Here is a 57,671-nt window from a genome sequence, read left to right on the forward strand (position 1 = left end):
TACAACAAGTACCCTGATTTTGTCTTGTTTTGCTGTTTGCAGGGTAGAGCCGTACAAAAAAGGGCTGACAAGCAGCCCTTCTACACAAAATCAATACATTTCTGCGTGTTTGATACAAACCTCGGCAATAGCCATACTCATTGAGAAAAAACCCATAACAATCATCATGAAGGCTCCAGCTTTATCGTAAACAAATTTCTGTTTTAATCCGCTGGCAAGAAGAACTTCAACTCCAAGTGATATCAGAATCAATGGCCAGGCAGCCACTATGCTTTCATAAGTGAACATCCCAAAAGTAGTATGTAGTAAAAACGCGGTTCCGAATCCTATGAAACAAAGTCCTGTGGTGATCGTTCCGACGCGGTGAGTCATGATTTGAGTTTTTTCATGCATTTTTCTCTCCTTTCTCACGATTATTATCCGTAGCCACAAAAGGAGCAGGTGTATTAATATTTGTAGTTGTTAATGGAGCAGCTGAATTATTCTCTGTCGCTGTAAATGGTGTAGGTGCATTATTCTCTGTCGCTGTAAATGGTGCAGGTGCATTATTCCCTGCCGCTGTAAATGACGCAGGTGCATTTTTTTCTGCTTCCGTAAATGGTGCTGAACCATTAGTATTCATACCATAAGCCATATCGTATGAAGACTTCTCATCGATATACAGATTCTTCTTTTTTCCGCGAATGAGCTTAACTCCAACAGCAATAATAACGATTGCCACAACAAGTCTTGGAAGTGAATAGATAAAACCATCCACAGCATCATAGATAAACTGCATTCCTGTTAAATCAGCAAAAGCTCTTAATCCGTCCATGATAGGATCCGTGATCAGGTTCCACAGCATGGAAACTCCTGCAATAATCAGTGCCCATGCACCTATCTTCTTTGCTGTCTCTGATTTAATGTTGATCTCTTTTCCATCAAGAAGTTCATTCCAGAAGTAATCGTCCTGCAATCCCGCAAATACCTCAGGTCTGCAGGTTGCAATATTTCTTGCATGAAAAAAGCTATAGAAATACAAAACAATCGGTATCATCATAAACGCATCACTAAGTCCAAGAAATCCGATTATTCCAATCATTCCGAAGAAGCCAAGCATAAGACTTGCTCCCATTTTCATAAAGCCCATATACATCTCTGCAGCACCGGGCAGAAATGAAAATATAAAATTAAAAAATCCTCTCTTTTGTGCTTTCATATCAAATCTCCTTATCTTTTATCTGCCGATTGTCTCACTTATTAAGTGATTTCCCAGCATTTCCGAAACATAACTTGTAGTTTCTCTGGTGGTTGTTTTTCTTGCCTCAGCCTGCTCCTTCATAGCTGTAAAACCTTCACTTGCCGTTATAAACGGAGCTACCACCAAAAATAGAATCGCAGCAGCCATGGCCATGCACACCTGAAATTTGAATCTTGAATACTCTTTCTTTTTCTCTTCAAATGAAACTATTTCAACTTTGTTATTTTTCTCAAGTCTTTTTAAGACCTCTGCTTCAAAGCTTATGGGTGCTTCAAGCAGTCCTGACTGTTCTGTTGATTCTATCAGGCTATTTAGTTCTTCATCGCTTAAATATTTAAAATCGTCATTCATGCTTCAAGCCACTCCTTTCTACAGGTTTTCTTCAGCATTTCTTTTGCCCTGAAGATTCTTGTCTGTATGGTTTTAAGGTTGTCACCTTTTTCTTCCGCAATCTCTTTTGCTGTCCGCCCTCTTATAAAATGCTGCAGCGCTATGTCACTATAGGCTTCCGGAAGCTCTTCGCAGCACCTTGTGAAGGTGTTCATAATATCTTCTGTTTCATAAATATCCGCCGGATTATTACTTGTGCTGCTCATTGCTGCCGAAATGCTTTCCGCCTGAGCAGGCATCTCATCTTCTGCTGTAGGTACCGTCTTTGCAGCTGCGCTCCGTAGATAATCCGTGCACTTATTTGCAGCAATCCTGCAAAGCCAGGCCTTTTCATTTTTTCCGTCAAACTGATCAATGTGCATATATGCTGAGAGGAAGGTCTCCTGAGCAATGTCCTCCGCGGTAAAATAGTCACCGGTCATCCTCAGGCAGATGGAAAAAATGAGGTTTTTGTACTCACCCATCCAGCGTATTAAGTTTTCTTTCGCCTCTATCTTCTCCACCTCCCTTCTTATTTCCTTAATTTTTTTGCTCTCATTACTTATAACGAGTGTAGCATAAAAAAATCTTCAGATTTTTTTAATTTTTTTGTATGTACATTCCTTCAGCGTAAAAAAAGAAGAACCTTGCCGGGCAAGGCTCCTCTTCCTTCTTTATGAATATTAAAATGTCACGCTACGTTGTGTTCCAATGTATAGATTTCCTCAAGTACTTCCTCAATTTTTTCAAAAAGTTTCTTCATATTCTGAGTCCTCCTTCTAAAAAATGCTGTGCTTTTATTATCTGTTTCTATTGTATTGTACTTTTCCAGTAAATCTGTAATCTGTTTCCTGTCTCTGATATAAAGATAACACCTTGAAGAGCTATTGTATAATACATATAATAATAGATGTATTATACCTTTAAGGTATATCTAATAACTGTTTATTCAGGCAGAGTTGTAGCCGGATCGCTTACAAGGAGGTTGTATGGAACTTCGCCACATCAGATATTTTCTCACAATCGCAGAGGAAGGCAGTTTCACCAGAGCTGCAGAAAAATTATGTATAGCACAGCCGCCACTAAGCCGTCAGATACGAGACTTGGAGGAAGAACTGGGAACACAGCTTTTTGAGAGAAAAGCAAGAGGGCTTGCACTTACTGATGCCGGGGAACGCTTCATGCAGTACGCAAGACGTATCAAGCAATTGTCGGATCAATCCATCGAAGACTTACACACAATGCAGGATGGCCTGACAGGCAGACTATACCTTGCAACGGTCGAGGGACAGGCGCCCGCTCTTTTTGCAAACTGGATATACAATTTTAAAAAGAAATATCCCCTCGTTGAATACGAGGTCTGGAATGGAAATTCAGATGATGTAATAAAAAGAGTACATTCCGGATTAAATGAAGTCGGCGTCATAACTTTGCCCTATGATGAAGAAGGCCTGGACGGAAAACTTATAAACAAAGAACCCTGGGTTGCGATTATTCCTAAGGGACATCCTCTTTCAAAAGGAAAGGGTAACAGTATCGAACTGAAGAAGCTCGCACCATACGAGCTTATCATCCCATCCCGAAGATCACGAAGAAAGGAAATCGAAAACTGGTTTGCTCCGCTTGGCCTCCAGCCAAAAATAATCTGCCGGATAGCGCACATGCTAAATGCATATGAGCTGACTGCTGCCGGAGTAGGCATAGCAATCTATCCGGCATCAGCAGGAAAATACGTGGGAGATGATGTTGTTATCAAACGAATAAAAAATCCTGATGTATCAGCAAGCTACGCTCTTGTAAAAAGCGCAGACCGCGATCTGTCCAAAGTTGCTGAGGCTTTCTGGGAGATGGTGAATGCAGAATTAATCAGACAGTAACCACGAAAATCCCTTCGCCATACGCAAATCAGGTTCCCTGAAATGATTACCCTGATTCCATTCAAGGATGCAATCTTTGCCCTGTGCTTTTAACAAATCCTGCATATTGCGAATCCTGTCTCCCACAGTAGACATCACAGGATTCCTGGTCTTTTCCTCCTTATCCCCAAGGCTGAGATATATCTTGTCTGATTTAGTCTCATTATTCTTCATATAATCAATGAAACCAGGAAACCATGCAGAAGGGGACGAAGCAGCCGCCCCGCTAAAAACATCTGTCCGATATATCGCCCACAAAGAAAATAATCCTGCAAGTGAATATCCACCAATATAGAAAACTTTATCGTTATTTCTATGTATAGGAGTATCTGTATATATATTTGTGTCGGTGCTCACATTTGTGTTTGAGCGAGCTATTATAAAATTTGTTTCTTTGTTGATTTCTGCTATATAATCTAAAATCTCATCAAGTGTCTTTTCTGCTCCCTCACCGAAATCCTCATCTCCGAATACAGCAGGTGCCTTCCATGGTGACAATTCACTATTCCAGTCATTGACTTTGAATGCTATTAACCGGAAATCCATATTCCCTGATATTTTCTGTATCTGGGCTACTTCTTTTTCAACCCCTGCAAGATCATGCTCACCGACCACTTGGATTAAAACAGTTGAAGCTTCGGGATTGCCAAATTCATACTTTTCCATAGACAGCCTTTCTTATAGTTTTATACTTTGCTTCTTTTTTGTTTGTTAGTTTCTTTTTTGATTTCTTTTTACTGTTTTTTTGACTTCCTTTTGCTAATTTCTTTTACTATTATAGTAACTTCGGATAAATGATTTATCCATAGCTTGGTCGCGTCTTTCCTTTCCGGTTTAGTATGATTATCCACGCACTTCAGTCATTATTTCATATTTCGCATACAGTGACGCAATCAATATTTTAGTAGTAGACCAGCACATCCATTTTTGCACTTTTAGACTGACACATTTTAGCTTTCGAACAATATGTCTCCTGCATGAGTTCAGTCTACTCGAGGACAATTTTGAATATAGACGTAAGCAAAAAATAGCTGTTATTCCAACTCTGAGATTCTGTCGCCCATTGACGTAAATGTACATCGCTGGAAATATTTATATTCCTAACATTTTACGTCTATTCGGACTGATATTATCTCATTGGTATATTGCTCATATTTTACGGTAGACCCATATCTATTTTTCCGCTTCCATTGACTGAATTTCCTCGGCTTGCGGAAACACACTTCCTCAATGAATTACGTCTATTCGCGAACAAATCAGCTCTTAGGAATAACAGCCATTTGGGGGTTAACCCAATTTTCTCAAATAAGCTCTTTCTGACGTAATAGTCTCTTCCCCAAATATAGATAATTGTTCATTCTCAATACAACCAGAATCTATAATTACTTGTTTTTAAAAAGCAGGAATTATATTCAAAGTATCTTAGTATTCAAAATTCATCTACAATGATATAAAAAGCAGGCAAACAAAAATCCACGGAACTCCCTATTTGAGAATTCCGTGGATAAATCTACTCTGTAAACGATATATCCACCTTGCCACTGGTAAGATCAACCTTTATTTTCTTATCCCTGCCAGCATCACTCTTAAACTTTCTGTCAACCTTGCTGCCATCTAAAACAATAGAACCTGATGTGGATTCGAGCTTGTAATCATAATCATCCTTATTACCAAGAAGGTTCATACTGACTGTTCCTGACATAACATCAAGATCAACCTCATCAGCAGACATCCTGTCAAAAGTAATCATTCCGCTTGTCAGGTCTGCATCCAGCTCATTTGCTTTGCAATCTGTGGCATTAAAGGAACCTGAAGTGAGGTCAACATTAAGCTTTTCAACAATCACATTGCTAAGATCAATTTTACCTGAAGCAGCGCTGACCTTAAGCTCCTTACTCTCGACATCACAGGCAGCTGCGCGTCCTGAAGCAATGCTTACTTTTCCTTTTATATCAACACCATCGACATTGATGCTTCCTGAAGCAGCCTCCAGCTCAGCATCTATTACACCCGCATTCTCCGGAACAATAATTTTGTAATACTGATTCTTTGTCACTGATGAAAAGTTGAAACTAAATGAACTGCCTGAAGGCTGCTTAACTGTCAGCTTGTCGCCACTCTCGCTAACCCTCGGAATATTTTTTTCAGTAACCTGATACTCAAGCTTATATCCATCACCCATATGCCGATATTTTAGAAATGCCGATAATAAAAACTTTGAAATCCCATGCCTGAGCCTGTTGTCAGGCATGGAAATAGAATATCGGCATTTATTTTAAGCCGCACAGCCGTTTTAATACGTCTTCATCATCGGCATATTTAAACACCGCGTCATCTTTGAATACAGATTTATCACTGTCACTGAGCTTGTGGAGCGCCTCTCGTTTCATTTCTTCTGTAACCTTGGCGTAAAAGCGCGTTGTTTCTACATTTGAATGCCCAAGCCATTCTGAAATAGTCGGAAGTGGTACTTTTGCCTGATACAGATGCATGGCTCTTGTTCTTCTGAAGAGATGTGAATGGAGATGAATAAGATCTGGTTTCTTTTTACGAAGTTCATTTTCACATTCTGACAGTATTCTGCTTACATTGTCACTTGACATCTTGTTTCTTCGTCCATTTCGGAAAGAATAGAACAGGTAATCCTGTTCATTTTTCTCTGGATGATACCGCTCACAATAGCTGCAGTATTGTCTCCAGATTTCCTTTGATAATGGAGTTATCCTATGTTTATTACCTTTGCCATAGAAATGAACATCAGCCTCTCCATTTGATGTAGGCTTTATATCATGTGGTTTAAGTGACAATACTTCATTGATTCTAGCGCCGCTTTCATAAAGTAACGAAATAAGGAAGTGATCCCTTGTTGCATCACGATTGGCATCAACACAATTCAAGATGCTCGCCACTTCATCTGTTGTTAGCCATGTAAATTCTATAATCCGGTCATCGTCATAATCGTTTATTTCACGGATTTCTTCAAATTCATCAGAGGTTAAAGCTTTTTTCTTTAGCAGATAATGGCAAAAGCCGCGTACATCAGATAGTCTGTGATTTACAGTAGTTGCCACGTTTTTCCGTTCAGTATTCAACCATGACATAAAATCAATGACGTTAGCCTGATTAAAATCAGATGCCTGTAATGTAAGCAACGACACACCCTTTTGGGTTCCAAGATAATCAATGAACAGATTTATGCTATACCTGTATGATGCTATAGTGTCTTCATCACGGTTTCTTACACGTGGAAGGTAAACTTTTATAAACTCACCAATAAGAGACACCAGTCGTGGATCCTTGGCACTAATCCTCATCACAGGACACCTCCTCTCCGTATATCCTGGAGAGCATATCCCAATCGATGCCCTTTGCTTTCCGAAGATTCTCGGGAAGCAGATGGACATAGTATAGTGTAGAGGTAAGCTCAGAATGCCCCATATAAGCTGAAAGATATGTAAGAAGTTCCATAACATCTTTCCCGCTATTGATCCACTTGATGATATTCCTTGACGCAAAAGCATGCCTAAGATCATATGGGCGGGGATTACCTTTCCACTGTATACCACATGTTTTAATTATCCTTCGCCAAACATTGTTGTACCAGGATGTTTCATACTGAGTCCCATCCCACTTTTGAAAGAACCATTCCCGTTTGCCTGCTAATGCATCATACCTTTTGCAGAGTTTTAACATATCGTCAGACATGATTATGTGACGATCTTTATGACGTTTTGATTGGCGAATATATAAATCACCTGTATTAAGGTCTATATCTTCCGTGCGTATTGCAGGTGGTTCCTGTGGACGTAATCCACAGCAGTAAATCAAACGGGAATATACAGGAAGTACTATCTCAGGAAGAAATCTTTTACCGCACGTTGCTCCTTGAACCGAGTCTATTGCATTAAACAGACCTGAAAGTTCCGCATCAGTAAACAGGTATGGATTATAAGCGGTTCTTTTCACAGTGTAATCACCATCAGGGATATAGTCCTCATACCCCAGGAAGTTCAGATATCTGGTGTATTCCCTGAGCAAAGCGATAAATGCCGCTTTGCTATTGTTAGAGTAAGGATAAAATGCTAGCCATTCATCAATCATTTCCGGCGTTACTAACTCCGAGTCAGGGAATTTTTCAACACAGAATCTTATGAATGGCGGAACGGAAGAACGATAAGTTGCAGTAGCATACCCAACAGATGTCCTGTATGACATCATTTCCTCAAATGCATTATTCAACCTTTTTTCAAGCGTCATAATCAAGTACCTCCTTTGGTATTGCAGGAAGCACTGTCTTTATGCTTGGCGTAGAATCCGGTTGTTATAGGAACATCAGTGAAATCAAATGCAACAAAAGCTATCTGACTTTTATTATGAGTTATATATGGTTTGTCTTCCACTATTGATTTATGTCCCATCATCTGAGATGCTATCTCGATTGGAACACCTCTTGAGACCATGATAGTTTCAAAAGCTCTGCGTATGCTGTGAAAACCTCTAAACGAAATCTTTTCGACTCCAGCTTTTCCACAGTACTTGTCAATCATGCTTCCAAAGCCTTTTGAAAGCTTTTTATAAGGGGCTTTTACTGTTATAAACACTTCAAGATCATTGCATTCCGGTCGCCAATCAAGTATATAATCCGCCAATGCATTCATCGTAGATCCGTTAAGCTCCACAGACAAAGGCTGGTGATTCTTTGATTGAACAAGAGCTAGTTTATGATTCTGCCAGTCTATATCCGTAAGCCTAATCCTTACTATGTCGCAACCACGTAAACCTGTACAATAAGCCAGCAGTATTATTGCAAGATCCCGCTTGCTAAGCATGTCATCATTATTAGCGGCGTCAGCAATGTCAAAGATTTCATCTTCTGTATATGCCGGGATCATGCGTCTGTGATCATTCTTGAGTTTTAGTAATCTATAGTCCCTATGAAGACACTGATTCCCATGGGATTTCAGGTATTCGGTTGAATACTTTATGCATCTGAGAGTACGCCCGGTACTTCCGCTATTAGAAACAGGGATTTCCTCGATAAGAAACTTCATCACAGTCACATCGTCGATGTGTTCCGGATCTTTTCCCTGTTCTGACGCATACCACAAAAAATGTCTTGTTGGAGCACGCAGATCACTTTTTGTAGCGTCGCTAATGGGATAACTTCCCAGTATCTTTTCAACAAGATCAGTAATCTCAGTGGAAACCGGATACTTCTTAACGCGATAAACTATTCTAGAAAAGTCCACTGTACCTGTCTCAGCCAGTGAGGATAGCATATGCAAAACTCTGAACTGAAAGCGTCGATACTCTTTGCAGACCTCACCATTAGATACCCTGTTTTCAAGATAGTTCTTATAGGCATCAATGAGTTCTGATGAATATGTATTTGTGTTTGAAGATCCGGCGTACTTTAAGATGCTATTGCAAACACTCTGATACTGTTCTACCGATACTTCCAGAACGTGTTGCATCACCTCCTTTAATAGTTGCTCGGTTAAATCCTTTAGTAGCGGATGTGCATCTGTCATGGCGGCCTCCTTTCTATAGAGATGCGGTTACATCTTTATAGTAAGAAATGCCGATAGTTTTTGGAAATCATGGATTTATGATACTTTAGGATGCCAAAAAATCGGCATTTCTAAAATATCGGCATATGGGGAATTATGCTGATATCGGCATAATTCCCCTTCTCAAGATAAAAATTTAAGGAAGCTATATCAACATCAAGCTCATCAAACTTAGATAAATCCATGCTTCCTGTTATAAGATCCTTACTTCCCACTTCTTCCTCTCCTCCAAATTCCGTAGCCGGTTTTGCAGCCATTCTATTCTGCGTGGCAAGTACAACAAATCCAAACGCAGACATCCCCAATGCAACTAATAGAATCACTTTACTATTCATAACATGTCTCCTATCACTCGACCTAAAGGGTAATGCTTGTTGTAAATTCCTTAGGTCCTATTAGTTTTCATAAACTTCTTTCTTCTATTAGACTACATTTCCTAACTGCAAAGCAACACGGAATACACTGATTTAGGTATTTTTTACACAGCTTTTGTGGTCACTTACGTCATTCTATGTTGCTATTTCATGCAACTCCGGAAATAAGCTGTGCTGTATATAGGTGGTAGTAGTCGCCCTTTTTCGCCATAAGTTCCTCGTGTGTTCCGCACTCAGTGATGCCTCCATCATTTATGTACATGATCTTGTCACAGCCTGTAATCGTCGATAGTCTGTGGGCGATGATAAAGCTTGTTCTTCCTGAGAGCATGGCATTTAATCCGCGCTGCAGATCCTTCTCAGTCTGCACATCAATACTTGAAGTCGCCTCGTCGAGAACCATAATCCTTGGATCTGAAATAAGCGTCCTTGCAAAGGATATGAGCTGCTTTTGTCCCTGTGAAAGAAGAGCACCTCTCTCCTTGACTTCTGTAAGATAGCCCTTGCCAAGACCTGTTATGAACTCGTCAGCGCAGACGGTTTTTGATACATTCCTGACTTCTTCATCTGTCGCATTAAGCTTTCCATAGCGGATATTGTCCTCGATTGTTCCTGAAAAAATAAAGCTGTCCTGAAGCATTATTCCCATCTGCTCACGAAGCGACTTAAGGGTCACTTTTGAAATATCCTGCCCATCAATCAGAATCCTTCCGCTATCCACATTGTAGAATCTTGAAACAAGGCTCACTATCGTACTCTTTCCGGCACCTGTAGGTCCGACAAGTGCAACAGATTCACCAGGTTCAACAGTAAAGGACACATTATGCAAAACTTCCTTTCCCTTTTCATAGGAGAAGGATACATTCTGAAATTCGACCTTACCCTCCACTGGCTTCATAACAGCAGCACCGGGCTCATCCGTTACAGTAACAGGTTCGTCCATGGTTTCAAAAATTCTTTCAAGATAAGCGATGTTGTTTATAAATCCATTAAAAATATTTCCAAGGTTCATGATGGGCTGCCAGAATCTGGATGCATAGCTTGATATGGCCACAATTGTTCCAAGACTCTGGTGACCGTTTGCAAATATCACAAGTCCAAAGAAATAGATAGCCGCTCTTACAAAAACAGAAATCGTATCGATTCCAGGCCAAACCAGCGTACTGTAGAATATCGCCTTCATCCATGTCTTTCTGCAATCATCTGATAATGTCTTAAAAATCCTGGCGTTTTCATCCTCTCTGGCAAATATCTGTGTGATCCTTGCACCTACTATATTCTCCTGAAGATAAGCATTCAGGTTGGAATTTTTATTGGACACCATTTGCCACGCGCGGCGCTGCCTGTTCTTAATCCAGAACATGAAAACCATGAGAACAGGCACTCCTGCCAGCACCACCAGGCTCAGCTGCACATCCACCAGAAACATGAAAATCACAATAAAAATCAAATTCAGAAATTCCAGTACAATGTTTATGAGTCCGTTACTTAGCATATCCGAAACGGAATTAACATAATTGACCACCCTTACAAGGATTTTTCCATGGGGTCTGTCATCATAGTACTGAAAAGGCAGTGCCTGCAGATGCGTAAATAAATCGTTTCTTATCTGATAAATAATATCCTGGCTCACGTTCACCATTATTTTTGATCTTATCAGTGAAAACAGCGTGCTAAGGCCATAAAGTACTGCTGAAAAAATCACCAGCCTAAACAGCATCATCCTGTTACTGTCAGGTATCGCTTCGTCCAAAGCCATACGCACAATTACCGGATTTACCAGCGCGGTGATTCCTGCTATAGCAGACAAAACCAGCGCAATTATCATAGCTCCAATATGTTTTTTAATATATCCGGAAGCCCTTAAGAGATGTTTTATATCAAAAGGCTCTTCCAAAAGTTCATCCTGTTTATATGTATTTCTGGCCATTTTTTCATGCTCCCATCTGAAGTTTTACAAGTTCTGCGTAATATCCGCCCTGTTTGATAAGCTCCTCATGCGTTCCGCGCTCAGTTATCTCACCATGCTGCATGATAAGAATCTGATCAGCATCCTTGGTGGTGGAAATTCTCTGGGCAATTATTATTTTTGTGCACTTAAAATCAAGATCTCTTAAGCTGTCCTGAATAGCCTTCTCTGTTTCAAGGTCGACAGCGGAGGTCGTATCATCAAGAATTAAAATAGAAGGTCTTACAGCCAATGCTCTTGCAAGAGATATTCTCTGCTTTTGTCCACCTGACAAACCAACGCCTCTCTCGCCTACGATAGTCTCATAGCCTTCCGGCATCTTAGCTATAAAATCAGAAGCCTGCGAGTACTTTGCATATTTCATGACGTCCTCTTTGCTTAGAAGCTGATCACCATATGCTATGTTTCCATCGATGGTATCCGAGTAAAGAAGCACGTCCTGAGTTGCCAGTCCAATATTTCTCCTAAGCTGATGGAGGGCGATATCCTGGACATCAACTCCGTCCACAAGTACTTTTCCCCCTGTCGGTTCATAGAACCTTGGAATAAGGTGAATCAGTGAAGTTTTTCCACAGCCCGTCTCACCCATGATGGCAATGGTCTGTCCCGGCTCAGCCGTAAATGAAATGTGCTTCAAAACCGGGAGCTTCCCGTCAGAATACTGAAAGCTTACATCCCTGAATTCAACCCTGCCATCGAACCTGTTCGGCATAAGAGCTGTGTATTCCTTGTCCACGATCTCAGGTTCAGAATAGTAAATCTCCATGACCTTTACTGATGCTGCTGAGAATCTCTGGAACTCATTCATGACATTTCCCAGCTGTCTCATGGGATTGGCAATAGCCCAGATAAGACCTGAAAATGCAACGTATTCACCCATGGTCATCTGCCCGCCCATAAGGAAAAGTCCACCGATAAGCAGAAGGATAACCGGAAGGAGATTCGCAAAGGTCTCAATTACAGGGAAGTATTTCAGCCATATCATAGCGGTCTTTTTATTGGTATCCCTGTAATCCCTGTTGCACTCATCAAAGGCTTCTATTTCATAGTCCTCCTTTGCGAAAGCCTTAACCACACGGTTTCCGGAGATGTTTTCCTGAGCCATGGTGTTCATCTTCGCAAGCTTTTCCCTGAGGAGCGCATGCATTGGTGCAACCTGGAATTTGAATCTCATTATTATGAAAAAAATAAGTGGAGCTACTGCAAGAAGGCAGAGTGCCATCTTCCAGTTCATGAACATAAAATAGATACCGACAGCGAGAATCAGTGAAAAAGCTTCCACTACCATTCTCACAACCCAGGCGATCATGTGCCTTACAGCATCCAGATCACCTGTGACTCTTGTCATAAGGTCACCGGTTCTGTAGGTGCTGTAGAACTTCATGTCCTGCCTCTGAATTTTGTCGTAAATGAAATTTCTTATCCTGAAAAGGACTCCCTGGGACACTTTTTCATATCCTACGCAGTCCACGTACACGATGATACACCTCAGGATTGTAAAGCCTATCATCATAAAAATAAGTTTGTAGAACTCATCCGGCTGGCTTTTGAAATTAGCCCTCGCCTCCGGTCCGGACAGGAATCTGTCTACTATCTGTGATGAAAAAAATGGAACCGTAAGCTGCATCATGTTGTAGACAAAGGTTCCGGCAACCGACAAAACATAAATTGCCCTGTAACCTTCCATGTTATCCCACAGCCACTGCAGTCTGGTTCTTGGAAATTGCCAGTTTTCGTCTGCTTTTTTCATAATACTCCTCCATACATTTAGAAATGTTAAGGGGTATTAAACCACTACAGTGACTAATGTTCTAATCATTTTTTGTCATAGGGCAATCATTTTTTGGAATAATTTCCAGCCTCATCAAGACTAAGTTCAAGGTCCGGCTTCACAGTCTTTTCAAGGCATAATCTCACGTTAGCCATGTCGCTGAAATCAACAAATTTTTCAGCAAGCTCCCGGGTATTCCCGCTCTTAATTTTCCTGTCTACAAGTCTCCCCCGGAGCAGGCTTTCATCTGCTCTGATAGAGATTGTGTAATCGGCTAAATCTCTGAGCTCCCGCCAGCCATCCTCATCGAGGAGCAGATAGTTTCCCTCCAGGATCACAATGTCATTTTCTACTGTGATGGCATTTTCAACAGGGTTGTGCAGATGTCTGTCATAAGTGGGCCAGGGAGTTATTTCTTTTTCGAAAAGCTCCCTGATCCTCTGCTTCAACAGGTCCAGGTCAAAGGTTATCGGAGCACCCTTGATATCGACCATTCTTACTTCCGCTCCATCCCGCATTGTGGTATGTGTCAGCAGATATTCCTGTCTTCTGTGAAAGCCGTCCATGCCGATAGCCTGAAGATCAGTGAATTCATCATGCTCCTCGGAGAGTTTTTGTAAAAAGCTGTTCAGGGTGCTTTTCCCGGCACCAGGAGGCGCCGCTAACAATACAAGAATTCTCCTGCCCTTTTCCTTTTGGAGCTGTGTCAGCTTTGAAAGCAGGGGAAGAAAAACATTGTTAACAGCGTCCTCACTGTAGGATGCGTTTACATCTATTCCGTTTATATTTACATGGTAATTAAAATCCATAGCCAGCCTGTTTCCACTTTCAATAATCTTAATCTGTCAGAAATTGTTTCCGTTCCAGCCCCAATCGTCAGAGCCGAAATATCTGATATACATGTGGTCAGGAGCTACCCCAAGAATATCCCCGTAAATTGATGTGAGTTCCTTTGTCATTTTTCCATAGGTGTCAGGAGACGCATTTCCATAAATCTTCACTTCAATGAAGGCTGTAGGCTGGGAGTCATCGCCTCTGAAATACATCGGAACTTCTCCCTCGATAGCGAGCATAAGCCAGCTCTCACTTTTCCCGGGGATGATTGAAATTGCCTGTCCAAGGCGCTCCTTAAGCTGTGTTTCCTTTTCCTTTGAGATTGATACGTTGGTCTTTGTTGAAATAAATGGCATAGTTTTTTTCCTCCTGTTATTTTTTATGGTTCTTATTTATCAAATGTAAATCTGTCAAAAATAAAGGTTTCTTCTGCATCATCTGAAATGAACTCAAAATATACAGCATGTTTTCCGATGACACCCGTTGTAATCTCAGCGGTAACTTCTGTAGCGTTACCGTCAAATGAAAGCTCCGCAATCTCCCTCCCCTGATAGGAATCGATGCGTACTTTTACTTTAGCTTTCTTTGCTTCTTCAAGAACAACGGTTACTGTTTTCGGAGAGTTTGCACCAAACTGAAGATATCTAAAGCCTACCGTTGTCCCGTCTGTAATTCCAACAACCGGTGTTGATAATTCTTCTTTTTGCTCATAATCCGGTCTGACATAGGCATGCTTTTTACTTCCGAAAATGTGGCACGCATAACCTGCTGAAATCCAGGAATATGCATCCAGTCCGTTTATATGAGGCCCCTGAGAGGTCATCTCCACAGGCTTTGATGATACAGGCTCGCCGCCAATAAACTTCACATCACCGATATAGAGATTTCCATCTTTTCCCATGGCGACATCGATTGGCTCAAGCATTGCCTGTCTGGAGTACTCGTTCACCCCCGTCTGGCGATGGTAGAATACATACCATTTTCCATTCACTTCCATGATAGATCCATGGTTATTTCCCCACTGGTATGTCATGGTGCCTTTTCCTTCCGAATCATGAAGTATCTCTCCTCCATTAAAGCTTATGTCTCCGCCATCATGAAAAGGTCCGAAGGGACTGTCGCTGAATCTATAGGATAGAAAGCCGTTATTTTCAGTATAAACACCAAGCTCCGGAACCGGCTTCTCATAGCGCTTGGAATATATGTAGACATATTTTCCCATAACCTTGCGAGGACTCGATGCTTCAAAAAATCCGTCAATCAATGATATATGTCCGTCGTCAACAGGATTCCAGGGACAGGTGGAATGGCCTAAAGGATTCTCTACAAGTGTTCCTTCTTTTATGGTAGCCATATCGTCCTCAAGCTCAGCAATATAGCAGGGTGCTGCACAGCCTCCCCAGTATGCATATACTCTGTCGTCATCATCTACCAATATTCCCGGATCAAATCCTAGCTTTGTTTCCACAGGATTCTCGAAAGGTCCCCAGGGAGTCTTTGAACTTGCAACAACCACAAGACTTCCACAATGCTCTGCAGCGTACATGTAATAGGTGTCGCCTCGTTTTACAACATCCGGTGCATAAAGTACGGAATCATAATGAGTTTCATATGCTACGCCATGACAGGTCCAATCCGTCAGATCGTCAACCGGTGCAGACCATACGACATAGTTTCGGCCGCAGTACTTATCCTTCTCAATGTCGTGAGATCCGTATACGTATACTCTCTTTTCATTTTCATGATCAAAAACTCTTGGCTCTCCATCCGGAACATGCTCCCACAGCGGCATGTATGGATTTGCCCCTTTTATAAACCTTTTCATGTCAAAGCTCCTCTCGTGATTTGTGGTAGGTCATTTAAATTTTATTTTCTTGCAAATGTGAGGTAAATTCAAGCGGGTAATGGAGTATTTTCTTTTTGATTTGTTGTATGCAGGGTATGGCTTTACAACTAATACTCTGAGTCTTAGGGAATTTGTTGTAATCAGGGTAGGCCCATACAACTACTACCCTGATTTTCTGCCATTTTGTTGCATTCAGGGTATAGCTCGTGCAACAACTACCCTGATTCTTGAGGTATTTGTTGTAATCAGGGTAGGCCTCTACAACTACTACCCTGATTTTCTGATATTTTGTTGTATTCTGGGTATAGCTCGTGCAGCAACTGCCCTGATTCTTCAATGATTTGTTGTATGCAGGGTATATATACTTACATACCTCAGTATACATAAATCCCTCAGCTTGCGGAAACACTCTTCCTCTATAAATTACGTCTATTCGCGAACAAATCAGCAATATAAACGCATATAATCACAAATAATGGTTAGAGCCTTGCTCAGTCCCTCGTCTATAGTATATTTACAAAAATCAATAAGCAGTTTGATTTTTCGCAATATGACTTTCTTGCGCGGAAAAGCGGAAGTCTAAAGGTATAAAACTGCTTACTCAAAAATTATATTCTACAAAATGAGGTGAACTACATGAAGAAAAAGACCAATATCTACGCTATACTACTATGTTCGTTACTTATGTCTTCAGCATTAGGATGTGAAAAAGCAGCTACGGCAGATGTCACAAGCACTGCTTCGGATGCGATAGCTGCGGAAGCTTCCAATGATAATACTACAGCTAAAACATCTGCCAACGATGTAATGAATGGCACATCTTCCACTGAAAACACTACAGAAGACGTATCTAGGGACGAATCTTCTTCATCTGACTCTTCAGATGAAGTCACCGAAAAAACTGATACGGAAACCGGCAAAACATTAGAAGATGAAGATAACCAAGAAAAAGACTCCACACAAGCTAAAGCTCCTGTATCAGACGATGCAATCTTAAAAGATCTCAGCAAGAATTTCTTCACCTTTGGTGTCGGAATAAACGGAAGCACTCTTGAAAATCAGACGCTTAATATTCCTGAATATATGGAGCTTTGCAAGAAACATTTTAACAGCTGCACTATGACAAATCTTATGAAAAGCTGCTACATACTCGATCAGATGGGTTCACAGGAAAACCTGAAAAACGGTAACGAAGAGCCTGCTCTCTCCTTCTATTCAATAGATCCAACTCTTGAGTGGTGTAAGGAAAACGGTATGAAAATGCGCGGACATACTCTTGTGTGGCACACCCAGGCTCCGGAATGGTTTTTCAGAGAGGGCTACACAGAAGATGGCGACTATGTTTCAAAAGAAACTATGCTGCTCAGAATGGAAAGCTACATCAGACAGCTTATGACACATGTTCAGGAAGAGTATCCCGGTGTTGTTTATTGCTGGGATGTTGTCAATGAAGCAGTTGATCCTGACAGTGCCGATCCTGACAGCGGTTTCATGTGCAGAACAAAGCTTGAAAACGCAGACAATCCCTGGTATGCGACAATTGGTTCCGATTACGTTGAGATGGCCTTTACTTATGCAAAAAAATATGCTGCGGATGATGTGAAGCTATTCTACAATGACTACAACACTTATCAGGCTCCAAAGACTGATGCTATTTACAAGCTTTGTGAATCTCTGAAAGAAAAAGACCTTATAGACGGTATAGGTATGCAAGGTTACTGGGGAATCTCCTATCCCTCGAATTCTGATATCGAATCGGCTATCAAAAAATTTGCAGAGCTCGGATTAGAGATTCATATAACAGAGCTTTCCGTTGGAGTCGATGCAGAAACCGATGATCAGTTCGAAAAGCAGGCAGACAAATATGGACAGATATTCAAAATGCTCTGTGAGCTTGATACAGACAATGGCGGACCTGCCAATATTACAAATGTGACCGTCTTTGGACTCGTAGATCATTATCGCGAGGGAGATACAACCAATTCCAGACTTTTTGACAAAGACTATAACCCTAAGCCTGCATATGCGAAGATTGTTGAAGCATTGGAAGAATTTAATTAACCGAATATAAGTCTCTACAAATATGAAGCGAAGGTGTTCATATGGCACTTTCGCTTTTTTCATCCCCATGGAACTACCTCTTATCGAAAAATAAATAAATTAATTATTTTTTTTTAACAAAAATCCCTATAGCCTCCGAATATTTAATAGTTTCTTAATCGAGCATCAAAGCCTGTCAGAGTATAATTAAACTATGTAACCACGCAGTATCCGGGCATATTTATCGATTTTATGATTTTTCTAAAAAGCAATACTCTATCCCCTTATCTATGTTTCGGATTTTCGAGGGAATGGTGATTGTTATGAAAAATAGTTTATTCAGAAAATTTATGAGGTTTCAGCAATGAATAAAAGAACAGTTTTACTGACAATCGAATCTATTTTGTGCATTATAACTGCCGCAGTACTGATCGTGTCTGATTTTTCAATTTACCAGAAAGGTTTGACTGCACGTGTGGAAAATCCCATGGCAGATATATACACTGCAGAAGCAATAGCAGATAAAGCTGTTTTTGTTTTACCTTTATTTGTTCTGATAGTCATTGTAGCCCTACTATGTACCTTCCTCGGTATTTATGATGATACTCAGGACAAGCCGGCAACAGGTATCGATATAGGTAAGAATGTGACTGACACAGGGACGAACAGTTTGATAAACAAAGTCAGACTTGCCGTCCTGGCATTAGCCATAGCATTCATCATTATCGGTATCTTCAACGGAAGCATGAGTGATGTGCTTATTAAGGCATCTAAAATTTGTACGGAGTGTATAGGCCTTGGATAATAATCAATCTTTAGAAAACGTATCATGGTGGGAAGCGCACAAGCCTACAAAGCGAAGGATCATTCAGCTTTATAGCGCTCTTCTTTATAATGCTCATTTGAAGGGCTTTGCAGAGGGTCAAATTTTCACAGGAAAATCTAAGGCCATCTGTGTTCCCGGATTCAACTGTTATTCATGCCCCGGAGCAATAGGCGCCTGTCCCCTGGGATCAATTCAGAATGCACTTGGGTCTCTTAATAAGCATATCGGATTCTACGTACTTGGAATCATTCTTCTCTATGGCATGCTCCTTGGAAGAACCATCTGTGGATGGATATGTCCACTTGGTATGCTCCAGGAACTGTTACACAAGCTTCCCACTCCCAAATTAAAAAAGAGCCGCTTCACAAGGGCTCTGAGTTATCTCAAATATATAATCATTGTCGTCTTTGTGGTGTCGATTCCCGTCTATTACGGAATCTTCCAGGGAATACCTGTTCCGGGCTTCTGTAAATACATATGCCCCGCAGGAACCTCTGAAGGTGCCATGTTAATGCTTCCCAAAAATCCAAGCTTTCTATCAATACTTGGTCCAATCTTCACCCAGAAATTCATAATCATGGTAATTGTGATACTGGCGTGCATTTTCTGCTACAGATCATTTTGCCGTTTTCTCTGCCCCCTTGGCGCAATCTACGGAATGTTCAACAAGCTTGCAGTCATCGGAGTAAAGGTCGACACGAACCGTTGTAACAACTGCAGCGCCTGCGTAAGATTCTGCAAAATGGATGTTAAAACCGTGGGTGACCATGAATGTATTCACTGTGCCCAGTGCGTTGCCCGCTGTAACCAGGGTGCGCTTTCCATGAAGGCCGGTAATCTCACACTCATCCAGCCCCATAAGGAAGAATTTGTAAATACAGAAGAAGAAAATAAAGTTAAGAAGGCTGCTCCTGTCATAGGCTGCGTAGCAGTTCTTGTTCTCGTGTTTGCAATTATCTGGAGTAACTTCCTTGACCCTTCTCTTAAGACAAAATCAGAAAAAGCTGCTCCTGAAGCTAAGGTTAGCGAGAGCACGTTCTCTGAGGCAAATATGGATGAAAGCACTATACCTGAAACTCAGGTAAATGAAGAATCCACCCCTGAAGCACAGATGAACGAAAGTGCCTCTTCTGAAACTCAAGTCAATGAAGATGCTGCTTCTGAAACTCAGGCCGAAGAAAGTACTGCACCCGAGGGCTATGAAGTAGGACAGCGCCTCAAGACTTTTGAAACCGAATGCTTAGACGGAAGCACCTTTAATCTGGCCGATACCAGAGGCAAGGTAGTATTCATCAACTTGTGGGCAACCTACTGTGGTCCCTGCGTAAAGGAGCTTCCACACTTTAATGAACTCTTCCATAAGCACGAAGGCGACATCGCCATGCTGGCTGTTCATGCCAATCTCACAACCGAAGATGTTGAAGCCTACATCACCGAAAATGGCTGGGATATTCCCTTCGCCATCGATGATGACGACGAAACCTTATTCGGAATAGTAAACGGCTCCAGCGCCCTTCCTCAGACAATAGTCCTTAACAGGAAAGGCGAAGTCATATACAATCAGGTTGGTTCTGTGACACCTGAAGCCCTTGAAATGCTCTTCGAGAAGGCTGCAGCTGCAGATTGAGTTTAAACCAAAAAGGCTGAAACCATGTTAAAATGGCTCCAGCCTTTGTATATTCTATTATTTTATTTTTCAAAATGTAATTTTTCCTGCCTGAAGCACTCGATATGTCCCATATCATTAAAGAGCTCAAGTCTTGGTATGACAAGCTCCCCCTCCCGGCCGGAAAACTCAATGATCGAAACAGAGCATACTCCGTAGGGCATTGATGTCAATACAAAGGGAAACGGAAGGCTGAGAACATGGGAATACATAATCGCACCTGAGCCTCCATGCGCAAACAGCGCTATGGTATCATCGTTTTCTTCCCTGCATTCATATAGTCCGTTCTTTCTTACAAGACCAAAGTCTTTAAGAAATTCATCGAAGCCCTCAGACACTTTTTTATAGTAGTCCATACAGATATTGTCTTTGAAAAAATGATGTTCATCCCATTTGGATGATCCGACATAATCAGCTGTATCTGTGAGAACCCTGTAGGCAAGAGTCCACGGATGTCCGTCATAGGGGACTTTATCAGCGGTCTCTGAATCCTTGTCTCCCCAGTCTATCTCATGCATGAAATCGAGAATATTTACATCAAGTCCGTGACTCTTTGCGGTGTACGATGCAGTTTCCTTAGCACGCCCCATGGGTGATGAAAATATGCTTTTTATATTTTCATCCTTAAGTCTCATGGCGGCACTTATGGCCTGCTTCTTACCATTTTCGGTAAGACAATCCTTATCATAATCAGGTTCCCCATGTCTTACAAAAATAAGTCTCATTTCATCTCCTGTGTTCCACTTTAAGCACTTACATCCTCAGTAACTGCAGTCATCGGTATAGGCTCTGAAATTAATACAGGCTCCTCCGCTACCTCTTCCTGGTTAACAGTATCACTATTATTCCATGATACTACTCCGTCCTTTGAAATGAGTTCCATTCCTTCGCGGTAACATCTTATGGCAAATGATGAAGTATATTCTTTATCCTTAGCAATTGCCTTAACCTTCTTTGCGATATTTCTGACATCCTTTGCATCGCAGACTACTGCAGGATAATTACCGCTTTTTTCACAGATAAAGCCCTCTGCGAGGAGGGCATTTTTAAATTCTTCCTTTGTCACTTTTTAACTCCCGATACATATAAAAATTTAAGCGCAGCATTCAGTATTTTACAACAACTTCGCAAAAAATTCCAATGATTTTGCAGTCGTTATCAAAACACGTTTTATCATTCGTCAAAAAGCGGCGTTGAGAAATATCTCTCTGCTGTATCGGGCAGAACTGTCACTACAGTTTTACCTTTTCCTAATTTCTTAGCAAGCTTTACTGCAGCCGCTACGTTAGTGCCGCTTGAGATTCCGCACATGATTCCTTCCTCTCTTGCAAGCCTCTGTGCCATTGTTATGGCTTCATCATCCGTAATTATACATATATTACTGTAAATGGACTGATTAAGAATATCCGGAATAATTCCGTCGCCTATTCCCATCTGGAGATGGGTTCCGATATTACCACCTGCAAGTATAGCGGCATTTTCAGGCTCGGCAGCCCAAATCTCTATGTCGGGATATTGCGCCTTCAGCACTTCTCCTATTCCCGTGATTGTTCCACCTGTACCTATACCGGAACAAAAGCCGTGTATCGGTCCTTCAACCTGCTCCATTATCTCCAAGGCAGTATGGTGTTTATGAGCCATGGTGTTGTTAGGATTTTCAAACTGCTGAGGTACGAAAACATTTGGATTTTCCTCCCTCATTCTAAGTGCTGTATTAAGGCACTCCTCTATGCACGCTCCAATATCCCCATCATCATGTATGAGTACCACTTCCGCACCATAATGCTTAATTATCTTCCTGCGTTCTTCACTTACTGAATCAGGCATGATTATTACTGTTTTGTAGCCTCTTACTGCTCCTACAAGAGCAAGGCCTATGCCCTGATTTCCACTTGTTGGCTCAACTATTATTGTGTCCTTTTTTATAAGTCCCTGTTTTTCAGCAGCAAGGATCATGTTAAGCGCAGTTCTGGTCTTAATTGATCCGCCTATGTTAATACCCTCGAATTTAACCAGAATTTCAGCACCATCCTTATCTGCAATTCTGTTAAGTCTTATCATCGGTGTATGGCCTACCGCTGCCAACACATTTTCATATACCATTTCTAAAAACCTTCTCCTTAACATTAAGCAGTTCCTTCCGCAGGCCGATTACAATCTTCGTATTGCTCTCGGCCTTCTTACGGTCTTCAGTTGCCCTGTAGTAAATCTCAGTTATTTCTTTTCGTGAATAATCTCCCCAGACCATTCTTGCTCTGAACAGATAGAACAAAGCAGCATTGGAGGTTATCTCCTCAAGATCGGAAAACTGAAGGGCATGCTGCAGCAGCTGCAGCACATGATCGTGTTCTTCATTAACAAGGGCATGCAGATCCCCAAGAGTTTTGATGCCAAGCTCTTCAAGAATTGACAGGTAACCCTCAGCGCCTACAGGCATCATGGTTCCTCCGGTCAGCTGTGTCATATCACAGTATAGGTTCTGCATTGCGTTACTGTACTTCATGAAGGCATTCAGTGTAAGCATATCAAGAGACATCTGATCAGCAGTATCGTTATGGATACGCTGAAGAGTCTCTGTCTCATATTCGCCTATGGAATTCTTTATATTTTCAAAGGTATTGTCTGCTATCTCAAGAAGACCGGCTATACGTGCAAATTCTCGGCGCACATTTCGCGGTATTTCAAGCACGGTTTTATATCCAAGATCATGCTCTATCTCGGCCCATGCATGCTGGAGAATTGTCCGAAGCTGGATTTCAAAAGAGAGTTCTGTGAGTTCTTCGGGAAAGCCCATATCCTTTTTCAAACTGCATTGAATATGAAGTGAAAGATATCCAAAAGCTTCCGGCGGAAGGCTATGACGCTTATCCTCCGAGTGTTCAAGATCGCAGTCAAATATCCTTTTCACAGCTTCTGCCGCTTCATCAACCTGCGACAGGAAATAGCATATGACTCTCAGTCCAAGCAGGTCTGTCAACTCCTCTACCTTGGAATATCTGTCAGGCTTTTTCATAAACTTGGCTTCAACAGATTCCCAACTCTTTATTCTGCTCGGGAGCTGCATGATAGCAATGCCTGTTCTTGAAAATTCTTCCTTCAGAAGGTTGGTTGCTATCTTCTCTACTTCAGCATATTTAGCTGCTAATTCATCATAATTCTGTTTTTGGATTTGCAGTTTTAAATTCATATTTCGGCCTCAGTTGTTATATTTTTAAAGCGAAGCTTCACTTAAATACTTTATCAAGTCCGCCGAAATTATCAAGTTTCATATCTGAAGAAAATTTATCAATTGTAAATCTGATGATTCTGCTCTCATCTTCTCCGACCGTTATGAAATCAATATAGTTCGATAAGTCAGATGCATAAGGCGTAACTTCTGTCCCTTCGGCAACATAGAACATGCCTCCCGAGTGAGATGCATCCGCAGAATTTCTCGGATTGTATCTTCCACTCTCGCGAATAGCAACTTTTCCTCCTGTAAGCCTGAACTCCTTTGAAGCAGGCACAGGGAATCCATCATCGTCAATTTTGAAAACTCCGGTGGGATACATGAAGCATACTGTCCCGTCTATTACTTCGTTGACATACATGAGAACATAATCCGGATCCAGGGTTGTCTCAGGAATAACGGAAAGTCCGAGATCCCCATTGTCTTCAGGGATTTCAATTCCGTTTTCTGTTATCTCATAAACTATCCCGTAAAAACTCACATCCCCCGTAGGCACATTCAGGAACAGATAATTCTTATCCTTCATTGTTGTGAGATAAACCTCCGGAGCATATCCGTAAAGAGACAGCTCTTCGGTTTGTCTACCTGAAATGCCTCGCCAGGTTATATCCTCTTCTTCATCAATTTCATATTCCATTCTGAAATCCAAACCGCCTCTTAAGAAGTAGTCTGTATCATAGTCAAGTCTTGTGAATGTCTTTTCAGGATATGCGGTATAAAAATTACTGATGAGCTTCGTATTATCCTCAAAGGGCAAGGTCACGTGATAACTGCCGGGCTCATTATCTGCTACGCCTTCATTTATGAAAATATGAGTAAAGCCATTGCCCAATGCAAAACATACATCACCGTCATTTTCCGTGATTGATTTTCTGATATGTTCTTCTATGTCTTTATCAAATTTATGCCCGGGATACTTTTTCCGCAGACGCTCTTCTATCAGACCCGGAAGTCCCTGTATGTCTCTGAAAACATCAGAAAACTCCAGTTCATTTCCTGTTATGGAATCCACGTTATAGGTTCTGTAGAATGATGAAATACTACTGCTATTTACATCCCTGCGGGAGTTTTCTCTGACATAAAGAGATATAACCTCAGTATCGTTTCTTGTTACAAAGAGGTCACTGTCATAGAATAATTCTTTGTCCTTACTGCCTTTTTCAAAACTGTCCTTAGCAGCAAGAGCTTCATCCATCTCAAAGGAATTGATATTATCTATAGCTTCGTGAAGTTCATCCTCTGTCGGATATTTAAGTTCATCAACTTTTCCAAAAGCATCTGTTCTTCCCAGATGGACAAGCGGAAAGCTGATATGGCCGCGTCCTCCGCTAACCTCCACATCCTCATAATGTCCGGTAACAGATACACCGATGACATCGCTTCCCTTTGCGCATGCACTGGCAAATAGCTGCACAAATGCATCCTCCGCATCTATAGGGAGGAAATTCTCCGCATTATCACTGGCATAGATGTTTTCACCGGACTCAAACATCACGCTGAGTGTCGCGCCATACTCGTCAGGGATGCCCTTTGTTTCATTATCAAGTCCGTTATAAGAAGCAAGGTCATACCGCCTTATGATTTCAAAAAGCTCCTTCATAAAGGACTTATCTGCATCAAATCTTCTCTCATCATTGCTGTCAGAATTAAAGGCTTTATAACTTCCTTTAACTGTTTTTCCATCAAAATCAGCCCTCAGCTTCCACTGCTTATTGCCCATAGTGTGAGTATCCTCCTCATACAAGGTAGAGAAGTTGCAGTAAAATGAGGTTATTTCAGATGATTCAATTTCTTTTTGGGGAATTTTATTTTTGTTTTTTACACTGATGCCATCTTCCGGCTCTTCATCTTCAATTTCTGCGCTTAAGGGAGTTTCCTCATCAGATATTGTTTCCGTGACGAAATCTATTATATTTGTGCGCTTTGAGACCATGCTCTTTCTTACCACAGGTTTGTCAATGTGAGTAACCTGGTAAAAAAGAACAATACAGAATCCTATTAAGGCCATGATAGATAATCCCACAACCATTCCCTTTTTCATCTGCAGATCCTTTCAATAGCCACTTGTAACAGTTACATTATTTTGCCTGTTCATCAATTTACAGATAGCCGACAACATTCCTCGCTATCATACATCTACTACATATATTTTAAGAAATACCGATAAAATCCAGGCTAAATAACTATAAGGTAACTATAAAAAGATTATTAATCTTCCGGATGAAAAATTTATAAAAATTAAAGATGACTGAAAATTAGTTTCATTTTTTGTTTGCGCGACAGTTGTTTAATATTCCACTCCCTGCTCATGGCTTCTTCCTTTGTGTCAAACTCTTCATAATAAACAAGCTTCACGGGAAGTCTTGGCTTCGTGTACTTAGCGCCTTTTCCTTCATTGTGAGCCTTAATTCTTTTTTCAAGATCATTTGTCCAACCACAATAGAGCGTTCCATCTGCGCATTCAACTATGTATGTATAATTTGTCATTTTATTTCCCCAAACGTAACTTTTTAGTTTCCCCCAATCCGTTTATTATCCCCCCAAAACCACTGATATGCCAAGCAAAAATTACACTTATATCATAGACCCGTGAGGATCTTTTTGTACTTGCCATACATTTGTAATACTTCAGCCGTGTTTTCCTTTATGTAATCGAGGTCGCCCTGCTTACCTGCTTCCTCGAGCTTTCTGGCTTCCTCAGACAATTCTTTTGCCCCTATCAGCCTTGCTGAGCTCTTTAGTGCATGTACCTTTACAGTGTAATCTTCTAAATTTTCATTGAAATATAATTCCTGGATCTCATCACATTTTTTGTCTATACCATCTCTGAAAAATCGCAGTGTCTCAACGAACAGTTCTTCTGAGCCGGCATATTCTATACCTGTCTCGACATCGATAAGGCCCTCGTCCTGAAGCTTTTGCAATTTTTGCGAGTGCTCATCAACAGAAGCATTTTCTAACGTAACATCCCCTGCTGAAGTATTCTCTAATGAAGTATTCTCTGCTGTAACATTTTCCACCTGAGCATCTTCTGTCTGTTTACTGATTTTCTGAGGCTTTGTATCCTTATCAGAATCTGCGCACATAGTAACCTTGTCCTCGGGAAGGAATCGAAGAAGCATCTCCTCAAGCTGTCTTCCCTTTACCGGCTTTTCCAGATACTCATCAAAACCTGCCTTGAGATACATCTCCCTCGCACCTTCAATATTATTGGCAGTGAGGACTATGCAGACACTATAATAATTCAGGTTGTCCAAATCGCTTTTTATGCGTTTAAGAAGCTCTAAGCCATCCATTTCAGGCATGCGATAATCCAGCAGCAGAATGTCATATTTTGTGTTCTCGAGGAACTTTATCGCCTGCTTTCCGCTCTGCGCCGAATCAATCTGCATCTGGGTTGGTTCAAGAAGTCCCTTGATTACTGTTATATTAATCTCTGTATCATCACAAATCAGAATCTTTGCCTTTGGAGCAATGAAACTTGTACGATAGTTGCTTTGCTTCGATACGACGATTTTAGCAGTCTCATTGTAATTTCCTATCCTATCCCATTTTTCAACCTTTTGTCTGACTGTGAAGGAAAAAGTGCTGCCACTTCCATATACGCTTTCAATATTCAGCGTACTTTCCATAGCATCAAGAATCTGCTTGACAATGCTCATGCCAAGTCCTGTACCTTCAATGGTCCTGTTGTGAGCTTCATCAAGCCTCTCAAATGCATTAAAGAGCTTGTCTATTTCATTTTTCTTCATTCCGATACCGGTATCCTCAACCATTATTTTGAGGTCCACTGTATCTTCATCAACTTTTTCATAATCAATTTTCAGAAGGACAAAGCCCTTTGCAGTGTATTTAACACCATTGGTAAGAAGATTGATTATAACCTGCTTTAACCTTGTTTCATCACCAACAAGTTCATCGGGAATGTCCTCATCTATTTCAACTCTGTAGTCAAGATCCTTACTTTCAGCACGGCCTTTTATCATTACGTTGACATCGGTCAGAAGGCTTGAAAGATGATACGGATCATTCCTCAGTTTTAGTTTTCCTGCTTCCATCCTTGAAAAATCAAGAATGTCATTAATAAGTGCCATCAGAGAGCTTGCAGACCTGCTGATGCTGTAAGTATACTGCTTTATTTTAGGATCATCTGTTTCTCGTGAAATCATCTCACCCATTCCCATTATGGTATTGATGGGAGTTTTGATTTCATGCGACATGTTGGCAAGGAACAGGGACTTAGCCTTTGATGCGTCTGCAGCAACTTTTTCCGCTTTCTTGAGTTTTTGAATTTCGATGCAAATAATCACCAGAACCACTATGAATACTGCTACAATCAGTCCGTACTCATATATATAATCCATGCAGTCATATTTATAGAGTTTCCTGGTGGTATAATCCAGAACTATAGCCTGTTTCCTGGTTTCAGGCATTTTTGCAATTCCTTCATTAAGGCGGTCGATAATCTCATGTCCCTTGGGCGTATCAAGCGTACCTGCCCTGAAATCCATGGAAATCATGGATGCAGGCTGCATTGTCAGATTAGAATATGCAGGCCTTTGGAGGATATAACTCCACACATATGAGTTATGTAATAGCGCATCAACTTTGCCGGCCTTAAGTGCAGCAATGCTTGCCGCCATATCTTCGCTTAGAGTTATCTCTATTCCGGGGTATAACTGTTTAATAGTCTCAGCCACGCCGGCCTGAGACTTTAACATACCCACTTTAAGCTTATTTAAGTCATGTAATTCCTTATTATTAACTGTGACAAGGGTAAAGGGAGTCTGAATAAGATTTTCGGAAACAATACTGGTCTGACCTGCCGTACTGGAAATAGCACTTCCAAAGGGCATAATAAGATCATACTCTGAATTATCGAGAGCATCCTTAAGAGTTGGCTCCTGCATTTTTACAAAATTGACTTTATAGCCGGCATCCTTTGCAGCTGCAGTCATCAGATCGACGCCAATACCGACTATCTCATCCGCATCATCCATATAAAATATCGGACAACGGTCCACCGGCACACAAACGGTCAGGGTCTCCCCTGTCTGCTTGGAAGCAGCAAAAGCAGTCCCTGCAAATAAAAATAGTGCTATGATAATTGTAAGAAAAGCTGCCAATTGTTTTGCGTGTCTCATACTTTAATCCTTTTAGCACAAAAATACAGCGAATTATAATCACAATATCATCATAACACTAATAAAATAATTATGTATTTGTAAATAATTAAATTTCACTAAAATGTTAATGTTTTTTTGCATTAAGAAGCCTGTTCAGTGAATCCTCTATCACAAACTCAGGACAGGCCAGGTTAAATCTTTCAAAGCCTTTTCCCGAATCTCCGAAGATGTAGCCTTCATCCACAAATAACAGAGCTTCCTTTGTCATAAACTCCTCAAGCTGTTTTTCATCCATTCCCCAGGGTCTGAAATCACACCATAAAAGGTATGTTCCCTCAAGTGGATATACAACAATTTCCGGGAAGTGTTTTTTCATGAATTCTTCGAAATATACAGCATTTTCATGGATGACATCTATACACTCATCAAGCCACTTTTCACACTTCGTATAGGCAATCCTGCAGGCCTCCATGCCCAGAACATTGACAGAATATCTGTGATCTCTTCCGCGGGATTTATAATACAAGCGTCTGATATCACGGTTTTCTATAATGATTGCCGAGGTCTGCATCCCCGCAAGATTAAAGCTCTTACTGGGTGCAGTGCATACAGCCATGTGCATTCCGGCATCAGGCGCTATTTTGGCCATCACAGTATGCTCATACCCGGGCATTATAAGGTCATTGTGAATTTCATCATCTATTATAAATACATTGTTTTTTACGCAGATATCATAGACCTTTTTAAGCTCTGTTTTTGTCCATACATGTCCGATGGGGTTATGGGGATTACAAAAAATGATAGTCTTTGTCTTTTCATCAGACGCTGCTTTTTCCAGGTTATCATAGTCAATCTCATAGGTTCTGCCTTTGTTTATGAGATCGATTTCCACAACCTTTCTGTTGTTCTCTTCAATAGTCTGCTTAAAGGGATGATAGACAGGTGAAAGAATGATGACTCCGTCACCCTCATCAGATGTGGCCCTTACCAGATCGCTAAGCGCCGGAACTACGCCGTCCGACACTGCAATCCACTCTTTTTTAATTTCATAGTTATGGCGCTTCTTCATCCAGTCTGTGACAGCCTGAAGAAACCCTTCGGTGGGAGCGGTATATCCAAGGACGCTGTTTTTCATATACTCATATACCCCTTCTGCTATTTCCGGGGCGTTTTTGAACTCCATGTCTGCTACGGATAAGGGTATTATTCCCTCCGGAACCTGAGGATTCATTTTCAGCATATCCATGTATTTATATGAGCTTGTATTACGTCTGTCAGGACATGTAGTAAAATCGTACATTTTTAAAATCTCCATTTTTTAGTCATTTTATTATCTGCATATCATTTACTGGTGGTTTATCATAGATGCCAGATATCCCGCACCAAATCCATTATCTATGTTCACCACGCTGACTCCGCTTGCACAGGAATTGAGCATTGACAGAAGTGCCGATATTCCCCCGAAGGATGCGCCATAGCCGACGCTTGTCGGAACAGCAATTACGGGACAGTCTGCCAGGCCTCCGATCACACTTGCAAGAGCCCCCTCCATTCCGGCAATCGCGATAATTACTTTTGCTGACATTATTTCATCCATATGTGCAAACAGCCTGTGAATTCCGGCAACACCCACATCATAAAGCCTTACAACTTCGTTACCGTAAACCTCTGCCGTTTTCGCAGCCTCCTCAGCAACAGGAATATCACTTGTTCCGCCTGTGGCAATCACAATTTTTCCCTTGCCGTCCTTTTCAGGTAAAGGCCCTGCGATGCCTATATGGCTGTAATCGTCGTAGGTAAAATCATCTATATTCTGCTGCAACAGTTGTGCTGCCTCTTCCTTCATTCTTGTTATAAGCACTGTTTTCTGGCCGTGACTTCTGAGCTTATTTGTAATCTCAAGCACCTGCTCAGGTGTTTTTCCTGCTCCGTATATAACCTCGGCTGCCCCCTGTCTTAAACCTCTGTGAAAATCGGGCTTTGCAAATCCCATGTCCTCGTAAGGAGCTTCCTTTATCTTTAATAAAGCGTCGTCTACTGAGGTTGTTCCGTCAGCCACCTGCTGAAGGAGTTTTTGCATTTCTTTTTTATCCATAGCCTAGTCTCCATGTTGTTGTGGTTATTGTTTATTTTCCTTGTCATCCGACAAATCTTTTGCGTCTCCCATTTTTCTCATTAGCTTCTTTTTGGTGTAAAAGAAGGCCGGAAACAGAAATACATCCGCTAATATCCATGCCAGCGGGCTTGCAAGACAGATTCCGGTATATCCGATGAAGGGAACAAGGATCAGCGATGCTGCGGCTCTTGCAATCATCTCGCATACTCCGGCAAGAATAGCAAGCATGCTGTATCCCATACCCTGGATTAAAAATCTTACTACGTTAACAAATACAAGCGGTATGTAGAACAGGCTGTTCCAGATAAGATAGGTGTGCGCAAAATCCAGCACAGCACTCTCTCCGGAATTTACAAATAACATTGCAAAGCTTCTTCCAAAGAAATACAAGACTCCAAAGGCTGTGACTGCATACACGCATCCGACAAGTCCGGCCGCTCTTAGGCCTTTGCCAAGTCTGTCGAGCTTTCCTGCCCCAACGTTCTGGCCACCATAGGTAGACATGGTAGACCCAAGTGCATCAAAAGGACAACAGAAAAACATTCCGACTTTTCCTGCGGTGGTAACGGCTGCTACGATATCAGCACCCTGTCCGTTTACCGCAACCTGCAACAGCACACTTCCTATGGCGGTTATGGAATACTGAAGTCCCATGGGAATTCCCATATTGAACAGCTTAAAAACATGATGTCTCTCAAGCGTCATATCGCGCTTCGATACATGTAAAATGTCCACACTTTTTATAATAAAAATGAGGCACAGAATTCCTGACACCAGCTGGGACAGAACAGTTGCAAGTGCTGCTCCCGTAACACCGAGTCCAAACACAATTATGAAAAGAAGGTCGAGTCCGATGTTGATAAACGATGCAATAATAAGGAACATAACCGGGTGCTTACTGTCGCCGACCGCCCTAAGAACTCCCGATAGCAGATTGTACATATATATGACCGGGATGCCCATAAAAATCACAAAGATGTAGCCATAGGCATGATCCATTACCTCCGCGGGAGTGTTCATCATTATCAGTATTTTCCTGCAGAACACGGTTGATAAAAAGGTCATTACCGCAGCAAGGATCACACATAGAACGATGGCATTTCCAAAATATCTTTTTAATCCGTTAAAGTCCTTTGCCCCAAAGGTCTGGGCTATGGGAATTGAAAAGCCTCCGGATACGCCCATGCAGAAGCCTACTATCATGAAGTTGATGGAGCCTGTGCTGCCGACACCCGCAAGGGCATACTTGCCCAGGAACTTACCAACAATCATGGTATCCACCACGTTATAAAATTGCTGAAAAAGCATACCCATGAGCATTGGTACGGCAAAGCCGAGAATAAGCTTCATGGGTGAGCCGTTTGTCAGGTCTTTTGTTGCTGATTTTTGCATTTAAAGCACCTCATTCATGCTTCCGGTACGATAACCCTGCAGGTCAAGCGACACATAGGAAAAACCAAGTCCTTTTATCTCTGTTGCTATTTTTTCTCTGATATCTGTCTGAAGAATCTTATCGAACTCACCCTGCAGTATTTCAATCCGCGCCATATCACCGTGGACGCGGCATCTTGCCTGTGAAAAGCCAAGGCTAAACAACAGTTCCTCGGCAGCCCCTGCCATTCTTATCTTCTCTTCCGTGATCTCTTCGCCGTAGACAAAACGGGTTGCAAGGCAGGCAAAAGATGGCTTCGACCAGGTTGGAAGTCCAAGTCTGTGAGACAGTTCTCTTATTTCAGACTTGGTTAACCCTGCGCTCTTAAGGGGACTCTTTACCTTGAGCTCCTCTATTGCTCTCATTCCAGGGCGATAGTCTGTCACATCGTCTGCATTTGAGCCCTCTGCCACCGCATCTATTCCACGCTTTTTTGCTTCCGCGATTATGGTTTCGAAAATAACCTTTTTGCAGAGGTAGCATCTGTCGGGAGGATTGTTTTTAAATCCCTCGATGCTCATCTGATCAACATCCACCACTATCTGCTCTATGTTATTTTCCTTACAGAAATCCTCAGACTCCTTGTGTTCCCGTTCAGGAAAAGAGACAGATCTTGCGGTTATGGCTATCACATTTTCACCAAGTACATCTCTCGCAGCCTTCAGCAAAAATGTAGAGTCCACACCACCGGAAAAAGCTACTGCAAGACTTCCGCACTCTCTTATATTATTCTGCAGTTCCAGGTATTTTTCATCCAGATTCTTCACAGCCATCTCCTTACAAAATTCAAATTGCGGAAAAGCCATCAAATACAAAAACTGTATTGATGGCTCCTCTTTATTATAATCTTATTTTTTATATTAGTCTTCTCTCTTTTTTCCCCAGAAGAAAAGTGCTACCGTTCCGGGGCCGGTATGGCTTCCGATTGTTGTACCTATATCGTAAACTTCAATTCTACCCTTCATGGCAGGAATAATCTGCTCAATCTCTTTTATCAGCGCCTCGGCATCATCTCTGCAGGCAGACTGTGAAATATAGCATTTCCCATCGTAAGCTGCTCCGCCATTTGCATTCTCAAGCATTCTCTTAGCAGTAGCCCGTATTACAGCAGATTTGCCACGATGCTTGGTTCTGGCTGTGAGCTTGCCATTCACATCAACATTAAGCAGCGGACATATTTTCAGAGCACCGCCAAACCATCCTGCTGCCTTGGACACTCTTCCACCTCTCACAAGATAGGTGAGGTCAGTCGTGAAAAACCAGTGATTGACTTCCAGTCTGTGCTCCAAAATCCAGCTTTTAAGCTCATCTATCGAAAGGCCCTCGTCCCTCTTATCAGCAATAGTATCCATCAAAAGACCATAACCTGAAGAGGCTGCCATGGAATCTATTATATAGAGCTTCCTATCGGGGTACTTTTCCCTAAGCTCGTCTGCCGCAATGTTAGCAGAATTGATAGTTCCGGATATTCCGGAGCTGAGAGTCAGGTGAATGACATCCTTCCCTGCCTCAAGGAATGGCGTAAAGTGTGCAATGTACTCGTCCACATTTATCTGTGAGGTCTTGGTCATCGCACCATTTTCCATCGCTTTGTAAAAATCGTTTATCGGATACTCACCGTTATCACAGTAGCTAATTCCGTCTACCTGAAAATGGAAATATGCTAACTCCAGGTTTCTCTTTTTATAGTGTTCTGGGTTTAAATCTGCCGTAGAACAGCAGCTAATTACATAATCTGACATGTTACTTCTCCTTACATCAACATAGAAACTAACACATCAGGCGCTCAATATCAAGTCAGTTTTTTCAATGTGCAGTGAGTACATCATCCATAGAATCAAGAGAAGTACCGTAAGCCATTTCTACATTACCCTTAGCATTGAACCTGAGCTGATGATATGCATCGAAGGTACCATACTTTGTATGGAAAGTAATGGAATCCTCTGTGTAATCGATAACATCAAGATCCGATAATGTATCTCCACCTGTAACCCACACTGTCCAGGTACTTCCTTCAGGGGCATAATCACATGTTGCAGAGCTCTCAACACCTATAACGGCACCTCTGTCTATATCAAAAATCCACTGACCTTCAAACTTTTCAAATACCTTATCCAGAGTCAGTTCATCAGATTCAAAGCTCTTTTCGACCTCCGCAGGGATGGTGAATTCTTCACCCTTTGCCTTAGCCAGGATTTCTGCCAGTTCGTAGCATCTCTGCCTCGTGAGTGCATCAGCAATTCCATACTCTAACTGCGGTTGCATGGAACCTCCTTCTGCCTCCATTCCTGCTTCTTTAATCTTTTCTTCCTTATACTTTATCCATTTTCTCTGGTCTGCAAGAAGCTTCTCCTTCTCCTCAGGAGTTACAGATTCTACTATTCTGCTCCATAGCGAGTTAAGTTCACTGTCCCACTTATTGAACATTTCTTCCGTTGCAGTATTCATTTCATGCTGATTCATAGCGCCCCAATCCAGATTTACATAGTCCTGATACTGCGCTTCCATATCAGCCATTTCTCTTTGAATTGAACCTGCAGGAGCTTTTACTAAAGGTTCAGTTTCTTTTTCAGAAGCACTGCTGTTTCCACCCTTCAGAGTAATCTCTTTATAGGTAAGGTTTTTACCGGACATTATCTCCTTAGTTGCACCAATAGAGGTAAGCTTATCACTTTTTATCTTTTCATATTCATCCATGGAGACAATGTTATATTCCTTAAAACAGTCCATGACCTTCTTATAAGCACTATCCGTATAAAGATCAGTCACTTCTTTTGGTTCATAGCTTTCGGAATCATAGACTTCATAAGTGTAGTACTGAAAAGCAGGACTATCTTCGCTGTACTCATTAAGCCTCAATGAATACGTCATTATGCTTCCATCCAGCTTAGAAAGATCATAGTCGTCGTGATCCTTAAAGTGGGCAAACATATCAAAATCGTATTCCTGTTCCTCATAATAACCGAACAGGTACTGTCCATCTGCATTTACGCATGCTGTATCCCAGCAATGATTAGAGGCTCCGTTACTTCCATCACCTGATATAAATCCGTACTCGTTAATTTCTGTCCAGCTTCTCGACCAGGTTACATAAGCATAAACTACCTGAAGCTGACCCTCGATCTCCTTGACAATAAGTGTCAGGTCACTTTCAGGCTCAATGAATGGACCTGTCATCTGAATTGACATTTCCGGAATACCGTCATTACCACAGTCCAGATAGGAATACCTCACGGAACTAACCTCTCCCTCTGCGTAATAGCCATCCTCTGAGTTAAAAATCTCATTAAATTCATCCTTTAATTCAGCAAGAGTAAACTCCCTGTCGGCAGGCACCTTAACAAGAATTCCATCAATGTATGAGAGAAAATCGGATTCCTTAAATACATTTTTTCTATAATAGGAAAAGCTAAGGCTTCCCTGCCCTGAAATGAGTTCTTCAAACTGCTTTGAGGCGTCTTCTGATGAAGCGGATGTATCCAGAGCTTTTGCTACATTTTCCGTTTTTTCTGTAGCACCCTCCTCTGCAGCAGCAAGTGTATCACCATCCTTTTCTGCAGCACTTGTATCTCCAGCCTCTGCTACATCACTTGGAGTCTCTGCACTATCCGTAGCCTCTTTATCTGCATTATCAGCTGTAACAGTTACTTCCTCCGATGTTACAACTGCCTTCTGCTTTTCCACAGCAGATTCAGCACTCTGCACTGCGTCCTTAAAAGCCTTTGCGGAGCTACAGCCTGTCATAACCGTGCATAATCCCAATGCTAATATGAGTAATGATCTTCTTTTCACTTCTCTTCACCCCCTGATTTCTTCATTGTTCCTATATCATTGTAACAATTTTACGTGTTCCCTTTTCCATCAAAAAAATTATACATGATTTTATATAACATGTCATAAAAAGGATTTTTCTTGCAACCCTCTCGCGCCGAGCGCGGTTACTCTCGCACATTATTTCGTTTGCGCAAGTGCGCATCCTAATCACCCCCACACCTCAGTCAATATTGCATATATCTTTCGTATTGACTTATCCGATATTTAAATGGTACACCAACAAATCCATTATTGCATATTTAGACTGACACGTCTTAGCTTGCGGGAATTATTCCTCCTACATGAGTTAAGTCTACCCGCGAACAATTTTGGATTTAGACGTAATCGAAAAATAGCCGTTATTCCAACATTTGAATTCTGCTACCTATTGACTTAAATATTCAAAGTAGGAAAAATCTTTATTCTAAGCATTTTACGTCTATTCATAATGATATTATCTCATTGGTATAATGCTCAAATTTTACGGTAGACCATAATCTATTTTTGGGGTTCCATTGACTGAATTTCCCCGGCTTGCGGCGAAGCGCTCCCTTAATGAATTACGTCTATTCGCGAACAAATCAGCACGCAGGAATAACCATCATTTTGGGAGTAAGTCAATTATCTCTCAAAACTTTTTGATGACGTAACAACTTATTTAACAAGTATAGCTCCCTATAAATAAAAAATAAGAGCCTTGCAATAAGCAAAGCTCCTAAAATAATTTCAGTCAAAAAAGACACTCATGGGATTCAATTTTAATAATTAGAGTTTCGAAGCAGGATATTTCTCCAGCATATCGACACTCAGATTTCTACAAATGCTCATGCCAGGTGCCTATAATAATTTTTTTATGCAAATTTGTAGAATCATTCCTTGCTATAATGTAATTAAAAGTATCCTTAAACTTTCTTCAATTATTGTATGTAAAATAATTTACAAAGCACATCTTACTTTTCTTTAACTAATCTTTTATACTTTCTAAGGAATATAAGTCACTGATTGCAATAACAGCCTTTTCAGCACTTATCTCAAAAGTTCCTTTATCAGTTTCCCATTCACTACCGGCTTATCCGTCAGCCACCGCGGGATAGCCATCGAAATCGCAACATGCATCCGGGCCTTGCCACGCTTATTCTTATCCGTTCTGGTTATGAGAGCACTGACTTCTATCTCCGGATCCTCAAGCAGAGGCAGCACCACATAATAGAGAGCATCTTCATCAAAGGAAACTCTTCCAAGAATCCTTCCTGAAACCATCTCCTCTGCCACAGCCCTGTCTTCCCTTAAAAAGATGTTAAGCGGTGTATCTATACTGACCGTTCCCTGTCTGCTCTTAGCGGTATCATCGCTTATAAATCCGCCAAACTGATATATTTCCTTATCCCCATCATCTCGAAGCTTATTGCCAATTTTTCTCGCCGCATCCGCCGGAAGCACATATTCCTGCATCATCAGATGAAAGATATTTTTCACCCTTTCCGGATCTGGCATGGCCTGATAATCTGACATAACTTCTTTGCATGATTCCAGAACGCTTTTTGAAAACAGCGCAAACTCCTCCATATCCGGATCCCATATAAATCTGCCCCTTGCCATCTTAGATAGCGGCAGCGCCTCATCATATATCCTGAACTGTACATACACATTTCGCTCAGAAAATGCCTCGCTATTTTCAAAAGCGCCCCAGGAAAACTCATATTTTTCAATATGGTTTTCGCCTTCTGATTCCCTGACCTTCCTATAAGCCTCTATGACCTGCCTTATCTTTTCATCATCCCGAGAATCCCTCTCTTTACCCGGAGCTGAATCCGGGTGATATAGAAAAAGCAGCCTTTTGTATTTTGCCTTTATCTCCCTGTCATCATCAGACTTTGATGCTCCAAGGATTTTGTATGCTTCTTTCAGAGTCATATCTATCCTTCTGTCAAACACTCACAATTACTAATTCATCTCATCTTTGATTATATCTCCATCTGAATGCTGCCTCCATATGCGAACACTGTTTTTAGTAAAAATAAGGGGCTGTGAAAAAATGAGAAATCATTTTTTCACAGCCCCACTCATATTTTTATGACAAAAACTATTAGTCCATAAGGGCCATACGATCAGGATCGTTTGCGAAAACTTCCTTAGCGTTGTCCTTTGTAACAACTGTAGGATCAAGCTCGTAGATCGGAACTTCCTTCTTGCCGTTGTCTGCTGTTACATCTGTAGCGGGCATTCCCTTACCATCTCTAAGGTCGTTGATGATCTCGATTGACTTAGCAACAAGATCCTGTGTAGGCTTAGCAATTGTGCAGTACTGCTTGCCCTGCCATACCCATTCAACTGACTCATTCTCTGCATCAAGACCTGTAACTACAGGATTAGGCTGACCTGCATCCTCACAAGCTGTTACGATTGCTCTTGCGATACCATCGTTAGGAGAAAGAACACCGTCGATCTCTTTATCGGAGTAGTTACCTGCAAGAAGTGAATCCATACGCTTCTGAGCTTTAGCATTGTCCCAGTCCTCTGTAGCACACTGTGTGAACTCTGTCTGACCGGATACTACAACGATGTTACCTGCATCAATTTCAGGCTGAAGAACTGACATAGCACCTTTGAAGAAGTTAGGAGCATTAGGATCCGCAGGGCCGCCACCGAAAAGCTCGATGTTGTAAGGGCCTTCGCCTTTTTCTTTCTTAAGACCGTCAAGGAGTGCCTGTCCCTGTAATTCACCGGTACGAACACTACCGAACTGAACTACGCCGTCAACTGCTTCTGTGTTCTCGATGAGGCGGTCATAACCGATTACATAAACACCGGCATCCTTAGCCTGCTCAAGTACGCTACCAAGCTGTGTTCCATCGATAGGACCTACAACGATAACCTTAGCACCGTTCTCGATCATTGACTCGATCTGCTGTTGCTGCTGAGGAACCTTCTGGTCAGCTGCCTGAACTAAAGGCTTATATCCTGCTTTTTCAAGCTCTTCTTTGAACATTGTCTCAGCTTCTTTCCAGTTCTGAGTTCCAAGCCAGGGAAGTGAAACGCCGATGGTAGCACCTTCCTCAAAGCCCTCTGTAGCTGCAGGAGTTGCCTCTGCCTCTGAATCTGAAGCAGTCTCTTCTGAAGATTCTGTAGCTTCTGTTGTATCAGCTGCTTCCTCAGTTGACTCAGCTTCAGTAGCTGTTTCTGTTGTAGCTTCTGATTTCTTTTCATCAGATGAACTTGATGAACCCTCGCGAGCTGAACTACATGCTGTAAGTGTAGTTGCTGTAAGAACTACAGACAGCATCATTGCCATAATCTTTTTCTTTTGCATAACTTTCCTCCTTGGTAAATATAACCTTTTTTCTATTTAAGGCCGGCAGGCAGCGCTACCTGCCGGATACGCCTTACAAATTTACAGATTCCTGTTTATCCTCAAAAAAGGAAATCTATCAGTTCTTTGCTGTTTCCTTTGAAGGGAATAGTCTTCCTATAATAGAAGCTTTTCCTACCTTCTTGTTGTAAACATCAAATGCTACAGCAAGAAGAAGAACGAGACCTTTGATAACCTGTGTCTTATCAGCACCTACACCCATGAGCATAAGTCCGTTGTTAAGAACTGCCATAACCATACCACCGACCATGGTTGCAATGATGGTTCCAACACCACCTGAAACAGCTGCACCGCCGATGAATACTGATGCAATAGCGTCCATCTCCCACTGGTTACCATCAGCAGGACCTGCTGCTGTAGATCTTCCTACGAAAAGAATTCCGGCAACTGCCGCAAGCATGGACATATTCATCATTGTAAGGAAATATGTGCGGCTTACATTTACACCTGAAAGAGCTGCTGCACTCTTATTTCCACCTACTGCATAGATGTGGCGACCAAATCTGGTTTTCTGTGTAATAATGTGATAAACGATAACAAGAATAAGGAGAATCAGTCCCGGTATCGGGAAGGAAGTTCCCTCTCTTCCTGTTCCATAGAGCCAGGTAAAGTAAGCTATTACCAGAGAAATCAGAACTATTCTTGCTACTACAACCCATAAAGGCTGCTTTGCACCGGCGATCTGTCCGGAATTTTTGTACTTTCTGGCTTCAACGATTATAAGAGCGATAATACCGATTATTCCCAAAACAAGAGTTGAGTTATTCATTCCTGTGAATTTAGGTCCCCACTCAGGCATGTAGCCTGCTCCGAAAAATCTGAGTTCTTCAGGTGCAGGAACTGAGATGGACTGAGATATCCAGATAACTGCGCCTCTGAACATCATCATACTTCCCAGTGTTGTGATGAATCCCGGAATACCGAGCTTTGCAAGGAAAAATCCGTTCCAGGCACCTACAAGTGCTCCGATTGCAAGTGCGATAAGCACTGCCAGATACCAAGGGAGATTTAATTCACTTGCTACCTTAGCCATTACCATTCCTGAGAAACCGGCAACACTACCAACTGACAGATCAATCTGACCTATTACGATAACCATCAGCATGCCAAGCGCCAGAATAAGGACGTAAGCATTACCTGATAAAAGATTCTGGAAATTGGAAGAAGTGAGCATTCTTCCATCAGATATAACATTGAATACAACAATCAGCACAGCCAGTGCCAGAACCATGGTGTACTGACGAAGGTCTTCCCCTAAAACCTGCTTAATATATTTCATGACTTTAAACCTCTTCCCTATTTGTTGTTAAGCGGATGTAACTGTCATTCGCTTCATTAGTGCTTCCTGATCAGCTTCCTCAGCTCTCAGTTCCCCTGTGATAGCTCCTTCAAAAATTGTATATATTCTGTCTGCTACCCCTAATAGCTCAGGAAGTTCTGAAGAAACCATTATGACTGCCTTCCCCTGATCGGCAAGTTCATGTATCAGCTTGTAAATCTCATATTTTGCACCTACGTCAATACCTCTTGTAGGCTCATCAAGTATCAGCACATCCGGCTCTGTAAACATCCATTTTGATAAAACTACCTTCTGCTGATTACCACCTGATAAAGTGCTTACTCCAACTCCTACGTCCTTGCATTTGATTCGAAGCGCCTTTCTGTACTCCTCAGATGCCTTAAGCTCTTTTGTCGAATCCAGAAGTCCGTTTGTCAGAATCTTGTCCATGTTGGCTGAAACTATGGTTTTTCTGATGCTGTCCAAAAGGTTAAGTCCCAGATTCTTACGATCCTCAGGCACATAAGCTATTCCATGCTTTATGGCCGCCTGAACGGTTTTCAGCTTTACCTTCTTTCCCTTTATTTTGATTGTTCCTGATTTATAGATTCCGTAGTTTTGCCCGAAAATTGAACGCATGAGCTCTGTTCTTCCTGCTCCCATGAGTCCCGCAAATCCTACTACTTCACCTGCGCGTACATAAAATGAAGAGTTTTTGCAGACCATCCTGCCCTTGACTGCAGGATCCTCAATATTCCAGTTTGATACTTCGAAAATGACCTCTCCCGGATTGGACTTATGCTCCGGATATCTGTTTTCAATCGAACGACCTACCATCGACCTGATGATCTTGTTCTCATCCACCTGTCCGGCTACTACTTCATAGCTTTCAACAGTCTGTCCGTCACGGATAACCGTAACAGCATCAGATATTGCAGCAATCTCATTAAGTTTGTGAGATATCATGATACAGGTGATGCCCTTCTCCTTAAGACCTCTCATGAGTTCAAGAAGATTGGCCGAATCATCCTCATTAAGAGCTGATGTAGGCTCATCAAGTATGAGAAGCTTAACATTTTTGGAAAGTGCCTTCGCTATCTCAACAAGCTGCTGCTGTCCTACACCCAGGTTCTTAATAAGCGTATCAGGACTGATATTCAGCCCTACCTTGTCAAGAAGCTCCACTGTCCTTCTTCGCTGCTCTGTCCAATCGATAAGTCCGCCATTTGTCAGCTCATTTCCCATGAAAATATTCTCTGTGATTGACAATTCCGGAATCATCGTAAGTTCCTGATGAATAATTGCAATTCCTGTCTGCTCGGATTCCTTGATATTACGGAATTTCATCTCCCGCCCGTCAAAGATGATCTGACCACTATACGTCCCATAAGGATATACACCGGACAATACCTTCATCAGCGTGGATTTACCGGCACCATTTTCACCACATATCGAGTGAATTGAGTCTCTTTTGACTTCGAGTGTTACATCTGAAAGTGCCTTAACCCCGGGAAACACCTTTGTAATTCCTCGCATTTCAAGAATTAAAGGATTTTCTTTCATTGCCGCCTTTAACCTCCCCTTATATTGCTAAAATATCAGGAATTCATGTCCTGAATTATTTTGCCGTAAGATATTCACTGGGTTTTCCCAGTACTCTGTCAGTAGCAATCGCTGCTGCTCCATAAAGTGTAGGGTCAACACTTAATTCGGACATCATAATGTCGACCTGTGAAAACAGCTCAGGAATGGTTCTCTCCTCAACTATTCTTTTTATCTGCGGTAATAAAATATCACCCGCTTTCGAAATGACATCGCCTATTACTATGATGTCGGGATTATATGCATTTATTAAGGTAACGCAGCCATAGGCTATGTACTGGGCCATTTCCTTCATGATATCGAGTATGGCACCATCGCCTTTTCTTGCAGCCTCGAATATCACATCGTAATCATCAATTCTCTTGTGCTTTTTATCAGTAAAAATTGATGGCAAAGCTTCCTTTGCTCTTGCAAGCATTACCCGTGTAGAGCAGTAAAGCTCAAGGCATCCGTAATTGCCACATTCACATCTGGGTCCGCGATAGTCTATACTAATATGTCCAACCTCACTTGCTGCACCCTGTTTTCCAAATAAAAGCTTCTCATTCTCAACTATTCCGGAACCTACACCCTCTCCCATTAGGAAGTATGCAAGTGTATTCATGGGCTTTTTATGATTACCAAACCACCACTCTGCCATGGCCCCGGCGTTTGCATCCTGTTCTATGAAAAATGGCTTATCGAATTCATTCTCAAATTCCTTAAGGAAATTTACATCGTGCCACGACTTCATGTGTGACACAACAGCTATGTGCCCTTCATTTTTAAGATAAGGCCCCGGAACCGCCATTCCTATTGCCACAACGTTCTCGTTTTTATCAAGATACTCACGTATCAGTTTCTTTATATCCTTAAGGACTATTATCGGATCATCCGTAATATCGAACTCGACTTCGGTCTGTTCGTAGAACTTACCTGATATATCAAACATACCAACTGTGTACATATATCTTGAAAACTTGACCCCAATCACACAGTTCTTCTCAGAATTAAGCTTAAGTCCGATCGCACGCCTGTTTCCGCTCCCCTTGATAATACCTGTCTCTAGCACAATTCCACTCTCAATAAGAGATGCAACTATCTTGGTTATGGATGCCTGGGTGAGCCCCGTCATCTTCGCAAGCTCTGCCCTGGAACATATTTCATTTTGTAATTCCTTTTGATGAATAATCTTCAATAACTGCGCTCTGTGTGCTTCATTCATATCGCTGTTATTGACTATCGGATTGTTATCCAATTCACTAACGCTCCCATTGATTTATTTCCGTTGTTAATATATTAACTTTGTTAATATATTATGCACATTTATTGCTTAGGTCAACCAAAAATTGCCATTCATTGTATGTTTTGTATACTTGCACTAATTGAATATTAAAATTTTGTGAACTTATTACACAAAGAATTTTGGTTTTCATTCGTTATGTTAACCAAATTACCATGCGGATATTAATTCCAGACAGAACAGATATTAAGAATTTAAACTTAAAAATCGAGTAGGCTGACTCCTACTCGATTTCGCACACGAACATTCCGCACTTCGTGCTCCATGTTCTTACAACCGGCAAATGAATTTGTATGCAAGCATCCATTCGCTTGCCGGTCTTGTGCAACAAAAAAGGAGCTGGAAAAAATGATTTCTCATTTTTTCACAGCCCCTTATTTTTTATAGTAGTGGTTTATTCTTCCAGCTCAAGCCATTCAATTCCATCAAGCTCCTCATTATAGAAATCAGCGTTATCTTCAAAGTAATCAAGTGGGCAGCTGTATCCGAAGTAATAAGTGTAAAGGTCAGTTTTAATAACAACACCTACCGCCTGTCTGCTGTCCTCGTTAGAGCCTTTTTCCCATGTTATTTTGTATACAGGATAAACCATCTTCTCTGTGAGCTTTTCATCCTGAACACAGTCCGTAACAATAGCATCATTATCGACGTATTCACATACAAAATTAATTGCATAAGCATCCGGCTTCTGTGCGTCACGTATTGTGGTCTGAGCGCTCATATTTGTAATAATTGTTAATCCATCTGATGTCATATCTTCATAATAATATGTCCCATCAAAATTGTTTTCGGTCTTGATGTTCTCAAGCTGTGTATAGCCGGGAGCCTTTATTGTGAAGAAGTTTTTCATATCAATCTCATGACTCGCCTCTTCATCATCCTCTGCTTTTCTTGCTGATACGTGTGAAGACCAGGTGCCATAGCCAAAAAGCAATGATACAACAGCTGCAAAAACGATAATAATTGTCCCAAATGATTTCGTTCTCCTCATTCTTATTCCCTCCATAAAATTGTGTGTCCATCCACATAGGATCTCTTTTCTATTGAAGTAACCTCGCTTCCAACAAAAAAGAACCACTATGAGTCCCAATTCTTCATAGCGGTTATAATCATAGCATGTATAAATGAACGATTATGCAGCATTGTATAAAATTTTCATAAAAATAATCATAAAGCGAAATTAGAATTCACTCAAAGTTCAAAGATCACTTCTCAGTTCTTCTTTTTGTGATGCTTATTTCCATCAATCCACATCTGATATTCAAGTACCAGAGCAACTGGGGATCATTAGTCATCCATAAATAGGCCATTCATTAAATTGAATGAACTATTTATTATTGATGTTCATCCAGTCTGAATTATTGTTCTATATCGGATGAACATTTTAACCATCAGGTTCATCCTTCATAAGCAAAAGCAATCTTTTTGAATGAACTAGAAAAATCTATAGCGTTAACAAATTTCAAATAATTCATACATATTTTTTATATCATGTAAATTGGATGACAAGATACTCATATAAGTTCATCCACAAAATGGGTTATTTTCATTAAGGGTGATTTAAACTCAAATTAGGTCATCCCTAAATGATGAAATGGAAAATATGTATGACTTCTTGTGGGCGGAATAATAATGACCAAAAGAACCTATGATTTCCAAACAAAAAAATCTGCCCCCAAAGCACACAATAAGCAAAAAGGAAAAACTAGTCCGCTATCTATTTTGTGCCTTGGGGCGTACTTTCTTATAATTCTATTTGTTGATGTGCATCTATTCCGTCACTTCCGCAAATACATAGAGGCGGGCGTCGTTTGTGCGGAACATGCGGGTGTCCTCGCCGTAGCCGGTTCCGCCGTAATCGGGATTCAGGCGGACACCGCAGCCATTGAGCATGCTGCCTGTTGCGATTGCCTCATCCTTCTCACCATTCATCTTATAGTGTCTTGCAATGATGCCATGGATGATTCCGTCCTGCTTAACATGGATAGGTGCCATGGTATTGATGAGACTTCCAAAAGCCTTGATGTTAACGCCAACCTGACGGTTTGCAACTTCGTATACTTTATCATCGGCAAGTCCCATAGTCTTCAGCGCAAGATAGTCGTTGTTGGGTCTGCTCTCCTTCTGGAAAATAAGTGCAACTGCTGCCGACTTATCCTTTGATACCACCATAAAACGGTACTTATCAAGTCTGTAGAAATCACCGAACTGGAACACCTTTCTCCACTGCTTGTAGAATTCAACCTGATCGGCAACCTGCTTTTTCTGCTCATCTGCAAGCTCACCAAGGTTAAGCTCATAGCCAAAACAGCCGAAGGCAGCTACTGAAAATCTGGTCTCAAGCGGAACAGTATGCAGTGTCTGATGATTGGGTACAGCTGAAACATGCGCACCCTGTGTATTAACAGGATAACCATAGCTGTAGCCTCTCTGAATATCCATTCTGCAAACCGCATCAGTATCATCGCTTGCCCATATCTGAGGGAAGTATGAAAGGATTCCAAGATCAAATCTGTTACCACCTGCAGAACATCCCTCAAAAAGAATATGCGGGAAGTTTGTGGTAAGAGTTTTCATAACTCTGTACAGACCGATGTAGTATCTGTGCTGGAATTCCTTCATCCTCTCAGCCGGGAGTTCTAATGAAAATCTGTCCGAGAAAATTCTGTTCATATCCCACTTTATGTAGGAAATGTTAGCTGAGCCAAACACCTTTGACAGAGCATCTATGATATAGTCCTGGACATCTTTCCTGGACATATCAAGTATCATCTGAGTTCTTCCAACAGAGTGATCACGTCTGGGGATTCTTACTGCCCACTCCGGATGCTTCCTGAAAAGATCAGAATTTTCATTTACCATCTCAGGCTCAACCCAGAGACCGAATTTCATTCCAAGGGCATTTATTTTTTCAGCAAGACCTTTTAATCCATCGGGAAGCTTCTTGGTATTAACTACCCAGTCACCAAGGCCTGCGTGATCATCATTTCTTGCGCCAAACCAGCCATCATCAAGTACGAAAAGCTCTACTCCTGCCTTGGAAGCTTCCTTGGCAATTCTTAAGAGACTGCTCTGATTAAAATTAAAATATGTAGCCTCCCAGTTGTTGATAAGGATAGGTCTCTCCTTATCACGCCACTCTCCGCGCACAATATGTTTCCTTACAAAATCATGCATGTTGCGGCTCATTCCTCCAAAGCCCTTCTTGGAATAGGTCATAACAGCCTCGGGAGCCTCAAAGGATTCGCCCGGATTAAGAAGCCACTCAAAGCCTGTGGGCTGGATTCCGCTTACGAATCTGCTAAGGAAGGTGCCGTTTGATGAAAGAGCACTATAGTGATTTCCACTGTAAACAAGATTAAAGCCAAAGCAATCTCCGGCTGTCTCAGTTGTATCCGGCATACTCAGCATAGTGAAGGGATTGCTTCTACTTCCGGATTCTCCGGCTGCAAGCTCCTCGTTGACAACTTTTCCTGCATTGCAAACTGATGAGGTCTCACCCATCTCATCTGCCCAGCGTCCATGAAAACTTGTGAGCTTAAAGCCCGTCTGCTGAAAATCAAGCTGATTGGAAAGAAGCCTGTCTATGCGCACATCTTCCTTGCTGTCGTTGATGAGTTTGCTGCTTCTGGTGATTGTATTGCAATCAGGATAAACCTTGTAGATCATCTTAAGTCTTACGTCTTTGGATTTTTCCTTAAGAGTAATGACGAGCTGCATAGCATGATCAGCCATGTAAGCAGGAACTGTCGCCCCGCTCTGAAGATCTGCTACAGCGCCCTTATCTCCGTCATCATAGGAGGACGGGAGTGTCTCAAGTGCTGTAATCTCGTCTGAAATAACTGCGTTTTCAAATAAAAAGTCGCAGGTTGTTGAGCCATCCTTGAAGGTCAGCTCAACCATAGGCTCTCTGATATCGCCTTTCCCGAAGCCTGACATCTCAAGAGGCATAACCTCGAGGCACATTGGGTAGTACTCAGGTGCATAGACTACCATGTTGCCGCCTTCATTTTTATGCTTGATTTCAAGAACCTTCGCCATGTCGGCAAGGATCTCTGTATCCCCGTTTTTTAACAATTCTTCATACTGACGTTCTGAAAGAATCGACATTCCGTAATGAATGTGTTCTATATGACCTGACGGCAGAACCTGCATGAAATAGCTGCAGTTCTTAGTCTGAAGTAAAAATATATTGTCTTTCCTTATGATCATCTTACGCAAATTCCTCTCATTATTATGTCTATCATTATTTTAAGTGCATCGTCGTAGGTTGTATTGCCTTCGATCAGCACGTTTGAGCTTAAAAAGCGCTCTATGGAAGCTTCTGTCATGGCCTTTATTACAGGGATGGGCAGCGGTCTGATAACGCCCTCTCTCACACCCTTTTCAATGAGCTCAATTGTATCTTCCCAGTCGTTCTCGAGTCTGTTCTGAACCTTGACGTAAATCTTGGGATATTTATCTCTTAGTGTGAACACTTTTCTGAAATCCACATCGCGGTATTTGTCCGGCATGCAGATCATGATCTTCTCGATTTTCTCAACTGTGGAAAGTGAGTTGTCGTTAAGGATTTCAGCTTCCTTGGCTTTGATGGAATCAAAGCAGTAATCAACAAGTGCATCGAAAATTTTTTCCTTGTCATCGAATTCCTTGTAGATTGTTTTCTTACTCATGTGGAGATCACTTGCCACATCGTCCATGGTGAACTTTGAGCCTTTTTCCTTGAATTCGTTAAGTACTGCCTCAAGTATCTTTACCTTTGTATCGTTCATATAGCCTCCTATTTTATTTGTGCTAATCATTCCCCTCATCCGCCCCTTCGGGGCACCTTCCCCCCAAGGGGAAGGCTATATATATATTCCGCTTCCTTCATTGGAAGACTTCATCTTTCCTTCATTGGAAGACTTCATCTTTCCTTCATTAGAATGCTTCATCTTTCCTTCATTAGAATGCTTCATCTTTCCTTCATTAGAATGCTTCATCTTTCCTTCATTAGAATGCTTCATCTTTCCTTTATTGGAAGGCTTTATATTTTCTTATTTGCAATAAAAAAATCCCTTACCGACTGCAACAGTTCTTCCTTAGGCATTGTTTTTAGGAGATATCCGTTGGGCTTTAGGCCCACAACCTTCATTACACTCTCCTTATCTCCCTTGCCTGTGAGAAATATAACGGGAGTGCTCTGTGTCTTGGCTTCGGTTCTTATCATCTCAAGAACCTGCGGCCCCGAGGTGACAGGCATCTCGTAATCCAGAAGAATGAGATCCGGAGTATTGTTTGCAAGATACGTTATGGCCTGCATTCCGGAATTTACAATCGTGACTCTGTACTCCTCATCGAGCCAGTTTTTAATGAGCTTTAGGAAGGTCGGATCGTCATCCACGAGAAGGATGCTCTTTCTTCTGGAGAGCTCGTCATTTAAAAGGCACAGCTCCCGCATACGCTCCGTTACCTTTTTTATATCCAGTGGTCTCTCAAACTTCTCGGCTATCATATCTGCGGGAATACTTTTGGTGATGATATCATACTCGGATACATCACCTATCATGCAGAGTATCTTGTCATTTTCAAGACATATGTCCCTTAAATAGATAAGTGCATCCGTGATCTCATCAATGTATTGCCCCAGATAAAAGAGAAATACATTCGGTTCCTTTCTGTACTTATCAAGCTCGTTGACCCTCGGCTGCGTCTTTATTACCTGTAGTCCTGCCTCAGTAAGATTCTTACTGATAGCATCTACCATGAAGGTCGAGCCACTACTTATGAGAAGAATTTTATTGTCCATCATTTCCTCCTGCGTCAAGTAGCTTCTTTATTCCATCCCAGTCAGCACTGTGAATTGCAGCTCTCATATTTTTGAAAAACTCACGATGCTCATCAGGAACTCGAAATCCTTTTATAGTTTCCATTATATAATTAATGCTGTCAAAATCAAAGCTTTGAGCCAGTTCTCTTAGAGCATTTTTTGCATCTTCCACAGCTTTTTCTTCCAATAAAGGAAGTTCAGCCTCTTCCTCATCTGTCTCCGGTATGGAAACCATCCTTTCCCAGATGTCCTTATACAGATTCAGAAGTCTTGGTGTTTCTTTGTTTATGAAGTCAATGTTCTTTTCATCTCCGGCTTTTTCCAGCTCCTCTGCAAGCTCTGCCAGATTGTAAATTCCAAGTATTCTGGAGGAGCTTTTAAGTGCATGCACTTTTATCGTAAAGTTTTCAATATCACCGTTTTCAAACGCATCCTTTATTGCAGAATAGCTCTCTTCCAGATTGCTCCTGTAAGTCGTAGCCGCTGTGACAAAGGCCTCCTGTGAGCCGCAGTTTTTGATACCTTCCTCAAGTACTATAAGCGGCGCATTCTTTATCCAGTGCGGAAGTAAGTCATACTCAATATTCACCTGGTTATCCGCATCCACTTCCGTGATTTCTATGCTGACCTTTTCCCCAGGAAGAAACTTAGTCATTAAAAGCTCAAGCTTTTCCGACATTATCGGCTTTGTAAGATACTCATCAAAACCGGCTCGAATATAAATCTCCCTCGCACCGGAGATGGCATTTGCCGTCAGGCAGATTACCGGAACACCTTTATTCTTATTATTGTCGTCCTCTTTAAGCCTCTTTAGTGTCTCTATTCCATCCATGCCTGGCATCCTGTGATCAAGGAAAATTATGTCGTACCTTTTTTCTCTTGTCTTCTCAAGACACTCCGGTCCGCTCTCTGCGCGATCAATTTTTACCTTGGTCGTTTTGAGCAGTCCCTCAAACACATCCAGATTTATCGGCGTATCATCTACCACCAGAACCCTCGCATCAGGTGCCACAAATCTCTCATGATACTTTTTCTGTTCTATTAAGGCTTTTTTGTAAGCCTCCATGTAATCGCCGATAGGGTCATTTCTTATTACCTTCTGTCTGATATCGAATGAAAAGATTGAACCGGTTCCATAATTACTTTCCACATTCAGCTTACTTCCCATAAGTTCAAGAAGCTTCTGGGTGATATTTAACCCCAGTCCGGTTCCCTCGACGGTTCTGTTTCTTACTTCATCGACCCTTTGAAAAGCCTCCGTCAGTTTTCCAAGGTCCTCCTCCTTTATACCGATTCCCGTGTCTTTTATCATAAACTTTAGAATCACTTCATCGTCACTTGCCATTTCATGCTGTATATTAAGCGCAACATATCCCTTTTCCGTATACTTGACAGCATTTGTAAGGACGTTGGTTATTACCTGCTTTATACGTATTTCATCACCGTACAGGATGCTTGGAATCTTTTCATCAACATCAACCACAAAATCCAGTCCCTTGCCCTGGGCCTTAGGCTTTATCATGTGAACAAGGTCATTTATTACTGATGAAAAATCGTAGTCCACTAAAATAATATCCATTTTTCCTGCTTCTATTTTGGAAAAATCCAGGATATCATTTATCAGTCCAAGCAGTGTATTTCCGGCTGATTTTATATTCTGTGCATACTCTAATATCTGCGGATCCTTGCACTCTCTGATTATCATTTCATCCATTCCAAGAACCGCATTTATGGGCGTCCTGATCTCATGTGACATATTTGATAAAAATGAAGACTTTGCATCATTTGCTGCTTTGGCTTCCTCCACAGCCTCTATAAGCTCCCCTGTCATCGCACTTAAAAAATGCGCAAGTCTCTCTGAGAGAGGAACAATTCCGTTTTTATGTTCATGCTCCAAATTATCGTTGGTATTCGTGGCATATGCAGGTATTTCCGGAATTCCTTCACGCATTCCAACTGCTATAAGTGCACTGTTTAGTATTCCACCCTTTCCTTCGTAGCGGTAAATCTCTCCCATACCAAGACACAACTCCGGTTTTTCATATCTTCCTTCGCTGTAGTAATCAGACTCTAAGTGATAATCATCCTGAAGAAATACCAACCTGTTTCCGCAAACAATCAGTTGCAAATATTCCGCCCCGAAGTTTTTCATTTTCTCTGCGCCGCTTTTGGTATTTTCTAGTATTTTTTCCTTAACGCCAAATGAAAAGCGCACCTTCTCGCCTTTTCTTATATCACCCTCAAGTAATATTTCACCGTTTTCACCCGCTGCTGAGGGTGTCCTTCCCATAATGATTCCGTCGCGCTCAACCACAAGCGGAAATTCGCCCAGATTGGGAACAAGCGCATCGCTTGCTCTCACTCCCAGATATTTTGCAAAAACCTCTACAGGCTTTTTCCCATCGAGAGAACTTACTATGATGGAGCCATTTTCAGATTCATTTGAAGCCTCAATGTCCATATATCGTCCTATTGGTTCCCATCCAAAGAGATAGTCCACATAGGCATATAGTTCCTTTCCCTGATAGACAGCTATGGAAACACCTTTCCCAAATTTATCATCGGATATTACAAAGGAATCTGCTTTACTAAGGAAATTGGCATTTTTATCATTCTCATCAAACCTGTTGATAGCTGCCACAGCACCAAAAATAGGCACATTTTCAAGCCCCTTTGATAATTCATTAATCAGAATCGGCGAAGGCGCACTCCTTCCTGCAAGGAAAACCTGAATAGCCTTTACATCCTTTAACTCTTTTATCTGCTTGCTCACCTTTTCTGAATACTCGTGAGCTTCTGTGACAATTTCGGAATTGCTTCTTGCGGCTCCCGCAAAATTATGAAACAGAGTGACCGTAGCTTCTTTCATAAGAGTGAAAGTAAGTAGGACGCACTTCTTTTTCTTGTACAATAAAAATGTCGTGACAAAGGATGACATTCCTACTATTGAAAAATTCGGAAAATTTTCCTTTAGGCACCCTAAAATATCCTCAAGCTCTTCGTCTTTGATATTGCCCACAAGCGCTTCTATTATTCCGCCTGTGTACGCATGCGAAGCAAACTCCATCTTAAGAAAAGGGAGCTTGGAATTCAGGTCCTCTAAATCTTCAATTATCACATTTTTCTGGAACATACTTTTAACCTATCATTTCAGAAAGTCTGTCACGCTCCGCGATAACCTTGTCAATAAGCTCTGTATAATCCATCTCCTTGCCTGCTCTTAACAGTTCAGTCATCTCACTTGCAGGCTCATAAATAGGCGTAAGTGCAAGATTTCCCAATACTCCCTTAAGTGCATGGGCAGCCTCAAAGGCAGCGGGAATATTATTTTCATCAAGCAGCTTTTTAAGCTCCTCGTAGCGGCCTCTCTCCAGTGCTTCCGGTATGAGGTCAAGATAGAATTCCTCATCGTCAAGACATCTTGCAAGACCTTCCTTTGTATCCGCGCCAAACTCATTTAAAATATCTATAGATAACATGGTATTCTCCCTTCCTGATTATCGAATATGATTGTTCTTATCTCACTGCAGTGCTTCTTCAACTTCTCTTTGCAGTTCCCCGTTTTCCTTTTCAATGAGCTTCTCGAACTCTTTGGGAACGCATGGCATGGAAAAATAGAACCCCTGTATAACATCACAGCCTGCAGCTTTCAAAAGGTCGTATTGTTCCTTAGTCTCTACACCCTCGGCAACCACCTTGACCTTAAGTGATCTGGCAATGTCAATCATGAGTTCAACCATCTTCATATCCTTGTTGCCCTCATGAATATTTTTCACAAACTGCATGTCGAGCTTTAGTATATCTATTGGCAGGGAGGTGATCATATTAAGTGATGAATAGCCTGTTCCGAAGTCATCCATCTCTATTGCAAAGCCTCTTTCCCTAAGGCTCTTTACCACGTTTATTATCTGATCCGAATTTTCAGTGTAAGCAGATTCTGTTATCTCCAGATTTAGCATTCCCGGGGATATCCAGTTATTCTGCACTGTTGTAAATATCTCTTCCTCAAGGTTAGGAGCGCCTATATCAACTCTTGATACATTGACGGAAACCGGTATTTTCAGATCGTAGTTCACCATCCACTCGCCAACCTGTTTTGATACCTCATCCCAAACGTAATGATCAAGCTGGTGAATCAGTCCGTTGTCCTCGAAAAGCGGAACGAATTTATCAGGTCGCAAAAGTCCCAGCTCCGGGTGCTCCCATCTCACAAGAGCTTCTGCTCCGTAGAGCGAATCCCTGTCTCCCTGTATTGCATATTTGGGCTGGTAGTATACAGTAAACTGTCTCTCCTTTATTCCTCTTGCCATGTCGTTGATAAGACGCTCGTTCAAAGCTTCCTTGTCATGCATGTCCTCGTCATAGATTGCGGACTGTATGTTGTAGTTTCCTCTTATACTGTTGCAGGCAACCCTGGCCTTATCAAAGCGGTGCTCAACGGAGATGTCCGTATTTACATTTCTGTAAATTCCCATTCTAAGATAGACTCTTGAATTGTTTAATATATCCTCAAGTCCTCTTCCTATCTCCTTTAGCAGTTCATCGTAATCAGATCCGCTGGGGATGTAAAGCAGGAATTCGTCCGCACCTCCGCGTCCCGAAATACCTCCTCTATCCCTTGCGATATGCTTTATACTGTCTCCGATTTTTATAAGGACATCATCTCCGGCTCTTCTGCCCTGCAGTTCATTTATAAGGTGGAATCTGTTTACATTAAAAACAATGGCATCCATTCCCGGAGTGGCATAATGCATATCCCTGAAATGTGAGTACTCCATGAAGAAATCATGGGTGAGAAGTCCCGTAAGGGCGTCATTCTGCGTAGCATGAATAAGCCCTCTGCCCTCTCTTAGCTCAATAGCTCTGTCAATACGGGCACGTATAACCATGGGATGTGAAAAGGGCTTTGATATGAAATCAACGGCACCAAGCTTAAAGCATCTGACTTCGGATTCACGCTCAGTAGTGCATACTATCACCGGTATCTGCTTTAATATCTTGTCATTATGCATGAATTCAAGAACTTCATAGCCGTCCATATCAGGCATCATAAGATCAAGAAGAATAAGTGAAATAACATCACTGTTTTCCCGAATAACATCTATTGTCTTAAGTCCATCAGTCGCAAAGATAACATCATAGCTATCCTTTACTATATTTTCCAGCATTTTTCTGTTGATGGGCTCATCCTCAACGATCAGTATCGTCCTTCTAACATTTAGCTGACTTACCATATTGATCCCCCGTGAAGTATCCAATAAAATTGCATATTGCGCGTAAACACAATACTATTCTACCATGTCTTAGTTTCCGAGATGGTTAGCTAGTTATGAAAAGAATATAAATTTTTTGTGTACTAAGTTTCCATGAGAGAATTACCTCATTATAGATGCAAAAAGAGCCCCGGATTACTATCCGAAGCCCTATCGTGCGTGCGAAATATGTTTTTGATTGAATCAATACATATCCGAACTGAATATCAGATATGAATTATCACTGAGGATCACATGGCCGGCTAAGTCGGCTGAGTACTGATCCCACAAATCCTTATCAACAATTATCAGTGATCCCTCATCATGAAGGAAATTCTCAACTGTTCCGTCTACAGGAAGAAAGTCGCAGTACATCTCAGCCGGAGCCACGTACTCAGGCTCCCAGTGTCCCTGCTTTGAATAATCTCTGAATTCAGAAATAAGATATACATTTCGACCGGAGTATTCCTTTCCGTACTGAGCTGCAAAATCCTGCATATCAGCTACGAACTGATCAACGGGATGTCCACCTGTACCTGCAAGATTGATATCGTTTCTGATACAGGGAATTATGAAAAACAATGCCGCTGCTATTACGATTCCCAGTAAAACTCCCGGAATGATTATTTTTCTTCCTGTACAGCGAGCTGCGATAAAGCCGCACATTCTCGCCACAAGTATACACAGTGCAAGAAGTGATGTGTAGATATACCATTTAAGATAGCTTCCCATTGCTGCAAAGAACAGCACCGGAATTACTGTCCATATGATAAATAAATAATTCTCAGAAAAGAAATCCCTGATTACTGATGTGTACTTTTTACCGGTGTGGTGCTTGATCACAAGCACTGCGACAACGATGCTGACTGCTGCCACAAGAAATACTACCATGACATTGGAAGTCACAAAATCCGTTACAGGCTCAAGAAAGCTATTGTCGGATTCACTGACTCTGTCTACAGTCTCTCCGAACATCAGGGTATTTATAAATTCCATTCCATCGAACATGGATCTCTTCACCATCCATGCCACAGGAAGAAGTGCCGCAAGAAGAGCTGATACAATTACTCTTACTGGTGACTTGAAAGCATCCTTAATCTTAGGAATATAGAGAAGTCCGATTATAAAGATGAGTGCTGCGTGAGGACCCTTGCACATAAAGGCAAGTCCCAATGAAATTCCGTAGAGATACATGCATTTCGCATTTTTCTCTGTCTCATATAATGAAAACATTGCTATCACAAAGAACAGATTAAAAAATGAATCCATCTCTGCCGCCCTGTACATATGGAATGTAAAGAAGGGTGTGCATGCTGCAAACACAAACGGAAAAATCACTGCTGAATATAGATTGTCTCTTTTAATCAGATACAGGATAATCGCAGCCAGAGTCAGAAGTCCACCTAATGCTGAGGGGAATCTTGCTGCAAAAGCGCCTTCACCAAACACTTTGAAAGAAGCTACCATAAGATCCAGACAAAGCGGCGGCTTGGAGTTAAAATAATCCGCTGCATATTTGTAGGTGTTAATCACCCAGTTACTCTGCTTATACATCTCGTAGGCGTTTGTTGCGTGATATGCTTCGTCAGTAGATATCAGATATCCTGACCCCAGATTGTGGAACAGCATATAAGAAGTAAGTAAAATCGCCCCAATAAGAATTGAAATCAAAGATCCCATTTCAATTTCTTTTTTCATATTAATCTCCCCAATATATTGTACTTAATCTATCAAAGCTACTTGATATGGTATATTTTAGTACAAGTACGCTAATTATGCACCATCTTTTTCCGGCAAAAAATTCCTATACAATGAAAAAGACTTCTCCCCCACATGTATATTTTTGCGCGAAAGAAGTCCAATTATACCTCTACTCTGTTTTTACCACTGTGCTTTCCTTCGTATAGCTTTTCATCAGCATCACGGAAAACGTCATTAAGGCCTTTTCCGGTAAATGAACCTGATACCCCAAAGGTCATGGTAATCTTTATTTTTATTCCGTCATATTCAAAGGGATAGCTTTCAATCTTCCGGCGTTTCTCATCCAGGAAGGATTTTATTTCCAGTAATGATCTGTTTGATTTTTCAAGAGAAATGAATTCCTCGCCTCCCCATCGATAAAACAAGCCTGACTTTTCATCCAATAATTCACCTATAGTTTTAAGAACATAATCTCCGCATTTATGTCCGTAAGTATCATTTACCTTTTTGAAATCATCTATATCCCCGATAGCGATCCAGTAGTCATGTGTCGTGCCGTTTTCGACACTCTGCAGGTTCTGAGTAAGATGGTATCTGTTTGGAAGACCTGTCAGATTGTCATGGGAAAGCTGATATTCAAGCTGTTCCTCAGATGAATTGGCAATGTAGACAAGGAGCTGCAGCACAAACAGATTGATTGCAAAAACTATTGCGCCCCATAACAACGAGAGCCAGAACTCCGCTGTGTCCGTGAGCTTATAATGTGGGGGATTAAAGCGTAAATAAACGAAAACTCCAAGATAAAAAATCATTCCCAGGATGCAAAAAGGCATCATTCTGATATATTTTATTTTCAATGTCCGTCCTGTATATTCAGCATAAAATGCAAGGACATTCATTCCGATTAATGCAATTTGAAAGCCGCCGCCCCAACCGGTGAATAGTACTGCAAGCGTCATATGAGCCAGTACTTCCAGATACACTGCCACTGCATAAAAAGGAAGCCACTCTTTATATACAACAAATAGCATAGCAACATAAAAAGCAATGCTGAAAATGTTAAACCTGACCATAGGTGTAACACCACACTGCGAAAAAACAGTGTACATAAGAACATGGATCAGCAAAAAGCAGATGGCCATGCCCCATGCTATTAGCTTTGCTCTTTTCATGTTTAGAAACATGTCTGAAGTCCTTCCGATGATATTGTGGCCATAGTAATTTCCACTATAATTATCA

48 protein-coding genes are annotated in these 57,671 nt (G+C 41.5%); 5 read left to right on the forward strand and 43 right to left on the reverse strand.

Translation table 11 applies throughout. The features are described from left to right. Positions 1 to 90: 90 nt before the first annotated feature. From G602_RS27805 to G602_RS0120960, 4 genes are read right to left on the reverse strand one after another with little or no spacing between them, the layout of a single operon-like run. Positions 91 to 393, reverse strand: a complete 303-nt coding sequence (locus G602_RS27805; RefSeq protein WP_044933052.1) for a LiaF transmembrane domain-containing protein — start codon at positions 391 to 393, stop codon at positions 91 to 93. Next, complete coding sequence (locus G602_RS0120950; protein WP_026660779.1) at positions 386 to 1,198, reverse strand: hypothetical protein; 813 nt, start codon at positions 1,196 to 1,198, stop codon at positions 386 to 388. Before G602_RS0120950 ends, G602_RS27805 begins: the two co-directional genes overlap by 8 nt. Positions 1,199 to 1,216: 18 nt before the next feature. Continuing rightward, positions 1,217 to 1,591: a hypothetical protein gene (locus G602_RS0120955; RefSeq protein ID WP_026660781.1), complete on the reverse strand. Its 375-nt coding sequence runs from the start codon at positions 1,589 to 1,591 to the stop codon at positions 1,217 to 1,219. Beyond that, the gene (locus tag G602_RS0120960; RefSeq protein WP_049945381.1) at positions 1,588 to 2,133 is read right to left on the reverse strand and encodes an RNA polymerase sigma factor; all 546 of its coding nucleotides are present in this window, start codon (positions 2,131 to 2,133) and stop codon (positions 1,588 to 1,590) included. The genes G602_RS0120955 and G602_RS0120960 overlap by 4 nt, the downstream gene beginning before the upstream one ends. Positions 2,134 to 2,598: 465 nt before the next feature. Here G602_RS0120960 and G602_RS0120965 point away from each other — a divergent pair, with 465 nt between their 5' ends. Then, positions 2,599 to 3,486: a LysR family transcriptional regulator gene (locus tag G602_RS0120965; RefSeq protein WP_026660783.1), complete on the forward strand. Its 888-nt coding sequence runs from the start codon at positions 2,599 to 2,601 to the stop codon at positions 3,484 to 3,486. On the opposite strand, the gene G602_RS0120970 is transcribed toward G602_RS0120965, so the two are convergent. The 11 genes from G602_RS0120970 to G602_RS27815 form a co-directional block, all read right to left on the reverse strand. Continuing rightward, complete coding sequence (locus G602_RS0120970) at positions 3,472 to 4,191, reverse strand: hypothetical protein (RefSeq protein ID WP_026660784.1); 720 nt, start codon at positions 4,189 to 4,191, stop codon at positions 3,472 to 3,474. The two genes, G602_RS0120965 and G602_RS0120970, sit on opposite strands and share 15 nt — an antisense overlap. 844 nt (positions 4,192 to 5,035) lie before the next feature. Continuing rightward, complete coding sequence (locus tag G602_RS0120975) at positions 5,036 to 5,707, reverse strand: DUF4097 family beta strand repeat-containing protein (protein ID WP_026660785.1); 672 nt, start codon at positions 5,705 to 5,707, stop codon at positions 5,036 to 5,038. 88 nt (positions 5,708 to 5,795) lie between these two features. Further along, the gene (locus G602_RS0120980) at positions 5,796 to 6,839 is read right to left on the reverse strand and encodes a tyrosine-type recombinase/integrase (protein ID WP_026660786.1); all 1,044 of its coding nucleotides are present in this window, start codon (positions 6,837 to 6,839) and stop codon (positions 5,796 to 5,798) included. Beyond that, positions 6,829 to 7,782, reverse strand: coding sequence for a tyrosine-type recombinase/integrase (locus tag G602_RS27810; RefSeq protein ID WP_049945382.1), 954 nt, complete (start codon positions 7,780 to 7,782; stop codon positions 6,829 to 6,831). The genes G602_RS0120980 and G602_RS27810 overlap by 11 nt, the downstream gene beginning before the upstream one ends. 2 nt (positions 7,783 to 7,784) lie before the next feature. Then, positions 7,785 to 9,056: a site-specific integrase gene (locus tag G602_RS0120990; protein ID WP_026660788.1), complete on the reverse strand. Its 1,272-nt coding sequence runs from the start codon at positions 9,054 to 9,056 to the stop codon at positions 7,785 to 7,787. Between the two features lie 110 nt (positions 9,057 to 9,166). Further along, positions 9,167 to 9,430, reverse strand: a complete 264-nt coding sequence (locus tag G602_RS0120995) for a hypothetical protein (RefSeq protein ID WP_026660789.1) — start codon at positions 9,428 to 9,430, stop codon at positions 9,167 to 9,169. Positions 9,431 to 9,617: 187 nt separating this feature from the next. Then, positions 9,618 to 11,399, reverse strand: a complete 1,782-nt coding sequence (locus G602_RS0121000; RefSeq protein ID WP_026660790.1) for an ABC transporter ATP-binding protein — start codon at positions 11,397 to 11,399, stop codon at positions 9,618 to 9,620. Between the two features lie 4 nt (positions 11,400 to 11,403). After that, complete coding sequence (locus G602_RS0121005; protein WP_044933056.1) at positions 11,404 to 13,188, reverse strand: ABC transporter ATP-binding protein; 1,785 nt, start codon at positions 13,186 to 13,188, stop codon at positions 11,404 to 11,406. Between the two features lie 86 nt (positions 13,189 to 13,274). Then, positions 13,275 to 14,018: a nucleoside/nucleotide kinase family protein gene (locus G602_RS0121010; protein WP_044933059.1), complete on the reverse strand. Its 744-nt coding sequence runs from the start codon at positions 14,016 to 14,018 to the stop codon at positions 13,275 to 13,277. Positions 14,019 to 14,054: 36 nt separating this feature from the next. Continuing rightward, complete coding sequence (locus tag G602_RS0121015) at positions 14,055 to 14,399, reverse strand: phenylpyruvate tautomerase MIF-related protein (RefSeq protein WP_026660793.1); 345 nt, start codon at positions 14,397 to 14,399, stop codon at positions 14,055 to 14,057. Between the two features lie 32 nt (positions 14,400 to 14,431). Continuing rightward, entirely contained in the window at positions 14,432 to 15,868 is a 1,437-nt protein-coding gene (locus G602_RS27815) for a family 43 glycosylhydrolase (protein WP_026660794.1), read from the reverse strand. Between the two features lie 79 nt (positions 15,869 to 15,947). Between G602_RS27815 and G602_RS30715 the strand changes: the two genes are divergently transcribed. The 4 genes from G602_RS30715 to G602_RS31145 all read left to right on the forward strand — a co-directional run bounded on the left by G602_RS30715 (position 15,948) and on the right by G602_RS31145 (position 20,382). Then, on the forward strand, positions 15,948 to 16,229 hold the full coding sequence (locus G602_RS30715) for a hypothetical protein (protein ID WP_155830013.1): 282 nt from the start codon (positions 15,948 to 15,950) through the stop codon (positions 16,227 to 16,229). Positions 16,230 to 16,525: 296 nt separating this feature from the next. Then, positions 16,526 to 17,950, forward strand: a complete 1,425-nt coding sequence (locus G602_RS27820) for an endo-1,4-beta-xylanase (RefSeq protein ID WP_026660797.1) — start codon at positions 16,526 to 16,528, stop codon at positions 17,948 to 17,950. A 343-nt stretch (positions 17,951 to 18,293) separates the two neighbouring features. Continuing rightward, positions 18,294 to 18,734: a CD1871A family CXXC motif-containing protein gene (locus G602_RS27825; protein ID WP_044933061.1), complete on the forward strand. Its 441-nt coding sequence runs from the start codon at positions 18,294 to 18,296 to the stop codon at positions 18,732 to 18,734. Continuing rightward, complete coding sequence (locus G602_RS31145; protein WP_196808740.1) at positions 18,727 to 20,382, forward strand: redoxin family protein; 1,656 nt, start codon at positions 18,727 to 18,729, stop codon at positions 20,380 to 20,382. The genes G602_RS27825 and G602_RS31145 overlap by 8 nt, the downstream gene beginning before the upstream one ends. Before the next feature lie 62 nt (positions 20,383 to 20,444). On the opposite strand, the gene G602_RS0121045 is transcribed toward G602_RS31145, so the two are convergent. The 28 genes from G602_RS0121045 to G602_RS29445 form a co-directional block, all read right to left on the reverse strand. After that, the gene (locus tag G602_RS0121045; protein ID WP_026660798.1) at positions 20,445 to 21,146 is read right to left on the reverse strand and encodes a histidine phosphatase family protein; all 702 of its coding nucleotides are present in this window, start codon (positions 21,144 to 21,146) and stop codon (positions 20,445 to 20,447) included. A 20-nt stretch (positions 21,147 to 21,166) separates the two neighbouring features. Then, a complete protein-coding gene (locus G602_RS0121050; RefSeq protein WP_026660799.1) occupies positions 21,167 to 21,487 on the reverse strand; it encodes a THUMP domain-containing protein in 321 nt (106 codons plus the stop codon). A gap of 107 nt (positions 21,488 to 21,594) precedes the next feature. After that, positions 21,595 to 22,524, reverse strand: a complete 930-nt coding sequence (gene cysK, locus G602_RS0121055) for a cysteine synthase A (RefSeq protein ID WP_026660800.1) — start codon at positions 22,522 to 22,524, stop codon at positions 21,595 to 21,597. Further along, a complete protein-coding gene (locus G602_RS29430; protein ID WP_049945383.1) occupies positions 22,514 to 23,608 on the reverse strand; it encodes a GTP pyrophosphokinase in 1,095 nt (364 codons plus the stop codon). Before G602_RS29430 ends, cysK begins: the two co-directional genes overlap by 11 nt. Before the next feature lie 37 nt (positions 23,609 to 23,645). Beyond that, positions 23,646 to 25,691, reverse strand: coding sequence for a hypothetical protein (locus G602_RS0121065; protein WP_026660801.1), 2,046 nt, complete (start codon positions 25,689 to 25,691; stop codon positions 23,646 to 23,648). A gap of 197 nt (positions 25,692 to 25,888) precedes the next feature. Further along, positions 25,889 to 26,137, reverse strand: a complete 249-nt coding sequence (locus G602_RS0121070) for a GIY-YIG nuclease family protein (protein ID WP_026660802.1) — start codon at positions 26,135 to 26,137, stop codon at positions 25,889 to 25,891. 92 nt (positions 26,138 to 26,229) lie between these two features. Further along, entirely contained in the window at positions 26,230 to 28,794 is a 2,565-nt protein-coding gene (locus G602_RS27840) for an ATP-binding protein (RefSeq protein ID WP_049945384.1), read from the reverse strand. Positions 28,795 to 28,900: 106 nt separating this feature from the next. Next, entirely contained in the window at positions 28,901 to 30,076 is a 1,176-nt protein-coding gene (locus tag G602_RS0121080; RefSeq protein WP_044933062.1) for a MalY/PatB family protein, read from the reverse strand. A gap of 45 nt (positions 30,077 to 30,121) precedes the next feature. Continuing rightward, complete coding sequence (larB, locus tag G602_RS0121085) at positions 30,122 to 30,871, reverse strand: nickel pincer cofactor biosynthesis protein LarB (RefSeq protein ID WP_026660805.1); 750 nt, start codon at positions 30,869 to 30,871, stop codon at positions 30,122 to 30,124. Between the two features lie 24 nt (positions 30,872 to 30,895). Further along, positions 30,896 to 32,284: an MATE family efflux transporter gene (locus G602_RS0121090; protein WP_026660806.1), complete on the reverse strand. Its 1,389-nt coding sequence runs from the start codon at positions 32,282 to 32,284 to the stop codon at positions 30,896 to 30,898. Beyond that, the gene (gene larE, locus G602_RS0121095) at positions 32,285 to 33,097 is read right to left on the reverse strand and encodes an ATP-dependent sacrificial sulfur transferase LarE (protein ID WP_196808741.1); all 813 of its coding nucleotides are present in this window, start codon (positions 33,095 to 33,097) and stop codon (positions 32,285 to 32,287) included. An 87-nt stretch (positions 33,098 to 33,184) separates the two neighbouring features. Beyond that, on the reverse strand, positions 33,185 to 34,066 hold the full coding sequence (locus G602_RS0121100; RefSeq protein ID WP_026660808.1) for a DegV family protein: 882 nt from the start codon (positions 34,064 to 34,066) through the stop codon (positions 33,185 to 33,187). A gap of 64 nt (positions 34,067 to 34,130) precedes the next feature. Then, the gene (locus G602_RS29435; RefSeq protein ID WP_049945385.1) at positions 34,131 to 36,116 is read right to left on the reverse strand and encodes a lysozyme inhibitor LprI family protein; all 1,986 of its coding nucleotides are present in this window, start codon (positions 36,114 to 36,116) and stop codon (positions 34,131 to 34,133) included. 1,047 nt (positions 36,117 to 37,163) lie between these two features. Continuing rightward, entirely contained in the window at positions 37,164 to 38,051 is an 888-nt protein-coding gene (locus G602_RS0121115) for a J domain-containing protein (protein WP_026660809.1), read from the reverse strand. Positions 38,052 to 38,223: 172 nt separating this feature from the next. After that, positions 38,224 to 39,447 carry a substrate-binding domain-containing protein gene (locus G602_RS0121120; RefSeq protein WP_026660810.1) on the reverse strand — a complete coding sequence of 408 codons (1,224 nt, stop codon included), beginning with the start codon at positions 39,445 to 39,447 and terminating at the stop codon, positions 38,224 to 38,226. A 118-nt stretch (positions 39,448 to 39,565) separates the two neighbouring features. Continuing rightward, entirely contained in the window at positions 39,566 to 40,786 is a 1,221-nt protein-coding gene (locus G602_RS27850; protein ID WP_044933065.1) for a sugar ABC transporter permease, read from the reverse strand. A gap of 27 nt (positions 40,787 to 40,813) precedes the next feature. Then, the gene (locus G602_RS0121130) at positions 40,814 to 42,349 is read right to left on the reverse strand and encodes a sugar ABC transporter ATP-binding protein (protein WP_026660812.1); all 1,536 of its coding nucleotides are present in this window, start codon (positions 42,347 to 42,349) and stop codon (positions 40,814 to 40,816) included. A gap of 55 nt (positions 42,350 to 42,404) precedes the next feature. Beyond that, on the reverse strand, positions 42,405 to 43,625 hold the full coding sequence (locus G602_RS0121135) for an ROK family transcriptional regulator (protein ID WP_026660813.1): 1,221 nt from the start codon (positions 43,623 to 43,625) through the stop codon (positions 42,405 to 42,407). A gap of 439 nt (positions 43,626 to 44,064) precedes the next feature. Beyond that, complete coding sequence (locus tag G602_RS0121140; RefSeq protein ID WP_026660814.1) at positions 44,065 to 44,661, reverse strand: hypothetical protein; 597 nt, start codon at positions 44,659 to 44,661, stop codon at positions 44,065 to 44,067. Positions 44,662 to 45,440: 779 nt separating this feature from the next. Further along, entirely contained in the window at positions 45,441 to 47,882 is a 2,442-nt protein-coding gene (locus G602_RS0121145) for an alpha-galactosidase (protein WP_044933068.1), read from the reverse strand. Further along, positions 47,879 to 48,442 (reverse strand): TetR/AcrR family transcriptional regulator, encoded by a 564-nt coding sequence (locus tag G602_RS0121150; RefSeq protein WP_026660816.1) that lies wholly within the window; start codon positions 48,440 to 48,442, stop codon positions 47,879 to 47,881. The genes G602_RS0121145 and G602_RS0121150 overlap by 4 nt, the downstream gene beginning before the upstream one ends. Before the next feature lie 75 nt (positions 48,443 to 48,517). Then, entirely contained in the window at positions 48,518 to 48,652 is a 135-nt protein-coding gene (locus G602_RS31780) for a hypothetical protein (protein ID WP_256374998.1), read from the reverse strand. Positions 48,653 to 48,696: 44 nt separating this feature from the next. Continuing rightward, positions 48,697 to 49,458, reverse strand: a complete 762-nt coding sequence (locus G602_RS0121160; RefSeq protein WP_026660817.1) for a response regulator — start codon at positions 49,456 to 49,458, stop codon at positions 48,697 to 48,699. Continuing rightward, complete coding sequence (locus G602_RS29440; protein WP_049945386.1) at positions 49,448 to 52,612, reverse strand: response regulator; 3,165 nt, start codon at positions 52,610 to 52,612, stop codon at positions 49,448 to 49,450. The genes G602_RS0121160 and G602_RS29440 overlap by 11 nt, the downstream gene beginning before the upstream one ends. Before the next feature lie 4 nt (positions 52,613 to 52,616). Beyond that, positions 52,617 to 52,958 carry an Hpt domain-containing protein gene (locus tag G602_RS27860; protein WP_044933071.1) on the reverse strand — a complete coding sequence of 114 codons (342 nt, stop codon included), beginning with the start codon at positions 52,956 to 52,958 and terminating at the stop codon, positions 52,617 to 52,619. Between the two features lie 42 nt (positions 52,959 to 53,000). Next, on the reverse strand, positions 53,001 to 54,713 hold the full coding sequence (locus G602_RS27865; RefSeq protein WP_044933073.1) for a two-component system response regulator: 1,713 nt from the start codon (positions 54,711 to 54,713) through the stop codon (positions 53,001 to 53,003). Between the two features lie 222 nt (positions 54,714 to 54,935). Then, positions 54,936 to 56,429, reverse strand: coding sequence for an ArnT family glycosyltransferase (locus tag G602_RS0121180; RefSeq protein ID WP_026660818.1), 1,494 nt, complete (start codon positions 56,427 to 56,429; stop codon positions 54,936 to 54,938). A 164-nt stretch (positions 56,430 to 56,593) separates the two neighbouring features. Then, positions 56,594 to 57,616, reverse strand: coding sequence for a GGDEF domain-containing protein (locus tag G602_RS29445; protein WP_049945387.1), 1,023 nt, complete (start codon positions 57,614 to 57,616; stop codon positions 56,594 to 56,596). Positions 57,617 to 57,671: the final 55 nt, after the last annotated feature.

This window comes from Butyrivibrio sp. AC2005, assembly GCF_000424145.1.
Taxonomy (GTDB): domain Bacteria; phylum Bacillota; class Clostridia; order Lachnospirales; family Lachnospiraceae; genus Butyrivibrio.

Coding starts and splice junctions, on each gene's coding strand:
- G602_RS27805 (WP_044933052.1), bottom strand. CDS start 393: ATGCATGAAAAAACTCAAATCATGACTCACCGCGTCGGAACGATCACC.
- G602_RS0120950 (WP_026660779.1), bottom strand. CDS start 1,198: ATGAAAGCACAAAAGAGAGGATTTTTTAATTTTATATTTTCATTTCTG.
- G602_RS0120955 (WP_026660781.1), bottom strand. CDS start 1,591: ATGAATGACGATTTTAAATATTTAAGCGATGAAGAACTAAATAGCCTG.
- G602_RS0120965 (WP_026660783.1), top strand. CDS start 2,599: ATGGAACTTCGCCACATCAGATATTTTCTCACAATCGCAGAGGAAGGC.
- G602_RS0120970 (WP_026660784.1), bottom strand. CDS start 4,191: ATGGAAAAGTATGAATTTGGCAATCCCGAAGCTTCAACTGTTTTAATC.
- G602_RS0120975 (WP_026660785.1), bottom strand. CDS start 5,707: ATGGGTGATGGATATAAGCTTGAGTATCAGGTTACTGAAAAAAATATT.
- G602_RS0120980 (WP_026660786.1), bottom strand. CDS start 6,839: ATGAGGATTAGTGCCAAGGATCCACGACTGGTGTCTCTTATTGGTGAG.
- G602_RS27810 (WP_049945382.1), bottom strand. CDS start 7,782: ATGACGCTTGAAAAAAGGTTGAATAATGCATTTGAGGAAATGATGTCA.
- G602_RS0120990 (WP_026660788.1), bottom strand. CDS start 9,056: ATGACAGATGCACATCCGCTACTAAAGGATTTAACCGAGCAACTATTA.
- G602_RS0120995 (WP_026660789.1), bottom strand. CDS start 9,430: ATGAATAGTAAAGTGATTCTATTAGTTGCATTGGGGATGTCTGCGTTT.
- G602_RS0121000 (WP_026660790.1), bottom strand. CDS start 11,399: ATGGCCAGAAATACATATAAACAGGATGAACTTTTGGAAGAGCCTTTT.
- G602_RS0121005 (WP_044933056.1), bottom strand. CDS start 13,188: ATGAAAAAAGCAGACGAAAACTGGCAATTTCCAAGAACCAGACTGCAG.
- G602_RS0121010 (WP_044933059.1), bottom strand. CDS start 14,018: ATGGATTTTAATTACCATGTAAATATAAACGGAATAGATGTAAACGCA.
- G602_RS0121015 (WP_026660793.1), bottom strand. CDS start 14,399: ATGCCATTTATTTCAACAAAGACCAACGTATCAATCTCAAAGGAAAAG.
- G602_RS27815 (WP_026660794.1), bottom strand. CDS start 15,868: ATGAAAAGGTTTATAAAAGGGGCAAATCCATACATGCCGCTGTGGGAG.
- G602_RS30715 (WP_155830013.1), top strand. CDS start 15,948: ATGGAGTATTTTCTTTTTGATTTGTTGTATGCAGGGTATGGCTTTACA.
- G602_RS27820 (WP_026660797.1), top strand. CDS start 16,526: ATGAAGAAAAAGACCAATATCTACGCTATACTACTATGTTCGTTACTT.
- G602_RS27825 (WP_044933061.1), top strand. CDS start 18,294: ATGAATAAAAGAACAGTTTTACTGACAATCGAATCTATTTTGTGCATT.
- G602_RS0121045 (WP_026660798.1), bottom strand. CDS start 21,146: ATGAGACTTATTTTTGTAAGACATGGGGAACCTGATTATGATAAGGAT.
- cysK (WP_026660800.1), bottom strand. CDS start 22,524: ATGGTATATGAAAATGTGTTGGCAGCGGTAGGCCATACACCGATGATA.
- G602_RS29430 (WP_049945383.1), bottom strand. CDS start 23,608: ATGAATTTAAAACTGCAAATCCAAAAACAGAATTATGATGAATTAGCA.
- G602_RS0121065 (WP_026660801.1), bottom strand. CDS start 25,691: ATGAAAAAGGGAATGGTTGTGGGATTATCTATCATGGCCTTAATAGGA.
- G602_RS0121070 (WP_026660802.1), bottom strand. CDS start 26,137: ATGACAAATTATACATACATAGTTGAATGCGCAGATGGAACGCTCTAT.
- G602_RS27840 (WP_049945384.1), bottom strand. CDS start 28,794: ATGAGACACGCAAAACAATTGGCAGCTTTTCTTACAATTATCATAGCA.
- G602_RS0121080 (WP_044933062.1), bottom strand. CDS start 30,076: ATGTACGATTTTACTACATGTCCTGACAGACGTAATACAAGCTCATAT.
- larB (WP_026660805.1), bottom strand. CDS start 30,871: ATGGATAAAAAAGAAATGCAAAAACTCCTTCAGCAGGTGGCTGACGGA.
- G602_RS0121090 (WP_026660806.1), bottom strand. CDS start 32,284: ATGCAAAAATCAGCAACAAAAGACCTGACAAACGGCTCACCCATGAAG.
- larE (WP_196808741.1), bottom strand. CDS start 33,097: ATGGCTGTGAAGAATCTGGATGAAAAATACCTGGAACTGCAGAATAAT.
- G602_RS0121100 (WP_026660808.1), bottom strand. CDS start 34,066: ATGTCAGATTATGTAATTAGCTGCTGTTCTACGGCAGATTTAAACCCA.
- G602_RS0121115 (WP_026660809.1), bottom strand. CDS start 38,051: ATGACTCTGAAAGAAGCATACAAAATCCTTGGAGCATCAAAGTCTGAT.
- G602_RS0121120 (WP_026660810.1), bottom strand. CDS start 39,447: ATGCAAAAGAAAAAGATTATGGCAATGATGCTGTCTGTAGTTCTTACA.
- G602_RS27850 (WP_044933065.1), bottom strand. CDS start 40,786: ATGAAATATATTAAGCAGGTTTTAGGGGAAGACCTTCGTCAGTACACC.
- G602_RS0121130 (WP_026660812.1), bottom strand. CDS start 42,349: ATGAAAGAAAATCCTTTAATTCTTGAAATGCGAGGAATTACAAAGGTG.
- G602_RS0121140 (WP_026660814.1), bottom strand. CDS start 44,661: ATGAGGAGAACGAAATCATTTGGGACAATTATTATCGTTTTTGCAGCT.
- G602_RS0121145 (WP_044933068.1), bottom strand. CDS start 47,882: ATGATCATAAGGAAAGACAATATATTTTTACTTCAGACTAAGAACTGC.
- G602_RS0121150 (WP_026660816.1), bottom strand. CDS start 48,442: ATGAACGATACAAAGGTAAAGATACTTGAGGCAGTACTTAACGAATTC.
- G602_RS31780 (WP_256374998.1), bottom strand. CDS start 48,652: ATGAAGCATTCTAATGAAGGAAAGATGAAGCATTCTAATGAAGGAAAG.
- G602_RS0121160 (WP_026660817.1), bottom strand. CDS start 49,458: ATGGACAATAAAATTCTTCTCATAAGTAGTGGCTCGACCTTCATGGTA.
- G602_RS29440 (WP_049945386.1), bottom strand. CDS start 52,612: ATGTTCCAGAAAAATGTGATAATTGAAGATTTAGAGGACCTGAATTCC.
- G602_RS27860 (WP_044933071.1), bottom strand. CDS start 52,958: ATGTTATCTATAGATATTTTAAATGAGTTTGGCGCGGATACAAAGGAA.
- G602_RS27865 (WP_044933073.1), bottom strand. CDS start 54,713: ATGGTAAGTCAGCTAAATGTTAGAAGGACGATACTGATCGTTGAGGAT.
- G602_RS0121180 (WP_026660818.1), bottom strand. CDS start 56,429: ATGAAAAAAGAAATTGAAATGGGATCTTTGATTTCAATTCTTATTGGG.
- G602_RS29445 (WP_049945387.1), bottom strand. CDS start 57,616: ATGTTTCTAAACATGAAAAGAGCAAAGCTAATAGCATGGGGCATGGCC.